The 56,203-nt window shown below is 66.2% G+C and carries 53 protein-coding genes, 1 tRNA gene and 1 pseudogene (1 of these 55 cut by a window edge); 29 read left to right on the top strand and 26 right to left on the bottom strand.

What is annotated here, in order from left to right:
* A protein-coding gene (locus tag QX132_RS23680; protein WP_316163033.1) for a polysaccharide deacetylase family protein crosses the window boundary here: on the bottom strand, positions 1-359 show its 5' end (the start). 682 nt of this gene lie to the left of the window's left edge; 359 of the gene's 1,041 nt are visible here — the first part of the coding sequence; the start codon lies at positions 357-359; its stop codon lies beyond the left edge, outside the window.
* Positions 360-680: 321 nt separating this feature from the next.
* Between QX132_RS23680 and QX132_RS23675 the strand changes: the two genes are divergently transcribed.
* Positions 681-968 carry a hypothetical protein gene (locus QX132_RS23675; protein WP_315811879.1) on the top strand — a complete coding sequence of 96 codons (288 nt, stop codon included), beginning with the start codon at positions 681-683 and terminating at the stop codon, positions 966-968.
* A 115-nt stretch (positions 969-1,083) separates the two neighbouring features.
* Positions 1,084-1,299: a hypothetical protein gene (locus QX132_RS23670; RefSeq protein WP_315811878.1), complete on the top strand. Its 216-nt coding sequence runs from the start codon at positions 1,084-1,086 to the stop codon at positions 1,297-1,299.
* A 74-nt stretch (positions 1,300-1,373) separates the two neighbouring features.
* On the opposite strand, the gene QX132_RS23665 is transcribed toward QX132_RS23670, so the two are convergent.
* Positions 1,374-2,180 carry an oxidoreductase gene (locus QX132_RS23665; protein WP_316163032.1) on the bottom strand — a complete coding sequence of 269 codons (807 nt, stop codon included), beginning with the start codon at positions 2,178-2,180 and terminating at the stop codon, positions 1,374-1,376.
* A gap of 105 nt (positions 2,181-2,285) precedes the next feature.
* On the opposite strand from QX132_RS23665, the gene QX132_RS23660 reads away from it, so the two are divergent.
* Both QX132_RS23660 and QX132_RS23655 read left to right on the top strand, forming a co-directional pair.
* Positions 2,286-2,876, top strand: coding sequence for a TetR/AcrR family transcriptional regulator (locus QX132_RS23660; RefSeq protein WP_316163031.1), 591 nt, complete (start codon positions 2,286-2,288; stop codon positions 2,874-2,876).
* Between the two features lie 136 nt (positions 2,877-3,012).
* Positions 3,013-4,014, top strand: a complete 1,002-nt coding sequence (locus QX132_RS23655) for an NADP-dependent oxidoreductase (protein WP_316163030.1) — start codon at positions 3,013-3,015, stop codon at positions 4,012-4,014.
* A 75-nt stretch (positions 4,015-4,089) separates the two neighbouring features.
* On the opposite strand, the gene QX132_RS23650 is transcribed toward QX132_RS23655, so the two are convergent.
* Positions 4,090-5,772: an MFS transporter gene (locus QX132_RS23650; protein ID WP_316163029.1), complete on the bottom strand. Its 1,683-nt coding sequence runs from the start codon at positions 5,770-5,772 to the stop codon at positions 4,090-4,092.
* 166 nt (positions 5,773-5,938) lie between these two features.
* Here QX132_RS23650 and QX132_RS23645 point away from each other — a divergent pair, with 166 nt between their 5' ends.
* From QX132_RS23645 to QX132_RS23620, 6 genes are all read left to right on the top strand, one after another.
* A complete protein-coding gene (locus QX132_RS23645; protein WP_316163028.1) occupies positions 5,939-7,312 on the top strand; it encodes a hydrolase in 1,374 nt (457 codons plus the stop codon).
* A gap of 207 nt (positions 7,313-7,519) precedes the next feature.
* Positions 7,520-8,911 (top strand): cytochrome P450, encoded by a 1,392-nt coding sequence (locus tag QX132_RS23640; protein ID WP_315740480.1) that lies wholly within the window; start codon positions 7,520-7,522, stop codon positions 8,909-8,911.
* 69 nt (positions 8,912-8,980) lie between these two features.
* Positions 8,981-10,390 carry an adenylate/guanylate cyclase domain-containing protein gene (locus QX132_RS23635; protein WP_316163027.1) on the top strand — a complete coding sequence of 470 codons (1,410 nt, stop codon included), beginning with the start codon at positions 8,981-8,983 and terminating at the stop codon, positions 10,388-10,390.
* Positions 10,391-10,515: 125 nt separating this feature from the next.
* Positions 10,516-10,983, top strand: coding sequence for a TerB family tellurite resistance protein (locus tag QX132_RS23630; protein ID WP_316163026.1), 468 nt, complete (start codon positions 10,516-10,518; stop codon positions 10,981-10,983).
* 217 nt (positions 10,984-11,200) lie between these two features.
* Positions 11,201-11,980 (top strand): SDR family oxidoreductase, encoded by a 780-nt coding sequence (locus QX132_RS23625; protein ID WP_316163025.1) that lies wholly within the window; start codon positions 11,201-11,203, stop codon positions 11,978-11,980.
* A gap of 80 nt (positions 11,981-12,060) precedes the next feature.
* On the top strand, positions 12,061-12,867 hold the full coding sequence (locus QX132_RS23620; protein ID WP_315811871.1) for a glutamine amidotransferase: 807 nt from the start codon (positions 12,061-12,063) through the stop codon (positions 12,865-12,867).
* A 103-nt stretch (positions 12,868-12,970) separates the two neighbouring features.
* On the opposite strand, the gene QX132_RS23615 is transcribed toward QX132_RS23620, so the two are convergent.
* Positions 12,971-13,046: transfer RNA gene (locus QX132_RS23615), tRNA-Ala, on the bottom strand.
* A 181-nt stretch (positions 13,047-13,227) separates the two neighbouring features.
* On the opposite strand from QX132_RS23615, the gene QX132_RS23610 reads away from it, so the two are divergent.
* From QX132_RS23610 to folD, 3 genes are all read left to right on the top strand, one after another.
* Positions 13,228-13,518, top strand: a complete 291-nt coding sequence (locus QX132_RS23610; protein WP_315740475.1) for a YggT family protein — start codon at positions 13,228-13,230, stop codon at positions 13,516-13,518.
* A 93-nt stretch (positions 13,519-13,611) separates the two neighbouring features.
* Entirely contained in the window at positions 13,612-13,950 is a 339-nt protein-coding gene (locus QX132_RS23605; protein ID WP_315785791.1) for a DUF167 domain-containing protein, read from the top strand.
* A 132-nt stretch (positions 13,951-14,082) separates the two neighbouring features.
* On the top strand, positions 14,083-14,967 hold the full coding sequence (gene folD / locus QX132_RS23600) for a bifunctional methylenetetrahydrofolate dehydrogenase/methenyltetrahydrofolate cyclohydrolase FolD (RefSeq protein WP_316163024.1): 885 nt from the start codon (positions 14,083-14,085) through the stop codon (positions 14,965-14,967).
* Between the two features lie 61 nt (positions 14,968-15,028).
* Here the strand turns inward: folD and ppa are convergent, their stop codons facing one another.
* The gene (ppa, locus tag QX132_RS23595; RefSeq protein ID WP_011923519.1) at positions 15,029-15,565 is read right to left on the bottom strand and encodes an inorganic diphosphatase; all 537 of its coding nucleotides are present in this window, start codon (positions 15,563-15,565) and stop codon (positions 15,029-15,031) included.
* Between the two features lie 172 nt (positions 15,566-15,737).
* A complete protein-coding gene (locus tag QX132_RS23590) occupies positions 15,738-16,247 on the bottom strand; it encodes a GNAT family N-acetyltransferase (RefSeq protein ID WP_006611902.1) in 510 nt (169 codons plus the stop codon).
* A 240-nt stretch (positions 16,248-16,487) separates the two neighbouring features.
* Between QX132_RS23590 and QX132_RS23585 the strand changes: the two genes are divergently transcribed.
* From QX132_RS23585 to QX132_RS23560, 6 genes are all read left to right on the top strand, one after another.
* Complete coding sequence (locus QX132_RS23585; RefSeq protein ID WP_316163023.1) at positions 16,488-17,390, top strand: alpha/beta hydrolase family protein; 903 nt, start codon at positions 16,488-16,490, stop codon at positions 17,388-17,390.
* Positions 17,391-17,399: 9 nt separating this feature from the next.
* Positions 17,400-17,867 (top strand): DUF2269 domain-containing protein, encoded by a 468-nt coding sequence (locus tag QX132_RS23580; protein ID WP_316163022.1) that lies wholly within the window; start codon positions 17,400-17,402, stop codon positions 17,865-17,867.
* A 10-nt stretch (positions 17,868-17,877) separates the two neighbouring features.
* Entirely contained in the window at positions 17,878-19,206 is a 1,329-nt protein-coding gene (locus tag QX132_RS23575) for an SDR family oxidoreductase (protein WP_316163021.1), read from the top strand.
* Complete coding sequence (locus tag QX132_RS23570) at positions 19,206-19,616, top strand: thiol-disulfide oxidoreductase DCC family protein (protein ID WP_316163020.1); 411 nt, start codon at positions 19,206-19,208, stop codon at positions 19,614-19,616. The genes QX132_RS23575 and QX132_RS23570 overlap by 1 nt, the downstream gene beginning before the upstream one ends.
* Positions 19,617-19,753: 137 nt before the next feature.
* Positions 19,754-20,824: a YeiH family protein gene (locus QX132_RS23565; RefSeq protein WP_410052885.1), complete on the top strand. Its 1,071-nt coding sequence runs from the start codon at positions 19,754-19,756 to the stop codon at positions 20,822-20,824.
* A 7-nt stretch (positions 20,825-20,831) separates the two neighbouring features.
* Complete coding sequence (locus QX132_RS23560; RefSeq protein WP_316163019.1) at positions 20,832-21,716, top strand: LysR family transcriptional regulator; 885 nt, start codon at positions 20,832-20,834, stop codon at positions 21,714-21,716.
* Positions 21,717-21,815: 99 nt separating this feature from the next.
* Here the strand turns inward: QX132_RS23560 and QX132_RS23555 are convergent.
* The 3 genes and pseudogenes from QX132_RS23555 to QX132_RS23545 form a co-directional block, all read right to left on the bottom strand.
* Positions 21,816-23,061 (bottom strand): annotated as a pseudogene (locus QX132_RS23555) (flavin monoamine oxidase family protein).
* Between the two features lie 126 nt (positions 23,062-23,187).
* The gene (gene typA, locus QX132_RS23550) at positions 23,188-25,014 is read right to left on the bottom strand and encodes a translational GTPase TypA (protein ID WP_315740466.1); all 1,827 of its coding nucleotides are present in this window, start codon (positions 25,012-25,014) and stop codon (positions 23,188-23,190) included.
* Positions 25,015-25,409: 395 nt separating this feature from the next.
* On the bottom strand, positions 25,410-26,171 hold the full coding sequence (locus tag QX132_RS23545; protein ID WP_316163018.1) for a Crp/Fnr family transcriptional regulator: 762 nt from the start codon (positions 26,169-26,171) through the stop codon (positions 25,410-25,412).
* Between the two features lie 168 nt (positions 26,172-26,339).
* Here QX132_RS23545 and QX132_RS23540 point away from each other — a divergent pair, with 168 nt between their 5' ends.
* Positions 26,340-26,714, top strand: coding sequence for a response regulator (locus QX132_RS23540; protein WP_315778187.1), 375 nt, complete (start codon positions 26,340-26,342; stop codon positions 26,712-26,714).
* Between the two features lie 45 nt (positions 26,715-26,759).
* Here the strand turns inward: QX132_RS23540 and QX132_RS23535 are convergent, their stop codons facing one another.
* Both QX132_RS23535 and QX132_RS23530 read right to left on the bottom strand, forming a co-directional pair.
* Complete coding sequence (locus tag QX132_RS23535; RefSeq protein WP_316163017.1) at positions 26,760-28,331, bottom strand: alkaline phosphatase D family protein; 1,572 nt, start codon at positions 28,329-28,331, stop codon at positions 26,760-26,762.
* Between the two features lie 140 nt (positions 28,332-28,471).
* Positions 28,472-29,830, bottom strand: coding sequence for a TAXI family TRAP transporter solute-binding subunit (locus tag QX132_RS23530; RefSeq protein WP_316163016.1), 1,359 nt, complete (start codon positions 29,828-29,830; stop codon positions 28,472-28,474).
* Between the two features lie 246 nt (positions 29,831-30,076).
* On the opposite strand from QX132_RS23530, the gene QX132_RS23525 reads away from it, so the two are divergent.
* Positions 30,077-30,496, top strand: coding sequence for a 4a-hydroxytetrahydrobiopterin dehydratase (locus QX132_RS23525; protein WP_316163015.1), 420 nt, complete (start codon positions 30,077-30,079; stop codon positions 30,494-30,496).
* 105 nt (positions 30,497-30,601) lie between these two features.
* Positions 30,602-31,015 (top strand): YkvA family protein, encoded by a 414-nt coding sequence (locus QX132_RS23520; RefSeq protein WP_315758657.1) that lies wholly within the window; start codon positions 30,602-30,604, stop codon positions 31,013-31,015.
* A 128-nt stretch (positions 31,016-31,143) separates the two neighbouring features.
* Here the strand turns inward: QX132_RS23520 and QX132_RS23515 are convergent, their stop codons facing one another.
* The 3 genes from QX132_RS23515 to QX132_RS23505 form a co-directional block, all read right to left on the bottom strand.
* The gene (locus QX132_RS23515; protein ID WP_315740459.1) at positions 31,144-32,322 is read right to left on the bottom strand and encodes a TAXI family TRAP transporter solute-binding subunit; all 1,179 of its coding nucleotides are present in this window, start codon (positions 32,320-32,322) and stop codon (positions 31,144-31,146) included.
* A gap of 149 nt (positions 32,323-32,471) precedes the next feature.
* A complete protein-coding gene (locus QX132_RS23510) occupies positions 32,472-33,479 on the bottom strand; it encodes a hypothetical protein (RefSeq protein WP_315740458.1) in 1,008 nt (335 codons plus the stop codon).
* Positions 33,480-33,995: 516 nt separating this feature from the next.
* Positions 33,996-34,970 (bottom strand): NADPH:quinone oxidoreductase family protein, encoded by a 975-nt coding sequence (locus QX132_RS23505; RefSeq protein ID WP_315797946.1) that lies wholly within the window; start codon positions 34,968-34,970, stop codon positions 33,996-33,998.
* Between the two features lie 263 nt (positions 34,971-35,233).
* Here QX132_RS23505 and QX132_RS23500 point away from each other — a divergent pair, with 263 nt between their 5' ends.
* The 5 genes from QX132_RS23500 to argG all read left to right on the top strand — a co-directional run bounded on the left by QX132_RS23500 (position 35,234) and on the right by argG (position 40,092).
* Positions 35,234-35,845, top strand: a complete 612-nt coding sequence (locus QX132_RS23500; RefSeq protein WP_315778183.1) for an invasion associated locus B family protein — start codon at positions 35,234-35,236, stop codon at positions 35,843-35,845.
* 115 nt (positions 35,846-35,960) lie between these two features.
* The gene (gene rlmN / locus QX132_RS23495; protein WP_315811858.1) at positions 35,961-37,172 is read left to right on the top strand and encodes a 23S rRNA (adenine(2503)-C(2))-methyltransferase RlmN; all 1,212 of its coding nucleotides are present in this window, start codon (positions 35,961-35,963) and stop codon (positions 37,170-37,172) included.
* Between the two features lie 158 nt (positions 37,173-37,330).
* Entirely contained in the window at positions 37,331-37,816 is a 486-nt protein-coding gene (locus QX132_RS23490) for a hypothetical protein (protein WP_315740454.1), read from the top strand.
* Between the two features lie 46 nt (positions 37,817-37,862).
* Positions 37,863-38,642, top strand: coding sequence for a phosphatase PAP2 family protein (locus QX132_RS23485; protein ID WP_315740453.1), 780 nt, complete (start codon positions 37,863-37,865; stop codon positions 38,640-38,642).
* Between the two features lie 112 nt (positions 38,643-38,754).
* Positions 38,755-40,092 carry an argininosuccinate synthase gene (gene argG / locus QX132_RS23480; protein WP_315785759.1) on the top strand — a complete coding sequence of 446 codons (1,338 nt, stop codon included), beginning with the start codon at positions 38,755-38,757 and terminating at the stop codon, positions 40,090-40,092.
* A gap of 244 nt (positions 40,093-40,336) precedes the next feature.
* Here argG and QX132_RS23475 read toward each other — a convergent pair whose 3' ends face one another.
* From QX132_RS23475 to QX132_RS23425, 11 genes are all read right to left on the bottom strand, one after another.
* Positions 40,337-42,439 (bottom strand): OmpA family protein, encoded by a 2,103-nt coding sequence (locus QX132_RS23475; protein WP_316163014.1) that lies wholly within the window; start codon positions 42,437-42,439, stop codon positions 40,337-40,339.
* Positions 42,440-42,683: 244 nt separating this feature from the next.
* Positions 42,684-42,902: a hypothetical protein gene (locus QX132_RS23470; RefSeq protein WP_316163013.1), complete on the bottom strand. Its 219-nt coding sequence runs from the start codon at positions 42,900-42,902 to the stop codon at positions 42,684-42,686.
* The gene (locus tag QX132_RS23465) at positions 42,902-43,387 is read right to left on the bottom strand and encodes a pyridoxamine 5'-phosphate oxidase family protein (RefSeq protein WP_316163012.1); all 486 of its coding nucleotides are present in this window, start codon (positions 43,385-43,387) and stop codon (positions 42,902-42,904) included. The genes QX132_RS23470 and QX132_RS23465 overlap by 1 nt, the downstream gene beginning before the upstream one ends.
* Positions 43,388-43,473: 86 nt before the next feature.
* Positions 43,474-44,301 (bottom strand): FkbM family methyltransferase, encoded by an 828-nt coding sequence (locus tag QX132_RS23460; RefSeq protein WP_316163011.1) that lies wholly within the window; start codon positions 44,299-44,301, stop codon positions 43,474-43,476.
* Between the two features lie 117 nt (positions 44,302-44,418).
* Positions 44,419-46,374, bottom strand: a complete 1,956-nt coding sequence (locus QX132_RS23455; protein WP_316163010.1) for an ABC transporter ATP-binding protein/permease — start codon at positions 46,372-46,374, stop codon at positions 44,419-44,421.
* A gap of 64 nt (positions 46,375-46,438) precedes the next feature.
* Positions 46,439-48,589: an ATP-binding protein gene (locus QX132_RS23450; protein WP_316163009.1), complete on the bottom strand. Its 2,151-nt coding sequence runs from the start codon at positions 48,587-48,589 to the stop codon at positions 46,439-46,441.
* Between the two features lie 121 nt (positions 48,590-48,710).
* A complete protein-coding gene (locus QX132_RS23445) occupies positions 48,711-49,493 on the bottom strand; it encodes a succinate dehydrogenase iron-sulfur subunit (protein ID WP_315740445.1) in 783 nt (260 codons plus the stop codon).
* Between the two features lie 48 nt (positions 49,494-49,541).
* Positions 49,542-51,380 carry a succinate dehydrogenase flavoprotein subunit gene (sdhA, locus tag QX132_RS23440; RefSeq protein WP_316163008.1) on the bottom strand — a complete coding sequence of 613 codons (1,839 nt, stop codon included), beginning with the start codon at positions 51,378-51,380 and terminating at the stop codon, positions 49,542-49,544.
* A gap of 3 nt (positions 51,381-51,383) precedes the next feature.
* Positions 51,384-51,758 carry a succinate dehydrogenase, hydrophobic membrane anchor protein gene (gene sdhD, locus QX132_RS23435; RefSeq protein ID WP_315740508.1) on the bottom strand — a complete coding sequence of 125 codons (375 nt, stop codon included), beginning with the start codon at positions 51,756-51,758 and terminating at the stop codon, positions 51,384-51,386.
* Between the two features lie 20 nt (positions 51,759-51,778).
* On the bottom strand, positions 51,779-52,177 hold the full coding sequence (gene sdhC / locus QX132_RS23430; protein WP_008965547.1) for a succinate dehydrogenase, cytochrome b556 subunit: 399 nt from the start codon (positions 52,175-52,177) through the stop codon (positions 51,779-51,781).
* Positions 52,178-52,254: 77 nt separating this feature from the next.
* Positions 52,255-52,401: a hypothetical protein gene (locus QX132_RS23425; protein WP_316163007.1), complete on the bottom strand. Its 147-nt coding sequence runs from the start codon at positions 52,399-52,401 to the stop codon at positions 52,255-52,257.
* 332 nt (positions 52,402-52,733) lie between these two features.
* Between QX132_RS23425 and QX132_RS23420 the strand changes: the two genes are divergently transcribed.
* Positions 52,734-52,991: a hypothetical protein gene (locus tag QX132_RS23420; protein WP_315778175.1), complete on the top strand. Its 258-nt coding sequence runs from the start codon at positions 52,734-52,736 to the stop codon at positions 52,989-52,991.
* A 7-nt stretch (positions 52,992-52,998) separates the two neighbouring features.
* On the opposite strand, the gene QX132_RS23415 is transcribed toward QX132_RS23420, so the two are convergent.
* The gene (locus QX132_RS23415) at positions 52,999-54,525 is read right to left on the bottom strand and encodes a malonyl-CoA synthase (RefSeq protein WP_316163006.1); all 1,527 of its coding nucleotides are present in this window, start codon (positions 54,523-54,525) and stop codon (positions 52,999-53,001) included.
* Positions 54,526-54,711: 186 nt separating this feature from the next.
* On the opposite strand from QX132_RS23415, the gene QX132_RS23410 reads away from it, so the two are divergent.
* Positions 54,712-55,470, top strand: coding sequence for an SDR family oxidoreductase (locus QX132_RS23410; protein WP_316163005.1), 759 nt, complete (start codon positions 54,712-54,714; stop codon positions 55,468-55,470).
* Positions 55,471-56,203 lie beyond the last annotated feature (733 nt).

Below are 56,203 nucleotides of genomic sequence, written 5' to 3'. Positions count from 1 at the left end.
TCGGCGAGGAAGTCGAACTGCTTGAAATGGTCGAGGCCGAAACCGGGGCCGCCGGTGGTGTCGACCATGACGGTGCGGGAGATGCCGAGCGCGTCAGGATTGGCGCAGGTCGATTTGGGCAGCGCCGGGGCGGCTGCGGCTGCGCGCGTGGAAATCGTGCCGGTAATCTCGACATCGTCCTTGGCGCCGGCCTTGGCGGCGACGCGTGCCGGAGGGGGCGGCGCCGGCTCGGACGGCCGCGCCGCTGCGCTCTGCGCGGCGGCCTTGGCGGCGCTGGGCTTCGATACGTAGTACCAGACACCGGTGATCGCCAACGCCGCGACGACGGTGGCCAGCAGCAAGCCTAACGCATTACGCATGGTTACTCTTCCCGAAAGCGCGAGACACTCGATGGCGGACGCAACGCTGTCCGCCTCCTTCAATTAGCTTCCATTAGTGCCAACGATTCCTTAACGCGGTGCCAACACGACCAGGATCGGGCAAGATTTCCAGGATGATGCCGGCGCCGAAGCGGCAGTTCGCCGGAGCGACATGTCGCCGCGGCCATCGGCCTGCCGGAACTGCCGACCAGGTTTGGATCTGGCGTGACCCGCATCACGGTTGCTAGAGAGCGATCAGGCCATGATGGGCGCATTGAAACACGCGGCTCCGCAAACATGCGGCGCCAATGGGAGCCAGCCATGACGACGTCCACCAATGTTCTGCGTAAGGCCGTTCTGACCGCCATCAGCGTCGCCGCCGTCTCGACCTTCACCTCGACTGCGAGCTTCGCCTTCAGCGCCGAAGCGCAGCAGATGTGCACCGGCGACGCCTTCCGCCTGTGCAGCAGCGAGATCCCGAACATCCCGGCGATCACCGCCTGCATGATCAAGAACCGCTCGTCGCTCAGCTCCGGCTGCCGCGCCGTGCTCGACAAGGAGGTCTCCCGGCGCAGCGGCAAGGTCGCCGAGGTCAACGACGCCAATTGAGGAACCGCTCTTGGCTCCCCTGCGCGCCCCGGCTGCGACCGTGGCGCTTGCGACGGCCGGTTGTGACCACTAAAAGCGCCGCCAACCTTTCAATGCCGGGAGCGAGGCGCCAGTCATGAACAAAATCCTAACGATCATTCCTCTGGTCCTGATGGCGTCGGCGGCCTCAGCCCAGCAGCAGCCCGGCCAGGATGCCTGCGCGCGCGACGTCTCGCGGCATTGCCGCGCCGTGATGAACAACGGCGATCAGGCGGTGCTGGCCTGTCTCAAGGAGCATCGGGCCAAGCTGTCGAAGGCTTGCGAGAAGGTGCTGACCGAGCACGGGCAGTAAGGTCCGTCCCGCAGCACGGACAGCAATTTTCGCGAACTGGTGCGGCCCGCCCGAAGGCGGTCGGAAGCGTCTGACTACGCGAGGCGGAACTGCTTGCGCAGGGTCTTGTCGAATAGTCCGGCGGTTGCGAACCGGCGCAGCAGACTGACCATGCGCGCCGCATTGCCTGCGGTGTAGCGCCGGCGCGGGACCTGATCGCTCGCCGCCTTGATGATCACCTTCACGACGACATCCGGCAGGTCGGCCTTGGGCATGACATCCCGCAGCAGCGCCGCGACAGCCATGCGCGCCTGATCGTATTCGGCCTTCTGCTGGTCGGGCTCCATGCCGTTCTGATCGAAAACGGTGCGGACATAGGCCGGTTCGATGACGGAAACGCGGACATTGAAGGCCCGGACCTCGTGGTCGAGCGATTCCGAATAGCCCTCGATCGCATGCTTGGCGGCCGAGTAATGCGCCGAGTACGGCGCCGGGATGACCCCGAGGATGGAGCCGATGTTGAGAATGCGGCCGCCGCCCTGGCGTTTCATCACCGGCAGCACCGCATTCGTCATCCGCATCACGCCGAAGACATTGACGTCGAAGAGCGCCTGCGATTGCGGGATCGAGGATTCCTCTGCGCCGCCGAACATGCCGATGCCGGCGTTGTTGACGAGGAGATCGATCTTCCCCACCCGCGAGACGACGTCTGCGATCAGCGCGGAAACCGACGCCTCGTCGGTTACGTCGCAGGCCAGCATCGTGACGCCCTGGGGGCCGTCATTGGCGATCTTCCGGCTTGTTCCGAACACCGTGAAACCCGCGCGGGCTAGACCTTCGGCGGCAGCGTAGCCGATGCCGGAGGATGCCCCGGTCACGATTGCAGTTCTTACGGCGGCCATGTGTTTTCCTCGCGTAATCTCGGACTTCGCGTCAGAGACGGGTTGCATTATGATCGTTTAATGATATTATGATCATAATGCAATAGAGATGCGGACGAAGGCTTCATGCGATACGAAAAGGGCCGAAAAGACACGTCGCGCCGCAGGATCATGGACGTCGCTGTCGAGCGCTTCCGCACGGATGGAATTGCGGGCTCAGGTCTGGCGACGATCATGAAGGATGCCGGCCTGACGAACGGCGCCTTCTATCCCCACTTCCCTTCGAAGGCCGATCTCGTCCGCGAGACGATCTCCGACTCCCTCGGCAGGCAGGCCGTATGGCTGCGCGAGGTGCTGGACGAAGGGGGACTCGATCGCTTGATCGACATCTATCTTTCCCCCGAACACCGGGACCATCCGGGGCAGGGCTGCGCCTCTGCGGCACTGTTACCGGAGCTTGCGCGGCAGCCGGAAGAGACGCGCGGCATGTATGCCCAACAGTCTCGCGCCCTTGTGCTGCAGCTCGCAGAAGCACTTCCGGCCCATGTCGAAGCGAGGGAAGATGTGGCATGCGCGATCTTTGCGACCCTGATCGGGACGCTCCAGCTGGCACGCGCAGTCGACAAAGAGGCGTCGAGTGGCATCCTGCGGAGCGGAAAACTCGCGATCCGCACCTTGGCTGGCCTTCGCGCGCATCAGCTTCCTAAGTCTGAATGAACCCCCGATGCGCGCGTCGTGCGCGTTCCGATGACGTCACGCGCGGCGCCATCAGCCTCGACCACACCTGAATTTGTGCAGATCGCACGGCGGAAGCCAAACCTTGCCAGGCAAGGAACACAGACCGGAGAGCCCAGTGAAAGCCTACGTCGTCGAGAAGTACAAGAAGAAGGGCCCGCTACGCCTCGTCGAACGACCCTATCCGCAGGTCCAGAGCGCTGACGTCCTCATTCGCGTTCATGCCTCGGCCGTGAACCTGATCGACTCGAAGGTCAGGGACGGCGAGTTCAAGATCTTCCTGCCCTACCGTCTGCCCTTTGTGCTCGGTCACGACGTCGCCGGGACCGTCGTCAAGGTCGGCGATGGGGTCAGCCGCTTCAGGGTCGGCGACGAGATCTATGCCCGGCCAAGAGATCACCGCATTGGCACCTTCGCGGAATTCATCGCCATCCACCAAGACGATGTCGCACTCAAGCCCCGCACACTGACGATGGAAGAGGCGTCGTCCGTGCCGCTGGTCGCGCTGACGGCGTGGCAGGCTCTGGTCGATGTCGCGAAGGTGAAGCCGGGCGAGAAGGTCTTCATTCAGGCTGGCTCCGGCGGAGTCGGTACGATCGCGATCCAGCTTGCCAAGCATCTGGGGGCGACGGTCGCGACGACGACGAGTGCGAAGAACGCCGCCCTCGTCAACAGCCTCGGCGCCGATGTCGTGATCGACTACACGACCCAGGACTTCGAAAAAGTTCTCTCGGGCTACGACGTCGTGCTGCACAGCCAGGATCCGAAGACGCTTGCGAAATCGCTGAACGTCCTGAAGCAAGGCGGCCGCCTTGTCTCGATTTCGGGGCCGCCCGATCCGCCCTTTGCCACGGCTCTCGGGCTGAACGCCGTTCTGAAGCTTGTTATCCGGCTGTTGAGCCGCAGCGTGCGCAAGAGGGCAAAGAGCCTCGGCGTTGACTATTCATTCCTGTTCATGCACGCCGATGGCCGGCAACTCGAGCAGATCGCCGGGTTGATCGATAGCGGCGCGATTCGCCCCGTCGTCGACAAGATATTCCCCTTCACCCAGACGCCCGAGGCGCTCGCCTATGTCGAGACCGGCCGTGCAAAGGGCAAGGTCGTGATCAAGGTGCAGTAGCGGGTTTCTTGATTGCAGCTGACAGCGATCCTGAAGCGGACATAGCTCGCGAAGGCTACGCTTGCCCCCGCCGTTCTAGGGCCCGCTGCGGGCCGCTGACGCAACGGCCGGTGCCTGCTCGGCGGTGCGGTCGATATCCTCCTTGGCCCGGACCGAGCCGAATGGGCGTTCCAGCATGCGGCGGATGCGCACCGGGTCGGTGCCGATGTGGAAGTCGATCGCGCGCTTGTGCAGCTCGCGCTCGGCGCGGGTCGAGCGGTTGCGCTGACGCAGATAGTCGATCCAGGTCGGGCAGTGATAGCGCTCTGTCCATAATTCGGGATCGGCGATGTCGCGGGCGATCGACCAGCCATAGGCGCCGTTGCGCTGGCGGCTGAGCTGCACGTCCTGCATCAGGTCGTGGAAGGCGCGGGCATTGTCCTCGGCGACGCGGTACTCGATCTCGACCACCAGCGGCCCCGAGCGCGGCGTCAGCTCGAGCTGCACCTCCGGATCGGCCAAGGTCTCGCCGTCCTCGTTGCGGGCGCCGATCGGCGGCATCCGCAGCCACAGGCCGAGCAGCGGCGACACCATCATCAGCGCGCCCGACACCAGCAGCGCGACCTCGACGCCGGCGGCGTCGGTGAGGCGGCCCCAGCCCCAGCTGCCGATCGCGATGCCGCCGGAGATCGCCGCCTGAAATGCCGCCAGCGCGCGGCCCGCGACCCAGCGGGGCGCCGAAAGCTGCACGCCGATGTTGAACAGCGCCACCGCCAGCATCCACACCGCGCCGGCGATGACGAGCGCCGCCGCCGTCAGCACCGGCGCGGTGCTGAGTGCGACGGCGGCAGTGGCCGCGCCCAAGGTCAGCGCGCAGGTGCGGATCGCGGCCTCACCGGACAGCCGCTTCCTGATCTCCCCGATGTTGAGGGCGCCGACCACGGCGCCCATGCCGAAGGCGCCCAGCATGATGCCATAGGTCTGCGCGCCGCCATGCAGCAGGTCGCGCGCGACCAGCGGCATCAGCGCCGAGATCGAGCCGCCGATGATGCCGGTGACCAGCGTGCGGATCAGCACGATCCGGATCGACGGCGAATGGATGATATAACGGACGCCAGAGACGATGGCGCGGTTGAGCGGCTCGCGCGGCAGCCGGCTCGGTTCGACCACGCGCCGCCACAGGAACAGCGCGGCCAGCAGCGGCAGATACAGCAGCGCATTCGCCGCAAAGGCTGCGACCGCGCCGGCAGCGGCGACCACGACGCCGCCGATGGCCGGGCCGAAGCTGCGGGCGATGTTGTAGCTGATGCCGTTCAGCGCGACTGCCGCCGGCAGCGTCTCTGGCGGCACCTGCTCGCTGACCGAGGATTGCCACGCCGGCCCCATCAGCGCCATGCCGCTGCCGATCACGAAGCACAGCGCCAGCAGCCGCTCTGGGGTCACGAGGCCGAGCCAGGCCAGCACGGTCAGGGTGGTGGCGCCGCCCAGGGCCACCGCAAGCGCAACCAGCGCGACGATGCGCCGGTCATACATGTCGGCGATGGCACCGGCCGGCATCGAGATGAACATGACCGGCAGCATTAAGGCGGTCTGCACCAGCGCCACCTTGTCGGCCGACGACGTCATCTGCGTCATCGCCCAGGCGGCGCCCACGGCCTGAATCAGCAGGCCCAGATTCGACAGCAGGCTCGCCAGCCAGATGCGACGGAACACAGCGTGCCGCAGCGGCGCGGCGATGCTCTCGGCCGCAAACAGCTCACGTTTCTGCGGCGCATTCATGCCGTTCCGTCCACGTCGTCCGTCCGCATTGAACTATCGCTTGATTCCGCCCGGACGTATGTGATGCCTGCGAATGTCCGCCGCTGTCCAGTGCTCGCTATTCAGGCTCGCATCATGGACCGCGGCCAACGAACACAAAATGAATGAGACAAAAGGGAGACCGCCGATGAAGCTGACGCGCCGCACCATTCTGCAGACCATGGGAACCCTGCCCCTGCTCACCAGCGGTCTGACCTTACCTGCACGTGCGCAAACGGCGGCGGCGACCACATCGGCAGGCGAGATTCCCCCGATCCTGTTCGTGCATGGCAATGGCGACCACGCGGCGCTCTGGCTGACGACGCTGTGGCGGATGGAATCCAACGGCGTGCCGCGAACGCGCCTTGCCGCGCTCAACTTCACCGACCCGCTGGCGCGCAATGACGACGCCGTGGCGCAGCCGGGTCGCTCGTCGACCGACGACCAGCGGCGCGAACTTGCCGAAGCGATCAAGGCGCTCAAGGAGCGCACCGGTGCAGCGCGGATCGCGCTGGTCGGCAGCTCGCGCGGCGGCAATGCGATCCGCAACGTGGTGAAGAACGGCGGCGGCGCCGATGTCAGCCATGCGGTGCTGTGCGGCACGCCCAATCATGGCGTGTTCGACTGGGAGGACAGCCCCGGCAGCGAGTTCAACGGCCGCGGCCCGTTCCTGCGCGGACTGAATGTCGGTGACAGCGAGGTGGCCGAGGGCACCGCCTTCCTCACGCTGCGCAGCGACGGCCTCGACAAATATGCGCAGGCCGATGGCCGGCTGGTCGGCAAGCCCGGCGTGCCCACCGGGATCACTGCGGAAGGGCCGGCGTTGAAGGGCGCGACCAATCTCGTGCTCGGCGCGCTGGACCATCGCGAGGTCGCGTTCCACCCGCGCGCGTTCCGCGAGATCTACAAATTCATCGCCGGCCGTGAGCCGGCGCAGATCGCGATCCAGCCCGAGCAGCAGGTGCGGATCAGCGGCCTGGTGACGGGCACGCCGGGCGGCGCGCCGACCAATCGCCCAGTGGCGGGCGCAAGCGTGGAGGTCTATCGCGTCTCGATCGAGACCGGCGCACGCAACGGCGAGCCTGTCTATCGCGGCCAGGCCGGCGCCGACGGACGCTGGGGTCCCGCGGAGGTCGATCCGACATCCTATCTCGAGATCGTGCTGACCTCGCCGGGCGCGCCGATCACGCACTTCTACCGTTCGCCGTTCCCGCGTTCGTCCGACGTCGTGCATCTGCGCGCGGCGCGGCCGCTCGGCCAGGCCGATGCCGGCGCCGGAGCGATTCTCATCATGATCAGGCCGCGCGGCTATTTCGGCCTGCCGCGCGACATCGTGCTGCTCGACGGCAAGGAACCCGGGGACGTACAGAAGGGAATACCGACCGATGCAGCGACGACATTGCGGCTGCCGGCGGGCGACGTCGGGCGCAGCGTCATCGGACTGTTCAACGAGGAACGCATCGCCGCCCGTCTTTGGCCAGCATCGGAGAGCAGGATTGCGATGATCGAGCTGACTAATTAGTTGCTGGAGTATGATGGTACATCACGGCGTGGGAGAGCGCTGAATCGCGCTCTCCCACGCATGTTGCAAGCGAGGTGACCGAATTACCTCTGGCAGGAAACCGCCGTTCCGCGGCCGGCCGGTTCGTCCTACAGCAGCCGGCGCTCGGCATGCCGCCGTGCAGCCGGTCCGCCGTCCCCCGCTCACGACAGCGTCGAGAGGCAGTGAATGAGTACCGCCGAAGTCCACTACCTGCCGCAGGCACGCCTGCCACTGGTTCCTCCAACGCCGCCGCGGGCGCCGGACAGCATGGGCGCGCTGCGCCGCGTGCTGATGATGGGCGACAACGCGATCGCGACCTGGAGCCAGCGCGCCTATGAGGACGACATCATCCGCGGCCGCTTCTTCGGCAGCTCCAGCTACATTCTCAATACGCCTGATACCATCAAGCATGTGCTGGTCGACAATTGGGAGAACTACGTCCGCACCGTCGGTGCCATCCGCGTGCTGCGTCCAGTGCTCGGCGAGGGGCTGCTGATCGCCGAAGGCAAGGCGTGGAAGCACCAGCGCCGCACCTTGGCGCCGGCTTTCACGCCGCGCGCCGTTTCCGGCCTCGTTCCGCACATGGTCGCGGTGACCGATGAGACCGTTGTCCGGCTGAGAGAGCAATGCGGTCAGCCGCTCGACCTGCGCGAGATCATGCAGCGCATGACGCTCGACATCGCCGGCCGCACGATGTTCTCGTTCGAGATGGGCCGGCACGGCGCCACCCTGCGCGATTTCGTCTACGAGTATGGCGCGCGGCTGGCCAGCCCGCATCTGCTCGACATCGTGTTGCCGCTGTCCTGGCCGACGCCGCGCGACTTCGCGCGCCGACGCTTCCGCAAGCGCTGGACCGCCTTCGTCGCCATGCTGATGGCCGAGCGGCGCGCGGCCGGCAAGCTGGAGGATGCGCCGCCGCGCGACCTGTTCGACCTGATGGGCGCGGCACGCGATCCGGAAACGGGCGCTGCGTTCACCGATGCGCAGCTCGCCGACGAGGTCGCGACCATGATCCTCGCCGGGCACGAGACGACCGCGACGGCGCTGTTCTGGGCGCTGTATCTCATCGCGCTCGACCCAGCCAATCAGGACAGGCTGGCGCAGGAGGCGCGCGCCGCGACGGATCTGAGCAATCCGGATCAGTTGCCATTCACACGCGCGGTGATCGACGAAACGCTGCGGCTTTATCCGCCCGCCTTCCTGATTGCGCGCGCCGCAAGCGGGCCGGACCGTATCGCCGAGTTCCAGGTGAAGCGCGGCGACGTCGTGCTGATCTCGCCCTGGCTGCTGCACCGGCACGAGAGGCTGTGGCAAACGCCCAACGCCTTCATACCGGATCGCTTCATGCCGGGCGCGCCGCCGCCGGAGCGCTTTGCCTATCTGCCGTTCGGAGCGGGCGCGCGGGTCTGCATCGGGGCTCATTTCGCCCTGACCGAGGCGGTGCTGGCGCTGGCACGGCTGGTGGCGGCCTTCGACATCGAAATGCTCGACGCCGCACCCGTGATGCCGGTCGGCGTGGTCACGACCCAGCCGGATCGCTCGCCGCTGTTCAAGCTCACACCCAGGGCGGGCGTCTGATCCCGGCGGCGGCCGGGCCATCGCTTCGTCTCTTGCTTGTGGGTTTGCTAGGCACCATCTTAACACGCCATGAGCGACATCCAGTCCCAGCTTTCGGTTCTGAAGCAGACCGCCGATCCGGCCGTGGCGGACGCGATCACACGGTTGATTGAGGCGGGTGAAGATCACGAACTCAACCGTATCAATGCCCTGGAGTTCTCGGCGCGCGCCGGTCTCGATGAAGAACGGGTTATTTCCGGGTTCCTGCATGCTGCACGGATCGGCTTGTTCGATCTGACCTGGAACGTGCTCTGTCCTGGCTGCAGCGGCGTGCTGGATGCGCACGCCACGCTGAAATCTCTCCGCCATGACGATTACCATTGCGGACTATGCGCTTGCGGCTACGAGCCTTCCATCGACGAGCAGGTCGAAGTTGCTTTCACCGTGAGCTCCAAGGTCAGGAGCATCGCCGCTCACGATCCGAACACGCTGCCGCTCTGGGAGTATTACAAGCAGGTCTTCTGGAGTTCGGGGATCGACCTCGACCGGGAGTCTTTTGCCTCGCTCAGCGAAGAAGTGACGCTTGATGCGCTCGAGCTGCCAGCCGGTGAGAAGGCCGTGCTCTCACTGCAGCTCCCATCCGATTTCATCATCATCTTCGAACCAGTGACGCATTCTGCGCATTTCATCGACGTTCAGGGCGAGCCCACCAGGGAGCGCCAGCAGCTCGGACTGCTATTCAACAGGGCGCATCCTCCGACCGGATCGATCACGTTGCGCCCAGGCCCGCTGCGACTGGCGCTCGACAATCAGGCCGGCGTACGGACGCTGCCGACCGTCTTCGTTGCCGGCGATGCGCTCCACCATCTCCTCGGCAAGCGCCGGCCTTTCCTGACCGCCAAGCGCATATTGTCCAACCAGACCTTTCGCGACGTGTTCAAGGCCGACAATCTCAACATCGACCAGCGGCTGAAGATCACCTCGCTCACCTTCCTGTTCACCGACCTCAAGAGCTCGACGGCGCTGTATGAGCGCGTCGGCGACCTCGCGGCCTTCGACCTGGTGCGCGCGCATTTCCGCGCGCTGCTGGAGATCATCAAGGCCGAGAAGGGCGCGGTGGTGAAAACCATCGGCGATGCCGTGATGGCGACCTTCATCCAGCCCGAGCATGCGCTGTCCGCGGGCCTGCGCATGCGCGCGGCGATGCAGCGGCTCAATGCCGAGCGCGGAACCGAGGATCTCGTGGTCAAGATCGGCATCCACGAGGGGCCGTGCCTCGCGGTGATGTTGAACGACCGCCAGGACTATTTCGGCCAGACCGTCAACATCGCGTCGCGCGTGCAGAGCCTGTCGACCGCGCAGGAGATCCATCTCACCGCGCCCGTGATCGAGAGCCCCGGCGTTGCCGACATCCTGCGGAGCGCGAAGATCGCGCCGATCCAGAAGCACGCCGCGCTGCGCGGCATCGCCGACCGCATGATGGTGTACGAAATCCCCTGAGGCTTACCGAAATGTCATGCAGTCCAAAGGTCGCAGCGGATTGCCGGCGCAGCGCGGCATTTGCATATAATGAGCATTCGCCGGCCGGTTTGCGGTCCGCTACGGATCTGACAGCGAAGGACGCCATGCTCGAAGGACTGCGCCAATTCATCGCCGACGTCGTTTCGCCGCAGCAGACCCCGGCGTTCGACGACAATGGCTATCAGCTCGCGGCGACGGCCCTGCTGATCCACGTCATCTCGCTGGACGGCGAACCGAGCCAGATCGAGCGTCGCAAGCTGCACGGCCTGATCGAGCGGCGCTTCGGGCTCGATCCCGGCAGCGCCGACCGGCTGATCGCGCAAGGCATGCTGGCGGAGGGCGACGCGGTCGATCTCTATCGCTTCACCAGCGTCATCATGCGCGAGGTCGACGAAGCCGGCCGCCTGCGCATCGTCGAGATGATGTGGGAGCTGGTCTACGCCGACGGCAAGGTCACCGAATTCGAGGACAATGTGGTCTGGCGCGCCTCGGAGCTGCTCGGCATCTCCACGCATGACCGCCTCGACCTCAAGCACCGGGTGGCGGCGCGCAAGTCCGGCGCCCCGGCTTGAACCGCGTCGCTCCGGGTGGAACCGACTTCATGCGGAGATGAACAAACTTTAATTTTGTTCCGGACACCCCCGTTCATGTAAATCCATGTGAATCCGAGGCTATTGCCGCAATCCAGCGCAAGGCCATGCATCGCGGTGTCTTGCATGTTCCCGTCCCACTATGCTCTCGTCCGCCGCAATTGGATGATGTGCGAATTGTGATCGAAGAGCAGGGATCGTGGGTGAACGTGTCACGCTCGTAACGGGTGCCTCTGCCGGAATCGGCAGCGAATTGGCGCGCGTGTTTGCCGCGAACGGGCACCGGCTCGTATTGACGGCCCGGCGCGAAGACCGGCTCGAGGCGCTGGCGCAGGAGATCGCCGCCAAGGGCGGCCCGGCGCCGCTGGTGATCCCCTGTGACCTCACCTCCCCCGACGCCGGCGCGACCATCGAGGCTGCGCTGTCGGCTGCCGGCCTGGAGCTGCAATATCTCGTCAACAACGCCGGCTTCGGCCTGTTCGGCAAGGCGGTGCAGCTCGACCGCACCGAGCAGCTCGACATGATCTCGGTGAACGTCCGCGCCCTGACCGAGCTGTCGCTGCGCTTTTCCGACCAGTTGATCCGCAACAAGGGCGGCATCCTCAATCTGGGATCGGTGGCCGGGTTCCTGCCGGGGCCTGGCATGGCGGTCTATTACGCCTCGAAGGCCTATGTGATCTCGTTCACCGAGGCGCTGCGCAAGGAGCTGGCGCCGCATAGCGTCCGGGTCACGGTGCTGTGTCCCGGTCCGGTGCCGTCGGAATTCCAGGACCGCGCCGGCTTCAAGCCGGGCGTGGATTCGGTGATCCTCAACGTCTCGCCCAAGGCCGTGGCGGAAGCCGGCTATCGCGGCCTGATGGCCGACAAGCGCGTGGTGCTGCCCGGGCTCGGCATCAAGATCGTGCCGTTCATGCTGCGCTGGTTCCCGCGCGGCTTCATCCTCGCCGCGGTCGGCCGGCTGCAGCTGAAGCGGACCTGATCGCGCTGGCCCGGCGCTTGCTTTGCAATGTGCGCTCGCTCACGCGCCGTTAACCTTTGCTTAGCTATGATCGCCAGGTGATGCTCAGGCAAGACCCTTCGCTCCATCCGAACGGGACCCAGGCGGACGTTCGGCATCTCTACTCGAAGCTGGCCCCGGCGGCTGCGCCGCAGCGGCCCGTCCTCATCATCCTGCATCAGGAAACATCGAGCCCTGGCCGCGTGGGCAACGCCCTGCGCGCCCGCGGCTATCCGCTCGACATCCGCCGGCCGCGGTTCGGTGATCCGCTGCCGGAGACGCTCGATGGGCATGCGGGTGCCGTTATTTTCGGCGGTCCGATGAGCGCGAACGATCCGGACGACTTCGTCCGCCGCGAGATCGACTGGATCGAGGTGCCGCTGCGGGAGCAGCGTCCGTTTCTCGGGATCTGCCTGGGCGCGCAGATGCTGGCGATCCAGCTCGGCGCCCCCGTTGCGCCGCATCCAGAGGGACGCGCCGAGATCGGCTATTATCCAATCCGCCCGACCCGGGCCGGGCGCAGGCTTTGCCCGCATTGGCCTGATCACGTCTATCATTGGCACCGCGAGGGCTTCGACCTGCCCGATGGCGCCGAGCTGCTCGCCGAGGGCGGCGACTTTCCGGTGCAGGCCTATCAATACCAGAACGCCACCGGGCTGCAGTTCCACCCCGACGTGACCTACGCGATGATGTGCCGCTGGACCACCCGCGGTCATGCCCGGCTGGACACCCCGGGCGCCCGTCTGCGCCACCATCATTTCGAGGGTCGCGCCGTGCATGATGCCGCCGAGCGGGCCTGGCTGGCACATTTTCTGGATGGCTGGCTGGCGCGCGAGCCGGCGGCTGCGATGGCCGAGGCGGCGGAGTAGGATCGGCGTCCTGGTCAGTCCAGTGGCTTGGAATGTTCAGACTTCAGCCCGGCTTCGCCAAGAGGCTACGCCGGGCGCCACGCGTAGCCTGAAAGGCGAAGCGTGGTGGAGCCAGGCGGGATCGAACCGCCGACCTCGTCATTGCGAACGACGCGCTCTCCCAGCTGAGCTATGGCCCCGTAACACGACCGCTTTGATGTTGGGAACAGGCGGCCGGCAGATCGGGCGCCATTTACAGTCGGTGCCCTGGTCAAGTCAAGAACGGTCACATCGCCTGTTAGCCTTGACGGGCACCTTCCCTTGTTTGCGCGGGAGGGAACAGATATCTAACCGGGTGATATCTCGTTCCAGGAACCCCGGATGATACGCCTCTTAGACTTCGTTGACTGGCTTCTCGGCCTGTACGTGTTCATCCTGGTCGTTGCGGCAATCATGTCCTGGCTGGTCGCGTTCAGCGTCATCAACGTCCGGAACGACTTGGTCCGACAGGTGCTTTACACGCTTGATGCTCTGACAGAGCCCGCGCTCCGACAGATTCGGCGCTTCGTGCCTCCTGCCGGAGCGTTGGACCTTTCGTTTCTCGTTCTCTTCATCCTCATCCAGTTCATCCGGTTCGTGATCATCCCGGCGCTTCAGGGTCTGTTTGTCTAGCGCCTGCACGCACTGACGTAGACGCGCGGGATTCAAGGGTGCTGCTTGCGTCAACTCAGGTCTGCTGCTGATTCGGATCGAGGGTCCCTATCGATGGTCCCTTGGCGATGTTCGAAGGGCGGCGTCACCCTCGCATTGCGGGTGACCCCACGCGGCGGCCGGGACGCCGTCGATGGCGTCGAGACGCTGTCCGACGGCCGCGATGTGCTGAAGGTCCGGGTGCGCGCGATCGCCGATGGCGGCGAGGCGAATCGCGCCGTGACCGAGCTGCTGGCCAAGGCGATCGGCGTCACCAAGGCCTCGGTGCGAATCACCTCTGGCGCGACGTCACGGCTGAAACAGGTCGCCATCGACGGCGATCCATCGGCGCTCGATCAGGTCTTGCGCGACCTCACCGCAGCCCATAAGCCGACCCGGAAACAACGAGAATAGACGCAAGAAGCGCGAGCCGAGGCCTTTCGGCTTCGCAAGCGGCGATTTTCACCCTCCCCTGGAGGGGGAGGGTGGGAGCACGCGGCCAGCATCTTGCTCGATGAACAGCCTTTGAACCGAGGATAGAGCAAAATGACCGCGATCATCATCGACGGAAAGATCATTGCAGCCGACCTGCGCGCGCAGGTCGCCCGTGAGGTCGAGCGGGTCAAGCGCGACCATGGCCTGACACCAGGCCTTGCCGTGGTGCTGGTCGGCAACGATCCGGCCTCCGAGGTCTATGTCCGCAGCAAGCACACCCAGACCCAGGCTGCCGGCATGGCCTCGTTCGAGCACAAGCTGCCCGCCGACGTCTCGCAGGACGCGCTGCTGGCCTTGATCGGCAAGCTCAACCGCGATCCCGCCGTGCACGGCATCCTGGTGCAACTGCCGCTGCCGAAGGGGCTGGAGACCGAGGCCGTCATCAACGCCATCGATCCGGCCAAGGACGTCGACGGTCTGCATCCGCACAATGCCGGCCGTCTCGCCGGCGGCCGGCCGGCGCTGGCGCCGTGCACGCCGCTCGGCTGCATCATCCTCAGCAAGACCGTGCACGGCTCGCTCGAGGGCCTGAACGCGATCGTGATCGGCCGCTCCAACCTGGTCGGCCGTCCGCTGGTGCAGCTGCTCCTCAACGAGAACGCCACGGTGACGATCGCGCATTCGCGCTCGCGCGACCTGCCGGCGCTCACTGCGCGCGCCGATCTGGTCTATGCCGCCGTCGGGCGCCCGGAGATGGTGAAACGCGACTGGATCAAGCCCGGCGCGACCGTGATCGACGTCGGCATCAACCGTATCCCAACAGCTGACGGCAAGACGAAGCTGGTCGGCGACGTCGCCTATGCAGAAGTGGCGGAGGTCGCCGGCGCGATCACGCCGGTGCCCGGCGGCGTCGGCCAGATGACGGTCGCGTGCCTCTTGGTCAACACACTGCGCGCCGCCTGCGCCATTGCCGGGCTGCCGAAGCCGGCGGTGTAACCACCTGCGTCATTCCGGGTTCAGCCGCTGCGCGGCTGCCCCGGAATGACGTCAATTGTTTTCACTTCTTCGCGGCCTTGGCGCGCGCGATGCCCTCGGCGATCAGCTGGTGGGCGTCGTCGGCATTGCCCCAACGTAGCACCTTCACCCACTTGCCGGGCTCGAGATCCTTGTAGTGCTCGTAGAAGTGCTGGATCTGCTGCAGCGTAATGTCCGGCAGGTCCGAATAGGTGCGGACCTTGTCATAGCGCTGGGTCAGCTTCGAGGACGGCACCGCGATGATCTTCTCATCGCCGCCAGCCTCGTCCTCCATCAGCAGCACGCCGACCGGGCGCACGCTCATGACCGCGCCGGGCACGATCGCGCGCGTGTTGGCCACCAGCACGTCGCAGGGATCGCCGTCGTTGGACAGCGTGTGCGGGATGAAGCCGTAATTGCCGGGGTAGCGCATCGCCGTATAGAGGAAGCGGTCGACGAACAGCGTGCCGGCTTCCTTGTCGAGCTCGTACTTGATCGGCTCGCCGCCGACCGGCACTTCGATGACGACGTTGACCTCGCGCGGCGGATCTTTCCCGATCGGGATGGCGTCGATGCGCATGGATGCTCCGTAGAACTTGAACGTTTCAGGGTCGGACGCCCGTGGAATGAGCGCTGGCATTCGCAGTCGCAAAAAAATCGCGGCTGCGCAACAGCTACCTCAGGCCAACACTTTCAGTTCAATTCGAGGGCGCGTTAACGCCTAACGCGCCCAGAGCACAGCCGGTCCAGGCTCAGTTGGTCCAGGCAAAGGCGACCTTGTCGAGCGACTTCGGCCCGAAGCGCTCCGACGACCGCGCGACCATGCGGCCGCCCAATGCGCGGTAGAACTCGGTGGCGGGATCGTTGTCGGACAACGCCCACACCACCATGCTCTTCAGGCCGCTCTGCGCGAGGTCGCGCTTGGCGGACTGAAAGAGCCGGCGACCGAACCCCAGCCCCTGAAATTCCGGTCGCAGATAAAGCTCGTAGACTTCTCCGTCAAAATGCAGGCTGCGGGCGCGATTGCGGCCGTAGTTCGCATAGCCTGCGACCTTGTCGTTGAACACCAGCACGCTGACGCGGCTGCCTTTGCGGATCGCGCTGTCCCACCATTGGGGGCCGCGCCGGTTGATCAGCTTCTCCAGCTCTGCGCCAGGGATGATCCCCTGGTAGGCGGAACGCCAGGCTTCATCATGGGCTGACGCCACCGCAGCCGCATCTGCAGCCTTGGCCGGACGGACTTCGATCAGGGTTGTGCTCATGACGAGATCAAAGCAAGTCGGCGGTCCGCCTTCAAGGTGCCACGTTAAAGATCGGTTAACCTGTGGACTTTCGGCATCACCGTGGCGGAAAGCTGTGCCGAAAAGGGACAATTTCGCAACATTGTCGGGCACCGGTGGTGTCCTGTCACCGCTGTTTCATACGTCGCGGGAAAAACTGCATCTGACCGGCCGCGGCGTGGGCTAGTGTGGCGCAAGCTCAACATCTTCTCGTTCGGCTGAATGGTGCTGCTTCGCTGCGTCTCATGGTTGCTCGCACTGCTCGTCCTGTCGGCAGCCGACGCAACGGCACAGCCGTTCGGTCCCGCGTCGCCCGAAGCCGAGCCGGCGCGCCGGCAGCAATGGCTGATACCGTCCATCAAGACCGAAATTCCCGCGCATGCGATCCTCTATCGGCCTGCCGGCCACGGGCCGTTTCCGCTGGCCGTGATCGCGCATGCCTCGACGCAGAATCCGCTGTGGCGGGCACAGCTGCCGCAGCCCACCTACACGGCGCTGGCGCGTCTCCTGGTGGGGCGGGGCTATGCCGTGCTGGTCCCGGAGCGGCTCGGGCACGGCCGCACGGGCGGTCCCTACGTCGAAGACCAGGGCGGCTGCGCCGACGCGGACTATGAGAAAGCAGGACGCGCAACGGCGGCGCAGATTTTGCGCGCGCTCGCGGACATGCGCGAGCAGCCGTTTGCCGCAAAGGGCGGCGCCGTCATCATCGGCCATTCGGCCGGCGGCTGGGGCGCGCTGGCGCTCGCCGATCAGCCGCCGCAGATCGTCTCAGCAATCGTCGTGTTCGCGCCCGGCCGTGGCGGGCATGCCGACGACGTGCCCGGGCGTGTCTGTGCAGAGGCGCGCCTGCTTGATACGGCCCGCGCGTTCGGACGCGGCGCGCGCGTGCCGGTCACGTGGCTTGTTGCGGCCAATGACAGCTACTTTCCACCACCGCTTTCGCGTCGGCTTGCGGATGCCTTCACGTCGGCTGGAGGCCAGGCGGGCTTCAACCTGTTGCCACCTTCCGGCGAGGAGGGGCATTGGATGATCGAGCACGACGACGGCGTGGCTCTGGCGGCGGATTTGCTGTCGAGGGCGCTGACAACGACACGTCGATCGACGCATCCGATGCCGCCGAACTAGCAGGACACGATGACGCTGTATTTCCTGGTCAAATATCTGCACGTGCTCGGCGCCATCGTCATTCTCGGCACCGGCACGGGGATCGCATTCTTCATGCTGATGGCGCATCTGAGTGGCGAGGCCGCGTTCATCGCTCGCACCGCCGGCGTGGTCGTGATCGCCGACATGCTCTTCACATTGTCCGCGGTGTTGCTGCAGCCGGTCACGGGCGGCACGCTGATGTGGCTGTCGTCGACCGCTGTGACTGACGGCTGGCTGCTCACCTCGCTCGCGCTCTACGCGGTCGCCGGGCTGTTCTGGGTGCCGGTGATCTTCATGCAGATCGAGCTACGCGACCTGGCGCGCCTCGCGGACGCCGGCGCCGAGGAGCTGCCGCCGCGCTACTTCATCGTCTTCCGCCGCTGGTTCCTGTGCGGCATCCCCGGTTTCGGCGCGGTCATAGCCATTCTCTGGCTGATGATCGCAAAGCCGTTCTGACGAGACGCGCATGATCACGTCGACCAACCCCCGCATCTTCGTGCTTGGCGCCTCCGGCCTGATCGGACGCTTCATCACCGACGATCTGCGCCAGCGTGGCTGTGCGACGGTCGGTGTGGCGCGCGCGTTCTCGCCATCACAACGCGTGTCGCCGTTCGACATCGAGCTGCCGATCATGGCGCTCGATGCGCCGGCTCTGGCGAGTCTGATCCGCGCCCACGAGATCGATGTCGTCGTCAACTGCCTCGGCGTGCTGCAGGATGGTCCTGGCAGCGACACTACGGCCGTGCATCGTGAGTTCGTCGCGCGTGTGCTCGCAGCGATCACGGCCTGCGGCCGTCGCGTGCGCTTCATTCACATCTCGATCCCCGGCACGGCCGATGAGGATCACACCGCCTTCGCTACGACCAAGCGCGAGGCGGAGCGGCTGATTGCATCCTCAGGCATTCCCTACGCCATCCTGCGCCCGGGCTTCGTGATCGCGCCGTCGGCCTATGGCGGCAGCGCGATGGTCCGCGCGCTCGCGGCGCTTCCGGTCGACCTGCCGGCGAAGGATGCGGCGACACCGTTCCAGCCGGTGGCGGTCGCGGACATCGCCGCGACCATCGCCTGGCTCGCGATGCGGCCGATCGATGACGAGGCGACGCGCGCGGTGAGCTGGGACCTGATGCAGCCCGAGGCGGTGACGCTTGGCGACGTGCTCGGTGCGTTTCGGCGCAGTTTCGGCACAATGGATTGGCCACGCGTTGCCGTGCCCGCGCCGCTGATCAATCTCGGCGCTTTCGCCGGTGACCTATGCAGCCGGCTCGGCTGGATGCCGCCGATGCGCACGACCGCGATCGCCGAATTGCGCAGGGGCGTACGTGGCGATCCGGACCCGTGGATCGCGGCAACCGGCATTACCCCGACGACGCTGGACGACGCCGTGGGCACGCATGGCGCCACCATTCAGGACAAATGGTTCGCACGCCTGTTCCTGATCAAGGCGCTGATCATTGCCGGCTTGGTGTTGTTCTGGGTCGCGTCCGGCAGCATCGCACTGTTGGTCTCGTTCCCCGCGACCACGGCGATCCTGACCACGCGCGGCTGGCCCGGCTGGTTCGCCGTCCCGTTTGCGGCGATCACCAGCATGGTGGACATTTCGGTCGGCGTATTGATCGCGTTCCGCAGAACCGCAGCATTCGGGCTCGCCGCCGGCATCCTTGTCTCGCTCGGCTACATGCTCGGCTGCGCGATCCTCACGCCCGACCTCTGGCTCGAGCCGCTCGGAGCGCTGGTGAAGACGGGACCAGCGATCGTGCTGATGCTGGTCGCGCTGCTCATGATGGACAATCGATGATGACCCACTGGCCCGACGACGACGTGATCCTCTACGACGGCGTCTGCGTGTTCTGCTCCCGCTGGGTGCAGTTCGTGATCGCGCGCGACACCGCAAAGCGCTTCCGCTTCACGCCGATCCAGTCGCCTTACGGCACCCGGCTGGCGCAGGCCTTCGGCATCGATCCCCAGGAGCCCGACACCAATGCGGTGGTGCATGGCGGCAAGGCGCATCTGAAATCCGATGCTGCGCTGACCGTATTGTCGAACCTGCCGGGCTGGGGCTGGACGCGCGCGCTGCGCGCCATCCCCAAGCCGCTGCGCGATGCGGTCTACAGCCTGGTCGCGCGCAACCGCTACCGCATCTTCGGCAAATACGAATCCTGCTTCGTGCCCGATGTCGAGCTCCGGAGGCGGGTGCTGGAGTCGTGATCCGATCCGCGGGTGAGATGCGGGAGCGAGCCAGGAATTGATCGATTTGAACGAATGATATATACGATATAATCTGTTGGATCGATTGATAGCAGCATGAAATTCTCCTCTCCAGACCCTGTTTGGGAGAGTTTTCCATGGCTGCCCCGTCGCATGATCTGATCGCCGATGCGCCCGTTGCCATTCGTCATCGACCTGTCCACGCGCCTGCGACGCCGGCGGCACCGACGCTGCTGCCCGGGCTCGCGCTGTCCGCGGCGCTCGCGGCCGGCGCCTTCGGGCTGCGCTTGGTGCCGGGCCTCGGCCTGTTCAGCCCGATGATAATGGCGATCGTGGCAGGGATGGTGCTGCATAACGTCATCGGCACGCCGGCGCGAGCCAAGCCCGGCGTCGCCTTTTCGATGCGCCGCGTGCTGCGGCTGGCGATCATCCTGCTGGGCCTGCAACTGACGGCCGCCCAGATCATCGAGGTCGGCGCGCGTGGTCTCGCCGTGATCGCGCTGAGCCTCACCGGCACCTTCGTGTTCACGGTGTGGATGGGACGGCTGCTCGGCATCGATCGCAAGCTGGCGGAGCTGATCGCCGCGGGCACCTCGATCTGCGGCGCATCGGCCGTGATCGCGACCAACACGGTCACGCGCGCCCATGACGAGGACGTCGCCTATGCGGTGGCCTGCGTCACGGTGTTCGGCTCGATCGCAATGTTCATCGATCCGCTGCTTCCGGCGCTGCTGCATCTCGACGCGCACGCCTTCGGCCTGTGGAGCGGCGCCTCCATTCACGAGATCGCCCAGGTGGTCGCGGCCGCGTTTCAGCAGGGCCAGCAGGCCGGCGAGTTCGGCACCATCGCCAAGCTGGCCCGCGTGATGCTGCTGGCACCGGTCGTGCTCACCCTCGGCCTGCTGGCAACGCGGCGCGCGCGCCATGGCGGCGAGACCCGGAGCAATGCGCAGCCGCCGCTACCCTGGTTCGTATTCGGCTTCATCGCGCTGGTCGGCCTCAACAGCGTGATCAGCATACCCGCCGAGATGAAGACGGTGATCGTGACGGCAACCACGTTCCTGCTGTCGATGGCGCTGGCCGCGATGGGACTGGAAACGGATTTCGCCAAGCTCAAGGCAAAGGGCCTGCGGCCGCTGGCGCTGGGCCTGCTCGCCTTCCTGTTCATCGCAGGCTTCAGCCTGGCCCTGGTGAAGCTGACCACATAGGACGCACGTGACGCTCGAACAGCTCAGGATCTTCGTGGCGGTCGCGACCCGCGAGCACGTCACCCAGGCGGCCCGCGACCTCAATTTGACCCAGTCGGCGACATCCGCGGCTGTAGCCGCGCTCGAAGCCCGCTACGAGACCAAGCTGTTCGATCGCGTCGGACGCCGCATCGTGCTCACGGCGACCGGGAAGGCGTTTCTCGTCGAAGCAAAGGCGGTGCTGGCGCGCGCGGCCGCCGCCGAGACCGTGCTGAACGATCTCGCCGGCCTGAAGCGGGGGCAGCTGGCGCTGGCGGCCAGCCAGACCATCGCGGGCTATTGGCTGCCGGCCTTCATTCACCGCTTCAATGCCGCGCATCCAGCGATCAAGCTGCAGCTATCGATCGGCAATACCGAGCAGGTTGCGACCCAGGTCCGCGAGGGCTCTGCCGATCTCGGCTTCGTCGAGGGCGATGTCGACGATCCCGTGCTCACGGCCCAGCCGGTCGCGGACGACGACATGGTGCTGGTCGGCCCGATCGATCATCCGCTGTGCCGCGGAAGGTCCGTGACAACCAGCGACCTGAAGACGGCGCGCTGGGTGTTGCGCGAGCAGGGCTCCGGCACGCGCGCCGCGCTCGAAACAGCGCTGGGCCGCTTCGGAATCACTCCGGCCGAGCTCGATGTGGTGTTCGACCTGCCGTCCAACGAGGCCGTGCGCGGCGCCGTCGAAGCCGGCGCCGGCGTCACGGTGCTGTCGCGCCTGGTGGCAATGCGCGCCGTCAAGGCGGGGCTGCTCGCCGTCGCCAACATCGAGCTGCCCAAGCGGCACTTCTACAGCCTGCGCCACAAAGAGCATCACCAGACGCAGGCCGCGCGGGAGTTTCTGCGGATGGTGGGGAAGACGGAATGATTGGGGCACGTCATCGCGAGCGCAGCGAAAGCGATCCAGAAATCCCACCGCGGTGACGGTCTGGAGTGCTTCGCTGTGCTCGCAACGACGGTGGATGTGCTAGCGCCTGGTTAACGACGCCAGAGCTTCCCGCGCCGCGCGCTCGCCGCTGTCGCGCGCGCCATGGGCGGTCGAGAAGAAATCCACGGGCGTCGCCTCGCCGGCGAAGAACAGCCGATCATCAACCGGCGCGGCCAGCACGGCGCGCTTGTCGGCATGTCCGGGCAGTGCATGCGAATAGGCGCCGCGCGCGAACGGGTCGGCGCCCCAGCGGGACTCGGCGAGCGGACGGAGGCTCTTGCGGATGTCGTTGCCGAGCAGGGCCACGATGTCGTCGATCGCCTGCGCCGCCAAGGCCCCCTCGCCCGCCACTTCGATCTCGCGAGCGAAGCTGCCGCCATAAAAACCTTCGATGCAGGGCTGGCCGAACGGGCGCAGCTGGAAGCTGCCGACCCGCGCGGTGTGGCTTCGGCCGCGCATGCCCGAATCCCTCGGCAGGTGCTCCCAACCGTCGAGCGCCAGCGTCACCTTGTTGTCGAGACCGAGCGGCAGGCCAGCGGCGGCTTCGACCTTGCTCGGCAGGGCCGGCCAAAAGCGGAGCACTTCGTCGGCCATGAGACTCGTCGGCACGGTCACGATGACCTTGTCGGCCGTCACCGTGCCCCGCGAGGTCGTCAGGCGGATGCGCGTGTCGCCGTGATCGATCAGGGTCACGTTGCAGCTCATGGCGATCGGCAGGCCCCCGCCATAGGCGGCGACCAGCGCCGCCATAGCCGTGGCGAACGCGCCAGTTCAGCTCGGTGTCCTCATAGGCCTCGAAGTCGAGCAGCGACATCTGGTCGAGCTCGCAGCCGTTGAGATAGGTGCAGATCGCATCGATCATGCCGTTCCAGCGATTGCCGGGCTCCAGGCAGACGCTCGCCGGGGCATCGCGGCCACTCTTGGCGGCCTCTGCGGTGCGCGTAAAGAACGCCTCCAGCGCCCGCAAGAACTCCTCACGCTCGTCGCGTGGAAATGCCGCGTCATAGGCCTGGTCGCGCCAGGGCGGTCGGCTGGTGTCGATCGTGAAAGCAAGCCGCTCGGCGATGCCGACGAAGGAGTTGCGATCAGCCGAATGCAGCCAGCCGCAGCCGAGATCGAAGGTGACGTCAGGCGAAGCCATGATGGTGTGAGCACGGCCGCCGATGCGGTCGCGGGCCTCCAGGACGATGAACGAGACGCCCTTGTCCTGCAGCGCATGTGCCGCGCCGAGGCCCGCGGCACCCGCGCCGATGATGGCGATGTCGATGGAGGATGGGAAAGACATTGGCTCATCCAACTCCGTCGTCATGCCCGGCCTTGTGCCGGGCATCCACGTCGTCCTCGCAAGCCCCAAAACGTGGATGGCCGGGACAAGCCCGGCCATGACGCATTTGAGGATGGAGGGCGGAAATTACGCCACCGCTTCCTTCTGTTTCTCGGCGCGCTTGCGCTCGTTCGGATCGAGATGCTTCTTGCGCAGGCGGATCGACTTCGGCGTAACCTCGACCAGCTCGTCGTCCTCGATATAGGCCAGCGCCTTCTCCAGCGTCATCCGGATCGGCGGCGTCAAACGGACCGCCTCGTCCTTCGACGTGGTGCGGATGTTGGTGAGCTGCTTGCCCTTCAGCACGTTGATCTCGAGATCGTTGTCGCGGGTGTGCTCGCCGACGATCATGCCGCGATAGACCTTCCAGCCCGGCTCGATCATCATCGGGCCGCGGTCCTCCAGCTTGAACATCGCGTAGGCTACCGCCTCGCCCTGGTCGTTGGAGATCAGGACGCCGTTGCGGCGGCCGGCGATCTCGCCCTTGAACGGGGCATAACCGTGAAACAGGCGGTTCATGATCGCGGTACCGCGGGTGTCCGTCAGCAGCTCGCCCTGATAGCCGATCAGACCGCGGGTCGGCGCGTAGAACACCAGCCGCAGGCGGTTGCCGCCGGACGGGCGCATCTCGATCATCTCGGACTTACGCTCGCTCATCTTCTGCACGACGACGCCGGAATGCTCCTCGTCGACGTCGATCACGACCTCCTCGATCGGCTCCAGCCACGCGCCGGTGGCCTCGTCCTTCTGCAGCACCACGCGCGGACGCGACACCGACAGCTCGAAGCCTTCGCGGCGCATGGTCTCGATCAGGATCGCGAGCTGCAATTCGCCGCGGCCCGACACTTCCATGGCGTCCTTGTCGGCGGATTCGACGACGCGCAGCGCGACATTGCCCTCAGCCTCGCGCAGCAGGCGGTCGCGGATCATGCGGCTCGTGACCTTGTCGCCTTCGGTGCCCGCCAGCGGCGAGTTGTTGACGATGAAGGACATCGACACGGTTGGCGGGTCGATCGGCTGCGCCGGGAGCGGAGTCTCGACCGAGGGATCGCAGAACGTGTCGGCGACGGTGCCCTTGGTCAGGCCTGCGATGGCGACGATGTCACCGGCCTCGGCCTCGTCGAGCGGCACGCGCTCGATGCCGCGGAACGCGAGAATTTTGGAAATACGGCCCTGCTCGACGACCTTGCCCTCGGCGTTCAGCACCTTCACGGCCTGGTTGGGCTTGATGCTGCCCGAGGTGATGCGGCCGGTGATGATGCGCCCCAGGAAGTTGTTGGCCTCCAAGATGGTGCCGATCATGCGGAACGGCCCCTCCTCGACCGACGGCGCCGGCACATGGCGCAGCACCAGGTCGAACAGCGGCTGCATCCCGGCGTCCTTCGGACCTTCCGGGCTCTCGGCCATCCAACCCTGCTTGGCCGACCCGTACAGGATCGGGAAGTCGAGCTGCTCCTCGGACGCGTCGAGTGCGGCGAACAGGTCGAACACCTCGTTGATGACCTCGGTCGGACGGGCGTCGGGACGGTCGACCTTGTTGATGACGACGATCGGCTTGAGGCCGACCTTGAGCGCCTTGGAGACCACGAACTTGGTCTGCGGCAGCGGGCCCTCGGCGGCGTCGACCAGCACCAGGGCGCCGTCCACCATGTTCAGGATGCGCTCGACCTCGCCGCCGAAATCGGCGTGGCCGGGGGTGTCGACGATGTTGATGCGGGTGTCCTTCCACTGCACCGAGGCGGCCTTGGCCAGGATGGTGATGCCGCGCTCGCGCTCCAGGTCGTTCGAGTCCATGGCGCGCTCGGCAACCTTCTGGTTCTCGCGGAAGGTACCCGACTGCTGCAGGAGACGGTCAACCAGGGTGGTCTTGCCGTGGTCGACGTGGGCGATGATGGCGATGTTGCGAAGATTCATGGTCAGTGTCTTCTAAGCTTTCTCAAGAGCCCGTGCTCTGTCCCCGGCGGGGCGCGCGCTTTGTTATAGTCGAATCAAGCTGTTAGCTTTACGACGCGCGCTCGCGAAACTCGTTCGGCGGCAGGGGCCGGCAGCCCCAAATAGGAAGCCCGGCCAATCGACCGGGCAGACCTCACGCGTTGCGGCGCAATATAGGCAGAAAATGCCAAAAAACAATGACTGCTTTCAGGAACGAGGAGCGGTTTCCGAGCGGCTGGCTAACGCCTCCGCGACCGCACGCTTCCGGGCGGCGCGGTAGAAGACGAGACCAACCACTCCGACCGGCAATCCCACGAGGACCAGCGCCGACAGCCGTCGGCTGCGCCTATGCGCGGAAAGAAAAAAACGCTTGCGGCTCAGCCCGTCGCGGCCTGCTCGGTCGGATAGACGCCGCGCAGAACCTCCTCGAAATGGGTCTTCACGGCTTCGTTGCACAGGCAGGAGCGGCGCTTCAGCGCGTCGAAGTCGCGCACCATGAAGGCGCCGCGGCGGGTTTCGAGAATGCCCTCGGCTCGGAAGGTCTGCACGACCCGGCTGACATAGCTGCGGCCGACGCCGAGCAGCGTCGCCAGCTGCTCATGCGTCAGCGGCACGATCGGCTCGCCGTCGGTGCGGTCCATCGCGGCCACGATCCACTTCGCCGTCCGCTGCTCGATCGAATGAATCGCGTTGCAGGCGGTCGACTGGAACATCTGCGCCAGCATGCAATCGGCGTAGCGCGCGAACACGTTGCGGAGCGTCTTGGATTGCAGCTTGGCGGCCGCCAGGCGGGACAGTGGCAGCCGTGCAAACGGGCCGCCGAACTTGACGACGATCCGCGTATAGGCCGGCAGGAAGCCCTCGCTGACGATGCCGCCGACGGCGCCCTCGCGGCCGACCAAGATGGTCTCGACGTCGCGGCCGTCCTCATTGGGGACGAGATAGGACGTGAGCGCCGGCCCACAGGGAAAATGCACGATCTGCACGTCGTCCCCGGGACTGTAGAGCAGATCGTTCGGCGTTGCCTCGTCCTCCACCAGATACGGCGAAATCAGCGCGTAGTCGGCCGGACTCAGCCGCAGCAGCAGGTTGTTGTGGGGCCGCTCCCGGTTCAGCGTGGTCACACCCTGGCTCAGCATCGTCTTCCCCTGCGCGCAACGCATGTGCGTGATTCGTGCTCCTTGTGTTCACAAGTGCACCGACACAGGAACTCTGATATGCTGCCTTGGTTCCAGGAACCCGCCAGCGCACTCAAGAGGAGACGCCGGCTGCGGCGCCCATCCCTCATCCTGGAACCCGCAGATCCCATGACCAGCTCGCAATCAGGCGTGCCCGAGCTTTATCAACATGTGCTGGTCGTCGAAGACGACCCCATCATTGCGCTCGGATTGGAAGACACGATCACCGACCTCGGCGTTCCCGACATCAGGATCGCAGCCGACGTCGCGACCGCGCTCGCCATGATCGCGGAGCGCGCCCCGCAATTCGCATTGCTCGATGTCGGCCTGGTCCGCGAAAAGAGCTTTGCGATTGCCGAGCGGCTGACGGCGCTCGGCATTCCCTTCGCCTTCTCCACCGGCTATGGCGCCGACCGCGTGCCGGCCGCGTTCGCCGACCGGCCACGGCTGCCGAAGCCTTGCCCGACCGACGCGCTGGAGGCGGTGCTGCGCCGACGCGACTAGTTGCCGTCGCAGCACGCGATCGTCTTGCCGCCGAACAACGAGACCTCAGCCGAGCTTCGGATCGAGCGTGGTCGACCACAGCGCGACGTCGGCGCGATCGCGCAGGGTCACGGTCATCTGGCCCGTGGCGCCCTCGATCTTGACGTGCCCGAAGAACTGCATGCCGGCCGATGGCGGCAGGTTCTGCTTATCGAGGCCCGGCGCCTTGATGAAGCGCACCTCGGGGCCGAAGGTGTTGTCGAGCTCGTTCGGACCGAACGTGCCGGCATGCAGCGGACCGGAGACGAACTCCCAGAATGGCTCGAAGTCCTGAAACTGCGCCTTGTTCGGATCGTAATAGTGCGCGGCCGCGTAGTGCACGTCCGCCGTCAGCCACACCGTGTTCTGGATCGGCGCCGTCTTGATGAAGCGCAGGATCTCGGCAATCTCGAGCTCGCGGCCGCGCGCCGGGCCGTCACCCTGGGCGATGGCTTCCGAGCCCTTCTTGTTGGCCGCGTCGTCATAGACGATGATGCTGAGCGGCATGTCGGAGGCGATCACCTTCCAGGTCGCGCGCGAATTGAGCAGCGCCTGCTTCAGCCAGCGCATCTGCTCCGGCCCGATGAAGTAGGACGCCGGACCATATTTGTCCTCGAGATTGGGACCGTTGGCGCCGCGGTAGCTGCGCTCGTCGAGCACGAACACGTCGAGATGCGGGCCGTAATTGATGGTGCGATAGACGCGTCCCGGCTCGATGATGCTCTCGCGCATGGGATACATCTCGTGAAAGGCGCGCGCCGCGCGGGCCGCGAGCAGCTGGATGTTGCGCTCCTTGTAGCTGGCCGGCAGCTCCTTGGAGGCCGACCAGTTGTTGGTGACCTCATGATCGTCCCACTGCACGAAGATCGGCACTTCGGCATTGAAGGCGCGGACGTTCTCGTCGAGGAAATTGTATTTGTGAGCGGCACGGAACTCGTCGAGCGTTTCGGCGACCTTCGCCTTCTCTTCCACGGTGAGGTTCTTCCACACCTTGTTGTCCGGCAGCTTCACCTCGGACTTGATCGGGCCATCGGCATAGATGGTGTCGCCGGAATGCAGGAAGAAGTCCGGGCGGTGCTTCTTCATCGTCGAGAAGGTGAACATGCCGCCATCATCGGGATTGATGCCCCAGCCCTGCCCCGCCACGTCGCCGCCCCAGACGAACGAGACGTCACGCTTGTTGCCTGGCGCGGTGCGGAAGCGGCCGGCCACGGCCTCGCTTTCGACCGCGGTATGCGACAGGTCGCGGAACTTGACACGATAGAAAATGTCCTGGCCGCTCGGAAGGCCGTCGATCAGCATCTTGGCCGTGAAGTCGCTTTCCGGAAGCGCGGCGATCGGTGGCAGCGCTCGCGCGTCCTTGAACGACTCGGTGGTCGCCACCTCGACCAGCATCTGCGACGGCCGATCGGCACGCGCCCAGACCACGCCGCCATCCATGCCAACGTCGCCGGACTGCACGCCATGCGTGATCTGCGGCCGGTCGGCGGCGCGGCTCAGATAGGGCATCGCCAGCGTCGTGACGCCGGCTGCGGCGGCTGTCGACAGGAAGCGGCGGCGGGACAGGGCTGTGCGCGGTCGAGGAATGCGAAGCGTCATGCGGATCTCCTGGTCGGATCGCGCGCGGGAGCAGGCGCGAGCCACGGCCCGGCAGACCTAGAAAAGATTGATGACGCTGGAATTACACGCGGCGTCTTGGGCAGCGCGCGACACCGCCGCAGGGGGAGCGTGAGCCGACCTCAGGTGCCGGCGGCACGCAACTGCGCGCCGGTGCGCTGCAGATTGGCGGGCATGCTCATCAGGATGAGCTTGCGATCGGCCACCGCGTTGTGGAACTGCTCGAGCGCGATATTGAAGGCAGTCAGCGCCGCGTGCTCGATCGCGCCGTCCTCGAAGCAGGTCAGCGTGTTGCGCAAGATCTCGTCGGCCTCGGCCTGGAGCTGATCGAGCTCCTCGGTCGAATCGCACTTGCGCGCGATCGTGATCATCTCCAGCAGACGATCGCGCAGCGAGGTGTTGATGGTGCGTTCGTCGCGCTTGAGATAGCCGGCGAACCACGCGCCGGCCGAGCCCATCGCCGAAAGCGCCATCAGGCTCCACCAGATGTAGTCGCTGTAGCGGTCGAGGAAGGTCTTCTCCTCGCCGTCGACGAAGGCCGCCGCGCCGGGATGGACGGGGATCGCGGCGTCCTTGTCGGTGTCCGGCGTCTCGATCTTGGCGGCAAGCGGAAATTCCGACATCAGCTGCTGGCGCACCGAGAACAGCTGATGCGTGAACGTCGAGACCGTCGATTCGGCGAGGCCCTTGCGTGCCACGATGTGGTGATTGAAGCTGATCGTCTTCACTTCATCTTCAGGGCGATCGGGCGCCCCGCCGAACGCGCCGGCCGGAATCTCGGTGGCCTCGTATTCGGGATGGTTCTGTGCGATGGCTCCGGCGGAATCGATGGCCAGGAAGGTGGGGGGGCCGCCCTCCTTGGTAGCGGCGGCGATCGCATCCGCCGTGATCTTGCTGTTGATGGGACCGGCCGCCAGATAGACATCGGCCCTCTGGCTTCGGACCGCTTCGGCGGCCTCGGTGATCGGGAATTGGACGATCTCGACCTTGCCGGGGTCGACGCCATATTGGCGCAGGATGACCTTCAGCAGGTTCGCGTTCGCCGGCGTCCGGCCGATGATGCCGACTTTGTGGCCCGCGAGCTGCGAGATCTTCGTGATCTTGGCGCCACCCTTGCGGCTCTTGCCCTTGCCGGACGAGGGCACCCAGAGGACGACGACGTTCTTGCGCAGCGTCGCTACCGCCTGTGCGTTCTTTGGGACCTCGAGGTCGCCCCGCACGATCGCAAGGTCGACCTTGGCGGCGGCCAGCGCCTGCGCGCTCTCGGCGGCGCCCTCGGTCGGAACCGGCCGCAGCCTGACGGAGGCGTGCGACTGGGAAAAGGCCTGGGTCAGGGCCTGGACGACCTTGAGGTCGTCGCTGTTGGGCGGACCGACCGCGATCTTGAGCACCACGGGACGCATCGCAAAATAATAGGCACCCGTCAAAGCGCCGACGACCGCGAGGATCCCGGCGATGACGATGAACACGGCAGGGCGCATCCGTGAGCGCTGCGCTGGCGTGGTCTGAGTATCTACCAGATTCCGTCCTCCGGTGGTCCCAGGCCGGGCGACGTCACCGGCGGCTTCGTCTGGCCACGTCGTCCTTCGATAGAGCTGAACTGTAGCAAATTTCTTGTCCGCCCGGGGTGACATCTGCGTCATGGTTACCACCGCACCAGTCCACCGCAGGATCGGGGCAGTTCCGAGCCCCTCCGGCATGGCGCCTGTGACAAGGCTCTGATCGGGATGCGTTTTCGGCTAGTCTTGGCAACCGGACACCGGCGCGATCCAGCCGGAGGTAGCCCCGCAATCGCCCGGACGCTGCCACGTGTCCGGTCGATTGCACCACAAGAGGAGATCGAGATGCCGCAACGATTGTCGGCGGAGGCACGCGCCACCGCCCTGCGGGAGCTTCCCGACTGGTCCGAGGCTCAGGGTCGTGAGGCCATCGCCCGCACGTTCACATTCACAGACTTCAACGAAGCCTTCGGCTTCATGACCCGCGTCGCCCTGGTCGCTGAAAAGGCTGACCATCATCCCGAGTGGCGCAACGTCTACCGCACCGTCGAGGTGGTCCTCACGACCCATGACGCAGGCGGCGTGACCATGCGCGACATCGAGCTCGCCAAGGCGATGAATGCGATCGCCGCGACGATGCGCGGCTGAGGCCTTGGCGACGACGGCACGCGCCTTGCGGCCGGCGTCGCCATCACCACATCCGAGGGCGAGGACCGCGCCTCCAGCGCCGTCTGGAACCGGAGATCGGACATCATGTCGGATGCGACCGACTACAACGTTGGCTTCGAGCCCGCGGAGCGGCTGGCCCGGGATCGCGAGACCCTTCGCCGCCGTTTCTGGATCAAGTTCAAGAAGGTTGTCGCGCGGTTGCCGTTCGCCGAGGAGCTGCTTGCGGCGTATTACTGCGCCTTCGACAAGGAGACGCCGCGGCACGTCCAGGTCGCCCTGCTCGGCGCCATCGCCTACTTCGTCGTGCCGTTCGACTTCATGCCTGACGTGTTGCCCATCCTCGGCTTCACCGACGACGCGGCGGTGCTCGCCACCGCCATCCGCATGGTCGCCTCGAACATCACGCCCGACCATCATGCCGCGGCCCGCGCCGTACTCGCGCGGCTGGCGGCAGACAAGAACGCTGACGTCGCGAAGGACGGCGAGAATATCGGCTGACGGCGGCTCGGGCCGGCAAGCCGGGTTCCCGCAGTCAGCGCCTCGGAACGGCACAACAGCATACAACAGCAAAAGCCCCGCGTTCGCGGGGCTTTTCTCCTGATGGGACCTCGTCAAACGCTACGAGCTCAGCGCTGGCCACGCGCCTGGGCGCGGGCGCTGCCGGTCTTCTCGGCCTCCCAGGCCTGGTACTGCTTGAACAGCGCCTCGCGGTCGGCCTCGCTCGGCATCGCCCTGCCGGCGCTGCTCTGCTTCAGGAAGTCATCGAAGCGGTCGCGCTGTGCGCCTTCCATGGCATGGCTCTCCAGCCATTTGCTCGCGGACGGCAGCCGCTGCCAGCCGGCCAGCGGCGCCGACAGCGAGACCTCCTTCCACTTCGGATGGAACGGCGGATTCTGGAACGCCGGGAATTTGGTGAAGAAGGCATCGACGAAGGTCGCGAGCTTGCGATAGCGGTCGGTGTTCGGCGCCCAATTATAGGCGGCGAGCACGGCCGGCACCGCGATCGTGTCGACCTTCTCGCCCTCGGCGATCAGGTTCGGATAGTCCTTCGCGGTCAGGGTCGCCGGCAGGTAGTCGGTCTGCAGCGGTCGATCGTAATCGACGTTGACGAGATGGAAGCGCCCGTCGTTGACGAAGGTGCTGACCGACTTGTAGGGCTTGCCGCCGACCACGATGACGGCATCGAGCTCGCCGCGCTTCAGCTTCTCCATCGCGATGCGCTGCTCGATATAGGCGAAGTTGGCGCGCAGGCCCAACCGCTCGAACACCGTCAGCGCCGTGACGAAGGTGCCGCCATTCGGCAGGTCGACGCTGACCCGGCGGCCTTCGAGGTCACGCAGCGTGCGCACCGCGCGTGGCGCGATGACCTGCATCTCCTCGTTGTAGAGCTTGGTGACGTAGGTGAACTGCCGCTTGATGTCCTTGGCGAAGCCCTTGCGCTCGAGATAGTCGAGCGTGTCGGCTCGGACGATGCCGAGATCGACACCCTGCAGGAACAGGATGTCGGCCACGCTCTGGACCGAGCCGCGGCCGACGATCGGCAAGACGCGCAGATTGTTGCCGTCATCGAGCAGCGAGGCCAGGTCGGCGCCGAACTGCACATAGGTGCCGCCGATGGTGCCGGTGATGAGCGTCACCGTGTTGGCGTTCAGCGCCTGCTTGGTCTGCACCGAGCCGAACTGGAAGATCGCCTTGAGGCTGTCGCTCACCTTGGCGGGGTCGAACTCGCCTTCCTCGGCGTGGGCAGCAAAGCCGCACGCTATCATCATCATTGCGGCTACGGCCGCTCCAACAACACGTCGCATCTGTCCCCCTCGATGTAAGGTTGGCACATGTTTACGAGCCGGAACGCGGGCAGCACCAAGTCTCGCCTGGCGTCGCCCATGAACGGACTCGAAAATCACGCGTGAAACAAAAAAATGAAACGGGTCGGCATCGCTGCCGTCACGAGCGTTCAGTTCTGCAACTGATCGAGCCTGCGCTGCGCTTCGGTCGAGCCGAGCTGGGCGGCGCGGCGGTACCAGTTGCGCGCCGCAGCCGGATCGGCATTGATGTTGCGGATGTCCTTCGTTCCCAGCACGTGCGGATCGTAGGTCTGCGCAAGCATCAGCGCCGCGGCCGGTTCTTGCGCCTCGGCGGCGCGCTCCAGCAGCAGTCGCGCCGGCGGGATGTCGCCCGCCGCCAGCAGGCTCTTGGCGCGTTTCATGATGCCCGCGAGCTCGTCGGGATCGAGCCGGCGGACCTGCGCGGGCGGCGGAGCAGCGGTCACGGCGCCGAGGCCGGGCGCGACGATTGCCGATCCGGCGCCCGGCGAATTGATCGAGGATGGCTCCATCGCGCTCGGGGCCGGCGCGGATGGTGCCGTGGCGAAGCTCGGTGGTGCTGCAACCGGCGCGGGCTGCGTCACGCTACGATTCTGCAGCGCTGTCTGGTAGGCGTTGGCGATGTCGTCACGCGTCGGTGCCACGGCTGCCGTCTGCACCGGCGCCGCCGCAGCCGGCGGCTCGGGCGGCAGTCGCGCCGGCTCGTTCAGCTGCATGTCGCGCGCGGTGAGCTGCGTGTTGGTGGCCTGCGGCGGGGCCGTCGGATCCGGCGTGGCGCCGATGATGGAAGCCTTGGCACTGGCGATCAGGTCGCGCGTCGCATCCGAGGTGACAAGCGCGAAGAGCACCGCGACGCCGGCCGCAGCCACCACGGCGAGAAGAATCCGAGACGAGACCGACACGCGGCGGGTCCGCACCGGCCACTGGTCCTCGAAATGCGTGCTGTCGATCTGATTGCCGCTCTCATACTCAGAGAGGAACATCGGCATCGATTCGTCGTTTGGATAGTTGTCCTGGGTCGACCGGCCGAAACGATAGTTCGGTGGGCGCTCCTGAGGGAGTTCATCGGGGAAAGGCCTGAAGTCAGGCTCCGAAGGAGTTCTGTTGTTGAAACGCCCGCGCGTCGTCCGCTCAGCCATGGCCTTCATCCCCATCTCAACTTCACGCAACATACTTTTGGTCCCAAGCCCGTCAGAAGCTCGAGACACGTCACGATTGCCAGAGGCACCCCACTGCCGACAACTAATTGACTAATTGAATCCGACTAAAAGTGGACGAGAGCCGGCATGATTCTGGAAATATTTTGATCTGATTGTGGCAACGCGAGTGCGACATCGCACCGCACCAAATCCAGAAACGTCGAAATAACAACAGCCAAGCCCTACAATTTACCATGCCACAATGTGGCTCGGTTGCGTTAACCAAGAAACGCTCGTTTTCGGATTTTCTGCTTCCGGTTGCGAATCCGTGACGCCGGCGCGGCAGCCCGCAGAACAAATTTGCGGCGCCTCGCAGCGCGAGGATGTCACAGCGACCTCGGGCCGGCTCGAGCAATCCGTCCGCGGAGCAGGCAGGGCTCTGCTCGGTTTGGTTGCGCGGATCAGGGCGAGGCTACCCCGGGGATTTCGCACCCCGGGCGCCTTCATCGCACGTCCTCAGGGGTGCAGGATCACCTTGCCCATCGCCTGGCGGCCGGCGAGCACCTTCAAGGCATCGGCGGTCTGCGCCAGCGGGAAGGTGCGGTCGACATGCGACGACAGCTTGCCCTCTGCGGTCCACCGCACGAGCTTTTCGAGGTTGGCGCGGTTCTTGGCGGGGTTGAGTCGGGTCCAGGCGCCCCAGAACACGCCGCGGATATCGCAGCCCTTCAGCAGCGCGAGGTTCAGCGGCATCTTCGGGATGTCGCCGGCGGCGAAGCCGATCACCAGGAAGCGGCCCTCCCAGGCGATGGAACGCAGCGCCGCCTCGGCGTAGGCACCACCGACGGGATCGAAGATGATGTCGGCGCCCTTGCCGTCGGTGAGCCGCCGCAGCCCCTCCTTGAGATCCTCCTTGGCGTAGTTCAGCGTCAGCGCCGCGCCGTGCTGCCTGGCGAATTCGAGCTTCTCGTCCGAAGAGGCACAGGCGATGACCTTCAACCCCATCAGCTTGCCCAGCTCGCACGCCGCAAGGCCGGTGCCGCCGGCCGCGCCGAGCACGGCCAAGGTCTCGCCCGGCTTCGGACTGGCGCGATCCTCCAGCGCATGCAGCGCAGTGCCGTAGATGATGATGATGCCGGCGGCGCGGTCGAAATCGAGATTGTCCGGAATCTTGACGATCGACGCTGCTGGCAGCGCGATCTTCTCGCGCGCGCCGTTATGGCCGCAGGAGGCGACGACACGGTCGCCGACCTTCAGGTCGGTGACGCCATCGCCAACGCTTTCGATGATACCCGCGACCTCCGCACCCGGCGAGAACGGGAACGGCGGCTTGATCTGGTACTTGCCCTGGATCATCAGGATGTCGAAGAAGTTCAGCGCCGCCGCCTTGATCGCAATCACAGCCTCGCCAGGACCGGCCACCGGATCGGGCACCTCGGTGAGGACGAGATCGTCGGGCTGGCAGAATTGCGAGCAGAGAATGGCTTTCATTGGCGCTCCTTGGTCGTTGGTGCCGGATCGAGGTCCGGCTTTGGGAACGTCATGCCGGATTTGCCGCCGCGCCACAATCATCATGAGGCCGCGGCATGTGCGCGGCGCCGGCCCAAGGACGCGAAGCGCCGGACAATCCAGGTCTGCGGCCTTTGCAAGCGAAGCGTTTAGCCGCTATCCATCGCGACCAAGGATCAGCGATTCCGGGCCATTTTCCAGTCACAATATTGGTGGAACGAAGTCGCGGGGGAACTCAACGTATCATGTTGTTCGGGCGATTGTTGACAACGCTGGTCGGCAGCGTGCTGCTGTTCGGAGCACCGAGCCTCGCTGCGGCACAGAGCGCTGCGCCGAGGGCCGCCGCTCCGCAATCGAAGGCGGCACCGAAATCGGAACCGAAGCCAGCCGTCCCGAATATCGGCGGGGCGGAACCGACGCTGATCGGACAGTTCGGCGGCTGGGGCGCCTATACCGCGATGCCCGGCGGCAAGAAGGTTTGCTTCGCGCTGGCCAAGCCGACATCTTCCAAGACCAACCCGCCCAACCGTCCGCGCGATCCTGCCTATGCCTTCGTGTCGACGCGGCCCTCCGAGAAGGTCTTCAACGAGGTCTCGATCATGATCGGCTATGCGCTGAAGCCCGGATCCGACGCCGCGGTGGAGGTCGGCGGCGCCTCCTACGCCATGTATACCCAGGGCGACGGGCTCTGGATCAAGAACGCCGCCGAGGAAGAGCGGATGGTCGATGCCATGCGCAAGGCGCCCGAGGCGGTGGTCAAGGGCGTCTCGGTCAAGGGCACGGAAACCACCGACGTGTTCTCACTGAAGGGCCTGGCCCAGGCGCTCGACCGCATCGCGCAGGATTGCCGCCGGTAGACGGCAGCCGCCGATACCGCTCGCCGGGCGGGTCGCATTTGCCGGCCGGATCGTTATATATGCCCGCTGAAAGCCTTCGGCCGCCGCGGCCGGGCAGCACTTTGGGCCCATCGACATGGCAACGACTGCCGGGCTGCGCGATTCCTCCGCGCCCCTCGAAAAGACGCCGCTCGAAACCTACGTCCCGCCGGCGAAACCTTCGCTGATCGGCCTGTCGCGCGCGGAGCTGGCGGCCAGGCTCGGCGACATCGGCGTGCCCGAGCGGCAGCAGAAGATGCGGGTGCAGCAACTATGGCACTGGATCTATTTCCGCGGCGCCAGGTCGTTCGACGAGATGACATCCGTGTCGAAGGACACGCGCACCGCGCTTTCCGAACGTTTCACGGTCGAGCGTCCCGAGGTCGTGGCCGAACAGATTTCCAACGACGGCACCCGCAAATGGCTGCTGCGGCTGCCGAGCGGCGACGATCTGCAGAAGGCCCACGAGGTCGAGTGCGTCTACATCCCCGAGACCGATCGCGGCACCTTGTGCGTCTCGTCGCAGGTCGGCTGCACGCTGAACTGCGCGTTCTGCCATACCGGTACGCAGCGGCTGGTCCGCAACCTCACGGCGGGCGAGATCGTGGGCCAGGTCATGGTGGCGCGCGACCGGTTGAACGACTGGGCCGACCGCGAGACCCCGCTCGGCAACCGGCTGATCACCAACATCGTCATGATGGGGATGGGCGAGCCGCTGTACAATTTCGATGCGGTGCGCGACGCGCTGCTGATCGTCTCGGACAACGAGGGCATCGGCATCTCCCGCCGCCGGATCACGCTGTCGACCTCGGGCGTGGTGCCGAACATCAAGCGCGCCGGCGAGGAGATCGGCGTGATGCTGGCGATCTCGCTGCACGCCGTGCGCGACGAGCTGCGCAACGAACTGGTGCCGCTGAATCGCAAATATCCGATCCAAGAGCTGCTGCAGGCCTGCCGCGACTACCCGGGCGCCTCCAACGCGCGGCGCATCACCTTCGAATATGTGATGCTCAAGGGCGTCAACGATTCGCTCGATGACGCCAGGCTGCTGGTCAAGCTGCTCAAGGGCATCCCGGCCAAGATCAATTTGATCCCGTTCAATCCCTGGCCCGGCTCGGCCTATGAGTGCTCGGACTGGGAGCAGATCGAGAAGTTCTCCGAATACGTCTTCAACGCCGGCTACTCCTCGCCGGTGCGCACGCCGCGCGGCCGCGACATCCTCGCCGCCTGCGGCCAGTTGAAGTCGGAGACGGAGAAGCTGTCCGCGCGGGAGCGTCAGGCACTGCGCGCGATGGCGATGACGGATTGATGATTGATCGCGCCTGCATCTCCGAACAAGATCGTCATGCCCGGGGCTTGACCCGGGCACCCATCAATTCATCGACTGAATGGTGGATGGCCGGCTCAAGCCGGCCCATGACGGGCGAAGAAAACGGGGCCTCGCTTGGGTAACACGGGTCTAAAGCCATGGCGCTGATTGGCCGTCTCTTCGTGATCGCTTTCGCCTTTCTCGGCGCGTGCTTCCTCGCGGGGCTGATCGTCGTGACCGCGATCCTGTTTCCGGAGTTCGCCGATCTCGGCAACGGCCCGATCGATCAGGGCGCGTTCGAGGTCATCATCGGCTTCGGCTTCATCTTCGTGTCGGGCTTCGCGCTGATCCCGGCGCTGCTGATCTCACTGATCACCGAGGCGTTCTCGATCCGCAGCGTGGTTGCTTATGCGATCGGCGGCGGGGTGGTCGGCGCAGCCTGCTATCTCGGTCTCGTCCCGTTCGATCCCGAGACCTTCCGCTTCGAAGGCATCGTGCGCCGCCATCTCGAGATCCTGACCGGCGCCGGCATCGTCGGCGGGTTGGTCTATTGGCTGATTGCCGGGCGCAACGCCGGCCGCTGGCGCGAGCCGCCGCCGCGCCTGCCGCCACCGCCACCATTGCCGTCGGGATCGCCACGTTGAGCCGCCGGCCTTTCCATCGCCACCTGCTTTCGCTAAACCGCGCGTCATGAACCGGACTGGCCTCTTCATCGCATTGTCGCTCGCGCTCGTCATCGGCGTGCTGTTCGGCGTCTATCCCGAGCTCGATCTCAAGCTGGCCGCGCTGTTCTACGATCCGCGCACGCGCAGCTTCCCCTTGAAGCTCGACGGCTATGCCGCGTTCGCGCGCGATGCCGCGATGTGGCTCGCCTGGGGCATCGCGCTGCCGTCCATCGTTGCGCTGGTGGTGAAGCTCATCCGTCCCGACCGGCCCCTGCTGGTGAAGGGCCGCACCATGGCGTTCCTGCTGCTGACCTTGTCGCTCTCGGCCGGCGTGCTCACCAATTTCACCTTCAAATCCTATTGGGGCCGGCCGCGCCCGGTTGTCGTGGCCGAGTTCGGCGGCGACATGCAGTTCGTGCCGTGGTGGGATCCGCGCGGCGGCTGCGGCCGCAACTGCTCGTTCTTCTCTGGTGAGGGTGCCACCGCATTCTGGACCCTGGCGCCGGCCGCGCTGACGCCGCCGGCGATCCGGCCCGTCGCCTACGGCGCCGCCGTCCTGTTCGGCCTCGCCACCTCGGTGTTGCGGATGGCCTTCGGCGGCCACTTCCTCACCGACATCGCCGCCGCCGGCCTCGTCACCTTCATCGTGATCTGGCTGCTGCACGGCTACATCTACCGCTGGCCGTCCACCCGCCTCACCGACGCCGGCATCGACGCCGCCCTGACCCGCTTCGCCTGGCCGGGCTTCCGCCTGATGCGCCGGCTGTTCGGCCGCCGTACCGCGGATACCAGCCCCGCGGCCTGAGCGCGGGCCGGTCACCCTCAGTCGCCATTAAAGGCGTGCCCAGCAACGCAAAATCTGTTATTCGCGCCCGAATTTCTGAACGGCGCAGCCACAAACACGGTTGGACTCTCCCATGACCACGATCCTGAAAAGCCTGCCCAAGGGCGAGAAAGTCGGCATCGCCTTTTCCGGCGGCCTCGACACCAGCGCCGCGCTGCTCTGGATGAAGCAGAAGGGCGCGCGTTGCTTTGCCTACACGGCAAATCTCGGGCAGCCCGACGAGTCCGACTACGACGAGATCCCGCGCAAGGCGCTGAGCTTCGGCGGGGAGAAGGCGCGCCTCGTGGATTGCCGCACTCAGCTGGTGCATGAGGGCATCGCCGCGATTCAGTCGGGCGCCTTCCACATCTCGACCGGCGGCATCACCTATTTCAACACCACGCCGCTCGGCCGCGCCGTCACCGGCACCATGCTGGTCGCCGCGATGAAGGAGGACGGCGTCAACATCTGGGGCGACGGCTCGACCTACAAGGGCAACGATATCGAGCGGTTCTACCGCTACGGCCTGCTCACCAATCCCAATCTCAAGATCTACAAGCCCTGGCTCGACCAGCAGTTCATCGACGAGCTCGGGGGCCGCGCCGAGATGTCGGCGTTCCTGACCGCCAACGGCTTCAATTACAAGATGAGCGCCGAGAAGGCGTATTCGACGGACAGCAATCTGCTCGGCGCCACCCACGAGGCCAAGGATCTCGAGAGCCTCAGCAGCGGCATCCGCATCGTCAATCCGATCATGGGCGTGCCGTTCTGGCGCGAGGATTGCGCCGTGAAGCCGGAGACGGTCGTGGTCCGCTTCGAGGAGGGTCAGCCGGTCGCGTTGAACGGGCAGACCTTCAGCGATCCCGTGGCGCTGTTCCTGGAGGCCAACGCGATCGGCGGCCGTCATGGTCTCGGCATGAGCGACCAGATCGAGAACCGCATCATCGAGGCCAAGAGCCGCGGCATCTACGAGGCGCCGGGCATGGCGCTGCTGCACATCGCCTATGAGCGGCTCGTCACCGGCATCCACAACGAGGATACGATCGAGCAGTACCGCATCAGCGGCATGCGCCTCGGTCGCCTGCTCTATCAGGGCCGCTGGTTCGATTCGCAGGCCCTGATGCTGCGCGAGACCGCGCAGCGCTGGGTGGCGCGCGCCGTCACCGGTGAGGTGACCCTGGAGCTGCGCCGCGGCAACGACTACTCGATCCTCAACACCGAGAGCCCCAACCTGACCTACCAGCCGGAGCGGCTGAGCATGGAGAAGGTCGAGGACGCCGCGTTCACGCCTGCCGACCGCATCGGCCAGCTGACGATGCGCAATCTCGACATCACCGACACCCGCACCAAGCTGAAGCTTTATTCGGATACGGGCTTGCTGTCGGGATCGGAAGGCGCGGAGATCTTCCAGCTCGGCCACGACAAGAGCTGAGTTGGAGCTGTCGAGCGCAATCCTCCCCGTCTCCACCGCTGTCGTCCCTGCGAACGCAGGGACCCATATCCACCGACTGACATGGTGAGAGCCGGCTGCGGCTCCAGCCGTCGCAAAACTGGATCCTGTGAGTATGGGTCCCCGCGTTCGCGGGGACGACACCGAACAGGACGAAACGGATTGCCACTTACAAAAATGGCCGGGATCGTTCCCGGCCATTTTCATTTTTAGATCTGACGCAACCTCAGCGCGGCGGTGCCACGCCCGGAGGCGGCGGCGGCAGCGCGGCCTGGCCGCCATTGAGCAGCGGCGTGATGCGGCGGACCGTGACGCGCCGGTTGATGCGGCTCGGCCCCTGCGTCTGCTCCTTCAGATACTGCTCGCCATAGCCCTGCGAGGTCAGATTCTCCGCGGGGACGCCAAACTGCTGCGTCATCAGCGTGGCGACCGATTCGGCTCGGCGGTCCGAGAGCGACAAATTGTCGGTCTCGTTGCCGACCGCGTCGGTGTGGCCTTCGATCAGGAAGACCTCGCGCGGGTTGCGCTGGATCGCCTGGTTGAGGCCGTCGGCGATGACCTGCAGCTTCGCCACCTGGTCGGGACCGATCTCCCACGATCCGGTTTCGAAGGTGATCGTGTTGAGATCGATCGACGGCATCAGCTGGCGCACCGACGGGGAGTAGCGGACCTCGTCCAGCGAGTAGCGGCGCTGGACGCGCTCCACCGGTGGCGCGATCAGCGTGTCGTAGATGACATCCGGCGGCGCCTCCTCGGCGTCGACGATGTAGCGGTTGTAGGGGATGCGGATTTCCGGCGGCGGCAGGTCGACATAGAAGCCGCCGACCGCGGCGGGATCGCGATAGGCGTTGTCGATGATGATGATCTCGCGGCCGCCGATATCGCGGCGGATGCGGCGCAGCAGCCGGCCGTCGGCCGCCGTGACCGTGATGATCTGGCTGCCGTCGGGGCGGATCACCACCGTGCGCATCTCGCCGCGATCCTCCCGCTGCACGCGGATGTCACGCGCGCCGTAGCGGAAGCGCTCGAGCTCGTCGTGACGCACGAAGGACTGGCCGCTCGGATCGCGCACGATGACGCGTCCCGGCTCGTAGATCAGTGTGCGACCGCCCTCCTGGACCTCGCGGCGCTGGCCGCGGAAATCGTCCAGCCGCTGCGGCCCAGCCATCGGCGCGCCCGGCGCGATCGGTGTGAGCTGCTGTGCCGTCGGCGGTGGCGGCGCCGGGATGGGCGCAGTGACCTGCGGCGGCGGCCGATTGGACATGGCCGGGGGTCCGGCGGGCGGCACAGCGCCCGGACCGGCCTGCGGCGCGCCGGCGGGTCCCGGCCCCGGTCCAGCAGCACCGGGACCTGCCGCTGGAGGCGGCGCACCCGGAGCGCCTGGAGGCGTTCCCGGACGTCCGCCGGGCGGCGGGCTGCCGGACGGCGTGCCTTGCTGCGACGGCGTCTGGGTGGCCGCAGGCGCGGGTGGCGCCGGCGGGGTTCCCGGAGCAGGCGCGACCGTCCCGGCCGGCGCGGTGGGAGCACCCCGCGGCGGGGGCCCGCCTTGCGGGGAGCCAGGCGGCGGGCCACCAGCGCCCGGCCGGCCTCCCGGCGCCGGTCCACCCGGAGCGGGAGTCGGCGCGGCGGAAGGCTGCGGCGACGGGCTTGCGGCCGGCGGCGAATGGGGCGGCGTCGCGCCAGCCGGGGGCGGCGGCGTTCCAGGCCGCTGAGTCGGCGCCGCACTTGGAGGCGGAGCTGGAGGCGGAGGCGGAGCAACCACGGGCGGCGAAGGCGGCGTCGGCCGTGATGGTGCCGCAGCGGGCGGCGGCGGAGCAGGCGGAGCCGCCGGACGCGGAGGCTCGCGCACCACGGGCGGCGGAGCCGGCGGATGCGCCGGAGGCGCAGCGGCCGGGGGCGGCGGCGGTGTCGGACGCGGCGGAGGAGCCGCAGGCGGCTCTGCACGCGGCGGCGGCGGTGCGGGGCGCGGTGGCTCCGCACGCGGGGGCGGCGGGGGAGGTGGCGGAGGCGCGGGCCGCGGCGCCGCTGCCGGGGGAGGCGGCGGGGGAGCAGGACGAGGCGGAGCCGCCGCGGGTGGCGGCGGAGCTGCAGGCGGTGCCTGGTGGGGCGGTGCAGCGGCCGGCGGCGGGCCACCCGGCCGCTGCGGCGGGCCTGGCGGTTGACCCTGCGGCGGTTGCTTGGGCCGACCGTCCGGGCCGACCTCGCCGCCGGGGCCGCCTGGACCCTGCGCCATGATCATCGGCGCGCTCTGCGCGCGGGAGCCGGAGCTCATTAGTTGCATCGCCGACAGCGCAGTCGTCGCCAGCAGCAGGACGCGAAGTTTGCTCATGTGTCTTGTTTTCCCGGAACGATCTTTTTCAAGCACGGAGAGATCAACGAGTATGCGTTAGGCCGGATTGTGGCGCAGTTCAAATCCGCAGGCGGATTTATTTCGACGCGAAACCACCCCCGCAGGGCCGCCATTCAGGTTTCATTCAGTCTTGATTTTCAAGGGCTTGGCCCAATCGCCGAAATGCGGGACCGGCGCACGGCCAGCCCCTTCGCAGGCGATCATCATGACCACTCAATCGCGGTCAATCCGTGGCCGGATTGGGCGTGGTCGGGCCGAGCGGCCCTCGGCCGGGGATTTCGTCTGGCGTCTGCCCGGGCAGCTCGCGCGGGGGCGCCGGCGCATCGGGTTCGTACACCGGCGGCGGAATGTCGGGCTGCGGATTGCCGACCGGATCCTCCGGCGGCGGTTCGGCCGGGCGGCCCGGCGTCGCCGGCGGAATCTCTGGCGGTTCGATCGGCATCACATCGCAACCTTTCGATGGTCGCCGAGGTCGGGACGCGTGCCGCTGACGGCGGCCGCCGCCATTTTGACGTAGCGCACGATGGTGCCGGGCGAGTCCCAGAACTCGGCGTCGTCGGGCGTGATCTTCAAAAGGCGGATGTTCGGATCCTCGGCGCTGTCCCACCAGGCCTTGGCCGGCGTCGAGAACAGCTCTCGGATCTTGCCGCGATCGTTGGAAATGGCCGCGGTGCCCGTCAGCGACACGTATTTCTGGCTGCCGGCGTCTGCGAACGACAGGTTGACCTCGGGCGAGCGCGCGATCTCCTCGTCCTTGTGATGCCGCGCGTCAGTGAGAAAGTAGATCATGTTCTCGTCGCGCGCGAGATAGGCGCTCATCGGCCGTGCCCGCAGCCTGTCACCGTCGCGGGTGACCAGCATCGCGAAGCCGATCTTCTTCATCAGGTCCCAAACGCGACCCTGGTCGCGCGCGTCGTCGTTGCTCATGGCCGGCTCCCTCAATGTCAGGGACGACAACGCCGCGTGGGGCGCCGATGTTCCGGACGTATTGGGGACGGCGACAGAATGCCGATTCAGCCGCGCAGCAACAGCGTGTTGCTGCGCGTGCGGCCGCATTCGCGGTAGCCGCGACCGAGCATGTCGGCGAGACAATCGTTCTGCCATTCCTCGCGCGACAGGTGTTCGATGACGACGGCACGCGGCCACAACGCGGCAGGCGCGTCACGGAAGAAGCAGGTCAGCACACGGTCCTCGAAGCCTTCCACGTCGATCTTCAGCGCATCGACCCTGGTCGCTCCGGCCTGTTCGAGGATGGTCTGCAGCCGCAACGACGGGACCTTGAATGCTTCAGCACCCGCCTCTCCGGTCACGATGTGGCTGGCGCCGAGATTGTCGCCATCGGTCTCGATCATCACCTCGCCGTCGCTCTCGCCTGCCGCCGCCGCGACGAGCCTGACCTGGGACAGCGCGGACGCATCGCGATTGAAGCTCAGCCGCGCATGCGTGACCGGATGCGGCTCCACTGCGATCACGAGACCGCCCGGCCCGACGTGACGGGCAAGCGGCAAGGCGAACGTTCCGACATTGGCGCCGACATCCACCACCACGCCGCCCGGCAGAACGTGGCTGCGCAGGAAATCCAGCTCCTCGCGATTGTAGTCGGGATTGAACAGTGCACCGCGCTCGGTCGCACTGACCTGATGGTAGAAGCGGAAATTGGCGCCCTGATAGCCGACGTCGACAGGGCCTGCTCCGAGCATGTTGACGACACGCGTCAACATCGGCCGGAACGCGCCGCGCTTCAGCCCGGAGCCGTGCGCCATGCGGATCACCAGCGCCTGAGCGGCATTCGGAGCGAAGGCACCAAAGGAGGGCGGAGAAGGATCGTTGTCGGGCGTCAAGGTCGCGTCCTGGGCTGAGGGCGACGTGTGATAGCCGGTTTCGCCGCAATCTCCAATGCAGGCGGCGTGGCCGCATTGTGTCGTCACCAGGACCGCGCTGAGGCAACACCGAGCCGCTCAGGCCGCCTTGCGCTGACGCAGGAAGCGGCCGATCAGGCGACGCCGTCCCTTGCGCGGAATGAGATCAATGTCGCTGACGAGCTTGGCGCCGCCCTTGCGCCGCTCGAGCACGATCTTGCGGCTGTGGAAGGCCTCCAGCTCGGCACGATGCGCCACGCTGACGATGGTGGCCTTCGGCAGCTCGCTCGTCACGATCTCCATCATCCGGTCCTGGCTCTTCTCATCGAGCGCGGAGGTGGCTTCATCGAGCACGACGATGTCGGGGCTGTGCAGCAGCAGGCGCGCGAAGGCGAGACGCTGCTTCTCGCCGCCGGAGAGCGTCTGATCCCAGGGCGCGTCCTCCTCGATCTTGTCCTTGAGATGGTCGAGACCGACCTTGTGCAGGGCTTCGCCGACCTGCGCCACGCTCCAATCCTCGGCAGCCCCGGGATAGGCGACGGCCCGGCGCAGGGTGCCCGATGGCACGTAGGGCCGCTGCGGCAGCATGAACAGCTTGCGGTCGGGGTGGAAGTTGATGCTGCCGCCGCCCCACGGCCACAGCCCGGCGATGGCGCGCACGAGCGTGCTCTTGCCGGTGCCGGATTCGCCCGCGACGAGCAGGCGCTCGCCGGGATCGACCACGACCTCGGTCTCGCCGACCACGGCGGTGCCGTCGTCGAGGGTCACCTGCAGATCATTCAGGCTGAGCATCGCGTCGCCGGAGGTCTCGCCGCGCTTGATGCGGCCGATGCCGTCGCCTCTCTCCGCACGCTCCAGCGCATCGAGGGACATCATCAGCGAGGCGATGCGGCGGGCACAGGCATTCCAATCCGCGAGCCGCGGATAGTTGTCGACCAGCCAGCCGAACGCGGTCTGCACGATCGTGAACGCGCTCGCCGCCTGCATCACCTGCCCGAGCGTCATACTGTCGTCGAGAAATTTCGGCGCGCACAGCAGCAGCGGCACGACAGGGGCGATGAGGCTGGAGCCCTGCGACACCAGGGTGGTGCGCATGTGCTGGCCGGCGAGCCGCGCCCATTGCTGCAGCACGTTGCCGAACGTCCGGTCGATGCCGGCGCGCTCTTCGGTCTCGCCGCCGAGCAGGGCGATGCTCTCGCCGTTTTCGCGGACGCGGGTCAGGGTGTAGCGGAAATCGGCCTCGGCCTGGTTCTTGTCCTCGGAGACCTGCACGAAGCGGCGGCCGATCGTCATGATCGAGCCCGAGGCGATGGCGGCGTAGGCGATCGCGGCGATGACCAGAAAGCCGGGAATGGTGATCTCAGTGGCGCCGAGATGCAGCGTCAGCGCGCCGCCGATGGTCCAGAGCACGACGATGAAGGTCGCAGCCGACAGCAGCGCCGAGGTCACGCCGGCGATGAAGTCGACCGGCGAATCGGTCGCGATGCGCAGGTCCTCGGCGATCCGGTATTCCGGATTCTTGTGGTCGCCGCTGACGAGATTGAGCTGATAGTAGCGCCCGCTGGCCAGCCAGCGGGTGACGACGCTGTTGGTCAGCCACGCCCGCCAGCGCCGCTGGATCGACATGCGCGCATAGACCTGGGCGACGCCGAGAATGACGCTGCCGATCGCAAGCGGGAAGAAGATCGCGGTGAGATGAAAGACGGTCGCCGAATCGCGCTTCTCGATAGCGTCGAAGATCGACCGATTCCAGACGTTGATGCCGTACTGAAATCCGACAGTCGCAACGATCAGAAACAGCAGCCCGAGCGTGAACGCCCACGCCAGACGGTCGCCGCTCTTGCCCCAATAGCCGCGGGCGCTGATCCAGAACCGGGTCAGCAGATAGCGCTTGCGCAGTTGCTCGGCCTCTTCGGACGACAGCTCCGGATCGGCCTCCACCAATTCGGGCGGCGGCGGCTCGACCTGGGTACCATTCTCAGCGGCGATCTCGATGATCGGCGCCTTCTCGGGCGCCTGTCCCCCCGGCCGCGCGATGTCCTGAACCTGTCCCATTCCGCGATAACAGCAACGCAACCAGAAGGTTCCCACCCGGGTTCCCGCGCAATTCGCGCCGCTTTCAGGGCACCTGCGTGTTCGGCGCCATCGGTGGGGCGCGATACAGCGGCACGGGAACGACCTTGTGCAGCACACGCGACAGTTCCTCGATCGAATAGGGCTTGCGCAGCAGCTCGAAGCCGTGCGTGCCCTGCTGCACCAGCACATGGCTGTAACCGCTCGCCAGCACGACCGGCACGTTGAGCTCGAGCCGCCTGATTTCCTCGGCAAGCTCCAGCCCGGTCATTCCGGGCATCACGACATCGGTGAAGACGACGTCGAACCGGCTGGTGCCGCCGATAAGCTCCTCCAGCGCGTCTCTGGCGTTGTCGACCAGCGTGGTGCGATAGCCGAGCTCGGCCAGCGCTTCGGTCGCCGATCTGCCGACGTCGATGTTGTCCTCGACCACCAGCACCGACATGCCTCGACCGCCGATCGGCTCCGCATGGCTGCCGTCCTCGCCACGCTGCACCTGGGCTGGAGCGACGCGCGGCAGATAGAGCGTGAACGTCGCGCCGCGCCCCTTTTCGCTCGTGACCCCGATTTCGCCGCCGGACTGCTTGGCGAAGCCAAACACTTGCGAGAGACCGAGGCCGGTGCCCTGGCCGATGGTCTTGGTCGTAAAGAATGGCTCGAAGATGCGTCCGAAATGCTCCGACGGGATGCCGACGCCGGTGTCCTGGACGGTGATGGCGACATAGCCCAGCGGCGGACGGTCGTGCGGCGCCGACGGCGTCGGCAGCGCCGCTGCTGGGGCGACGGTGATGCTGAGACGTCCCTGGCCGGCCATCGCATCGCGGGCATTGACGGCCAGGTTGATCAGTGCCGTCTCGAACTGGCCGGCGTCGGAATTGACGTAGCACGGCTCGTCGGGAACGGAGACCACGACCTCGACGCGCGACCCGACCAGGGTCTTGGTCATGTCGCGCAGGGCGACGACGCTGCGGCCGATGTCGAAGACCTCCGGCTTCAGCGTCTGGCGCCGGGCGAACGCAAGGAGCTGCGACGTGAGCTTCGATGCGCGCGCCACCGTATCCGAGATCGCGTCGATATAGCGCTGCCGCCGCTCATCAGCCAGATTCGGCCGGCGCAACAGATCGGCCGAGGCCCGGATCACGGTCAGCAGATTGTTGAAGTCGTGCGCGACGCCGCCGGTCAGTTGTCCCAGCGCCTCCATGCGCTGACCGTGCTTGAGCGCATCCTCGGCTTCGAGGCGGCGGGCGGCCTCGACATGCAGGCGCTCGGTCCGCCGCCGGGCAAGGGCCAGGAAGACGATGAGCAGCGCGGTTGCCGGGATGCCGAAGATGAGGTGCCGGCCGATCGTGCCGAGCCAGCGGTTGCGGATGGTCGACGTCGCCAGCCCTGCCGAGACGTAGACTGGATAGCCACCGAGCCGCTGATAGCCGACGAGACGCTCGACGCCATCGACCGGCGAGATCTCGGTCACGAGCTGCTCCGTATCTGCGGCCCCGGCGGGGACGTCGCTGGGGTCCGCGGCCGCGCTTCTCCCGGCGGCCGGGAAGCGCGCCAGAATGAGGCCATCGAAGCGGCGCAGCGCGAAGTAGCTGCCGGGCGCCCGGCCGATCCGGGCATAGAAGTGCTCGAAATAATCCGGAAGCACCGAAGCCTGGATGATGCCGGTGAAGCTGCCGTCGTCGCTCTGGCGGCGGCGGCTGATGCTGAAGAACGGCGCGCCCTGATAGGGCGGCCGCGGCGTCAACTGCGCGCCGATGAAGGTGCCGATGCTGTCCTTGACGTGGGCACTGAAGTAGTCGCGGTCGAGGAACGTCATGTCCGGCGCCGGATAGATCATGCTGTTGACCAGCGGCCGGCCATTGGCGTCGAACACCCAGGCGGACTTCATCTGCGGCAGCGCGTCCGACAATTGCCGCAACCGAGCATGCAGCACCTGCTCGCGCGCCTTGATGTCGGCATCCGACAGGTCGCGGACGACCTCGTCGATCTCCGAGAGGCTGCGTTCGATGGTCTCGAACACCTTCAGCGCGTGCTCGTGGACGATTTCGAGCGAGCGGCGGATCTCGCGATCGGCCTCCTCATATGTCGTGCCGTGGGATACGTAGGCCGCGATCACGAACAGCGCGACGGGAAGCGCGAGGGACGCGATCATCATCCAGCGCAGCATCGTCAGCGATTTGCGTTGTGCGGTCTGCACGGTCGCTCCGGCTTCAAAGGGCCACGAGCTTAACGCAATCGACGGCAGCTACAAACTAGCCGCGCCCGGAACTTGCACCAGTTTCGGGCGCGGAAGGTCAGATCGAAAGTGGTCGGCCCGGCTAGATCTGCCGCTCGACCAGCTTGAGCTTCAGCTCCGCGATCGCCTCGGCCGGGTTGAGCCCCTTCGGGCAGGCCTTGGCGCAGTTCATGATGGTGTGGCAGCGATACAGCCGGAACGGATCCTCGAGGTTGTCGAGCCGCTCGCCGGTCGCCTCGTCGCGGCTGTCCTTGACCCAGCGGTTGGCCTGCAGCAGCGCGGCCGGACCGAGATAGCGCTCGCTGTTCCACCAGTAGCTCGGGCACGAGGTCGAGCAACAGGCGCACAGGATGCACTCGTAGAGGCCGTCGAGCTTCTCGCGATCCTCGTGGCTCTGCCGCCATTCCTTCTGCGGCGTCGGCGAGGTCGTCTTCAGCCAGGGCTCGATCGAGGCGTATTGCGCGTAGAAATTGGTGAGGTCCGGCACCAGGTCCTTCACGACAGGCTGGTGCGGCAGCGGGTTGATCTTGACCGCGCCGTCCTTCACGTCGTGCATCGACTTGGTGCAGGCCAGGGTGTTCTGGCCGTCGATGTTCATCGCGCAGGAGCCGCACACGCCCTCGCGGCAGGAGCGGCGGAAGGTCAGCGACGGATCGATGTGGTTCTTGATCCAGATCAGCCCGTCCAGCACCATCGGGCCGCAATCTTTGACGTCGACGTAATAGGTATCGACGCTCGGATTCTTGCCGTCGTCCGGATTCCAGCGATAGACCTTGAACTCGCGAACCTCGGCGGCGCCGGCCGGCTTGGGCCAGGTCTTGCCGCCGGTGATCTGAGAATTCTTCGGAAGTGCGAACTCAGCCATTTCGGAAGGCCTTCTTGGGTTTGACGGACGGGCTCAGGTCACACGCGATCAGTACACGCGCGCCTTCGGCGGAATGTACTGCACGTCGTTGGTCATGGTGTAGTTGTGCACCGGACGGTAATCGATCGTGGTCTTGCCATCCTTGCTGTCGATCCACGCCAGCGTGTGCTTCATCCAGTTCGTGTCGTCGCGATCCGGGAAGTCCTCGCGTGCATGGGCGCCGCGGCTCTCGGTCCGGTTCGCCGCCGAGTCCATCGTCACGACCGCCTGCGCGATCAGATTGTCGAACTCCAGCGTCTCGATCAGGTCGGAATTCCACACCAGCGAGCGGTCGGACACTGCGATGTCACCGATGCCGCCATACACCTTGTGGATCAGGTTGTGGCCTTCCTGCAGCACCTCGCCGGTGCGGAACACGGCACAGTTGGTCTGCATCACGTTCTGCATGCTCTCGCGAAGCTTCGCGGTCGGCGTGCCGCCGGAGGCGTGGCGATAATGATCGAGCCGGCTCAGCGCCTTATCGGCGGAGTCCTTGGGCAGGTCCGGCTGCTTGCCGTTCGGCGTCAGCTTCTCGGCCAGCCGCAGCGCCGCCGCGCGGCCGAACACCACGAGGTCGATCAGCGAGTTCGAGCCGAGCCGGTTGGCGCCGTGCACGGAGACGCAGGCCGCCTCGCCCACCGCCATCAGGCCGGGCACGATCGCGTTGTCGTCGCCGTCCTTCTTGGTCAGCACCTCGGCGCGATAGTTGGTCGGGATGCCGCCCATGTTGTAGTGCGCGGTCGGCACGATCGGGATCGGCTCGCGCGTGACGTCGACATTGGCGAAGATCTTGGCGGATTCGGAGATGCCGGGCAGGCGCTCCTGCAGCACCTTCGGATCGAGATGGTCGAGATGCAGGAAGATGTGGTCCTTCTTCCGGCCGACGCCGCGGCCTTCGCGGATCTCGACGGTCATCGCGCGGGAAACGACGTCGCGCGAGGCGAGGTCCTTGGCGGACGGCGCGTAGCGCTCCATGAAGCGCTCGCCCTCGGCGTTGACGAGATAGCCGCCCTCGCCGCGCGCGCCCTCGGTCACCAGACAGCCGGAACCGTAGATGCCGGTCGGGTGGAACTGCACGAACTCCATGTCCTGCAGCGGCAGGCCGGCGCGCAGTGCCATACCGCCGCCATCACCGGTGCAGGTGTGCGCCGAGGTACAGGAGGCATAGGCGCGGCCATAGCCGCCCGTCGCCAGGATCGTGGTCTGGGCGCGGAATCGGTGCAACGTGCCGTCATCGAGCTTGAGCGCGATGACGCCACGGCAAACGCCCTGGTCGTCCATGATCAGGTCGATGGCGAAGAACTCGATGAAGAACTCCGCGGCGTGCCGCAGCGACTGGCCATACATGGTGTGCAGCATGGCGTGGCCGGTGCGGTCGGCGGCGGCGCAGGTGCGCTGCGCCTGGCCCTTGCCGTAGTCCAGGGTCATGCCGCCGAACGGCCGCTGGTAGATCTTGCCGTCCTCGGTGCGCGAGAACGGCACGCCCCAATGCTCGAGCTCGTAGACCGCCTCGGGCGCGTTGCGCACCATGTATTCGATCGCGTCCTGGTCGCCGAGCCAGTCCGACCCCTTGACGGTGTCGTACATGTGCCAGCGCCAGTCGTCCTGATGCATGTTGCCGAGCGAGGCCGAGATGCCGCCCTGCGCCGCCACCGTATGCGAGCGGGTCGGGAACACCTTGGTGATGCAGGCGGTGCGCAAGCCCGCCTCGCTGCAGCCGACGACCGCGCGCAGGCCGGCGCCGCCGGCGCCGACCACGACGACATCATAGGTGTGGTCCTCGATCGGATATGCTCTTCCGTTCGTCGCGGGCGCGCCGTTCGCGCTGCCATTTGCTCCGCCGGCCATGGCCTAGACTCCAGTGGACAGTTTGATGAGGGCGTAGATCGAGGCGAGCGCCACGGTCACCGCGAAGAAGTTGTTGGCCATGATCGCGACGAGCTTGAGCGGCTCGCTGTGCACGTAGTCCTCGATCACGACCTGCATGCCGATCTTCATGTGCCAGCAGCTCGCGATCACGAACAGCAGCATGATCACGGCAATCGGAATCGAGCCCAGGATCTGCGCCGCGCCGGCCTGGTTGCGGCCGAGCAGCATGATCACCACGATCACGACCGGCACGATCAACAGGGTCATCGCGACCGCGGTGATGCGCTGGCGCCAGAAATCACCGGTGCCCGAATGGGCCGCGCCGAGGTTGCGGACGCGGCCGAGCGGGGTGCGCATCGACTTCGCGCGTGCGTTGCTCATCGGCCGCCTCCCACTGCGTAAGCCACGATCCAGACCAGGACAGTCAACGTGATGCCCCCGATCAGGGCGCCCCAGGTGAGCGTCTCGCGCTCATTGGGCTTGAAGCCGTAGCCGAGGTCCCAGACGAAGTGGCGGATGCCGGACAAGAGATGGTGCAGCAGCGCCCAGGTGTAGCCGAACACGATCAGGCGGCCGAGGAAGCTGCCCATGAACCCCTGGACGTAGGAGTAGGCGCTGGGACCAGACGCGGCGGCGATCAACCACCAGGCCAGCAGCAGCGTCCCGAAATATAGTGCAACCCCGGTGGCGCGATGGACGATCGAGAGGATCATCGTCAGCGTCCAGCGGTAGGTTTGCAGATGCGGCGAAAGCGGTCGTTCGATCCTGGCTGTCATTGGTTGCTTTGATGATTTCTTGTGGGCCGTGAACGGAAGGGGCTTGCGGCCATGTGGATCGGCAAGGCGGGGTTTATTTACGGAGAAGGAACAGGCGTTGCAACGAACAAATCGCCCAAAACCGAACGACGATTCAGTGCTAGGCGGCCGGTGGAAAAAGGACCAATGGCCGCCGTGGTATACCAGAAACCGCTCATGGCCGGATGCGGCGAACTATTGTTCATTCCTACCTCCTCAGCAAGGCCGCGCCCAACGCGGCAAGACTGTTGAATGGCACGGAATGTCGAGCATTGATTCACCGCTTAACCACGGTCCTGAGAGCGCCCGTTTCGCGACAAGAGCCAGCGCCATCTGATGATTCTGCAAACCTGCCCAGAGCGATTCGCGGAGCAACAACCCGCACCGCGACCGCCTGCGCTGGCGCAAATCCCCCTCGATCTCCCCCGTTCCTGGCAACGCCGCGCAGCCCTCCGCCGGTCGTTTTTGCCGCATATCGCCGCCGGGCGAAGCAGCTTAGTCTGTGCGAGGTACAGCAGACGCGGTGCAGGGAGCCTCGATGCCGCTGCCGACGGTCCGACCGACAACCACCGAACGCCCGGCGGCCCTGCCGGCGCGCAAGGTGTCGTCGCACGAGCCCGCCGAGGAGCCCCTGACCTGCGTGCTCGGCTTCACCGCCTCCGGCCTGTTCGCCGCCTGTCTCGCATTCGCCATCCAGCACGAGATCGCCTCGCTCGCCGTGCTCGAATTCGTGCTGATCTGCGCCGCGCCGCCGCTGGCCGCGCTCGCCGGCCTCGCGATCGGACGACGGCGCTAGGCCGCCGTCACTTCGTGTAGATGTCCTTGTACTGGTCACGCAGCACGTTCTTCTGCACCTTGCTCATCGCATTGCGCGGCAGCTCGTCGACCACGAACACGCGCTTGGGCATCTTGAATTTCGCCAGTCGGCCGTCGAGGCCCTTGAGCACGCCGGCCTCGCTGACATCAGCCCCCGGATGGCGCACCACGACCGCGGTGACACCTTCACCGAAATCAGGATGCGGCACACCGATGACGGCGGACTCGACCACGCCCGGCATGGCGTCGATCTCGCTCTCGATCTCCTTCGGGTAGACGTTGAAGCCGCCGGAGATCACGAGATCCTTGCCGCGCCCGACGATGTGGACGTAGCCCTGTTTGTCGATCTTGCCGAGATCGCCGGTGATGAAGAAACCATCGTCGCGGAATTCCGACTTGGTCTTCTCCGGCATCCGCCAATAGCCCTTGAACACGTTCGGGCCCTTGACCTCGATCATCCCGATCTCGTCGCGCGCGAGCTCCTTGGCCGTTTCCGGATCGGTGACGCGCACCGACACGCCGGGCAGCGGGAAGCCGACCGCGCCGGGCACGCGCTCGCCGTCATACGGGTTCGACGTATTCATGTTGGTCTCGGTCATGCCGTAGCGCTCGAGCACGGCATGGCCGGTGCGCGCGAACCACTCGCGATGGGTGTCGGCGAGCAGCGGCGCCGAGCCGGAGATGAAGAGCCGCATGTGGCTGGTCGTCTCCTTCGACAGCCGCGGGTTCTGCAGCAGCCGCGTGTAGAAGGTCGGCACGCCCATCAGCACGGTGGCGCGCGCCATCAGGTTGATGATCAGGTCCGGATCGAGCTTGGGCAGGAAGATCATCGACGCCCGCGCGAACAGCGTGACGTTGCTGGCCACGAACAGACCATGGGTGTGATAGATCGGCAGCGCGTGGATCAGCACGTCGTCCTTGGTGAAGCGCCAGGTGTCGATCAGGGTCAGCGAGTTCGAGGCGAGATTGTCGTGAGACAGCATCGCGCCCTTGGAGCGGCCGGTGGTGCCCGACGTATAGAGAATGGCGGCGAGATCGTCGGCGCCGCGCGGCACGGTGGTGAAGGCGGAGCCGGCCTTGTCGGCGGCTTCCGTCAGCGAGCCCGTGCCTGACGCATCGAGCGTTTCCACCTTGGCGCCGACCTTGGCCGCCAGCGCGCCGATGCCTTCGGCCTTCGCGGGATCGCACACCACGACGGTCGGCTCGGCGTCGCCGACGAAATAGTCGAGCTCGTTGAGCGTATAGGCGGTGTTGAGCGGCAGATAGACGCCGCCGGCGCGCACCGTGGCAAGATAGAGCACGAGGCCGGACACCGACTTCTCGGTCTGCGCCGCGACGCGATCACCCGGCTTCACACCACGGGCCACCAGCACGTTCGCCATCTGGCCTGCCCGCGCGATCAAATCGCCATAGGTGATGCGCTGGCCGTCGTGGGTCTCGATCGCCAGGCGGTTGGGATCGTCGAGGCCATCGAACAGGCGAGAGAACAGATTGGCGTTGGCGGCTTGGTTCATGCAACATTCCCCTGGGAGCATCGGCAGGCCGGCAGTGCCAGCCGGCGGAACATCATGCTCGACGAAGACGAAAAGGGCCGGACAGCGAACAAGACCGGTGACATCGCAGTCACCACGGTCGCCATCTCTGATCGAGGCTGCTCTAGCAAAAACGCCCTTTCGAAGGCAACCGGGAGACGCTGGGATATGGTCAAGGAAAAACGGATCGTGTGGATCACGGGCGGCGGCACCGGAATCGGCGAGGCCGGCGCACTGGCGCTCGCGGCCGAGGGCTGGACGGTGATCGTCTCGGGCCGGCGCATGGCCGCGCTCGAGGCCGTGGTGGCCAAGATTGCCGCGGCGGGCGGCACGGCCGAGGCCGTTGCGCTCGACGTCGCCAAGGCCGCCGACGTTCAGGCCGCGGCCGATGCCATCCTGGCGCGGCACGGCCGAATCGATCTGCTGGTCAACTCCGCCGGCGTCAACGTGCCGAAGCGGCGCTGGGACGACATGACCATCGAGGGCTGGAACCAGCTGGTCGAGATCAACCTCAACGGTGTGCTCTACTGCATGAAGGCGGTGCTTCCGGCGATGCGGGCGCAGCAGGATGGGACCATCATCAACGTCTCGTCGTGGGCCGGCCGCCATGTCTCGAAGATGCCGGGGCCGGCCTACACCTCGACCAAGCACGCGGTGCTGGCGCTGACGCACTCGTTCAACATGGAGGAATGCGTGAACGGCCTGCGCGCCTGCTGCCTGATGCCCGGCGAGGTCGCCACGCCGATCCTGGAGCAGCGCCCGGTCGTGCCGAGCGCCGCGGAGCAGGCGCGGATGCTGCAGCCGGAAGACCTCGGCCGCACCATCGCCTTTGTGGCGAACATGCCGCCGCGGGTGTGCGTCAACGAGATCCTGATCAGTCCGACGTGGAATCGCGGGTTCATCCAGACGCCGGGCAACAGGGATTGAGGAGCGCCGGATATCAAGCACGGCGAGCGCGCCTACAACTACTGCCCAGGACTTGGTCGTACGCGACCAGGTCCGCAACTTCGGTTCGGGCAAATACCCGGCAATGTCCTGACCGTTGAGGGGCCCCAGCGCAAGCTGGGGCCCCTCTCCTTATCATTTGGATCGTGAGGGCCGAGCGCGCGCCAAATAACCGGCGTCGTCCCTGCGAACGGGACCCATGCCGCACGATGTTTGTAAGAGGCAGGCTGCGAGTCCCGTGCAAGACAACTGAACCCTGTGGTTATGGATCCCGGGTCGGCGCGCTTCGCGCTTGCCCGGGACGACAGCTGTGGTTGGCGCGCCCGGCGTTGCCTCCGAGAAGCAGCTCGAAGGCGAACGATCTCGTTCTCGCGACACGATGCGCCCGAGCTGTGCTGAAACTCACCGCCCTCGAATCATGAGGGCGCGGGGAAGGCCGGGCGCTGGCCGCGCCCGTGGCCCGCCTGCGAAAGCAAATGCAGGCGGCAGGTACCACAGGTCTGGCCGAGAACGCCCGGCCTTCCCCGCGCAACGGTTTTAACGGCTGCTTCGCGTTCTCCTTGGCGCGCCGGGCTTGTTGGCCACCATCACGAGCGCGACACGCTAGCATCAGCACCCGCTTGATATCAGCATCGGGATATCAGGAGTAGAGTCGAGGAAGAGCGCGGTGGCTTGAGCGTTTGCAACTGCCCCGTTTCTCTTCCCCGCTCATCAA

The organism is Bradyrhizobium sp. SZCCHNRI20481 (assembly GCF_032485055.1).
In the GTDB taxonomy this organism is placed as follows: Bacteria; Pseudomonadota; Alphaproteobacteria; order Rhizobiales; family Xanthobacteraceae; genus Bradyrhizobium.
This window is presented reverse-complemented; position numbering and strand designations above follow the sequence as displayed.

What these genes read in the sequence shown, in the direction of transcription:
- QX132_RS23675 (WP_315811879.1), top strand. Translation starts at nt 681, where the DNA reads ATGACGACGTCCACCAATGTTCTGCGTAAGGCCGTTCTGACCGCCATC.
- QX132_RS23670 (WP_315811878.1), top strand. Translation starts at nt 1,084, where the DNA reads ATGAACAAAATCCTAACGATCATTCCTCTGGTCCTGATGGCGTCGGCG.
- QX132_RS23665 (WP_316163032.1), bottom strand. Translation starts at nt 2,180, where the DNA reads ATGGCCGCCGTAAGAACTGCAATCGTGACCGGGGCATCCTCCGGCATC.
- QX132_RS23660 (WP_316163031.1), top strand. Translation starts at nt 2,286, where the DNA reads ATGCGATACGAAAAGGGCCGAAAAGACACGTCGCGCCGCAGGATCATG.
- QX132_RS23650 (WP_316163029.1), bottom strand. Translation starts at nt 5,772, where the DNA reads ATGAATGCGCCGCAGAAACGTGAGCTGTTTGCGGCCGAGAGCATCGCC.
- QX132_RS23645 (WP_316163028.1), top strand. Translation starts at nt 5,939, where the DNA reads ATGAAGCTGACGCGCCGCACCATTCTGCAGACCATGGGAACCCTGCCC.
- QX132_RS23640 (WP_315740480.1), top strand. Translation starts at nt 7,520, where the DNA reads ATGAGTACCGCCGAAGTCCACTACCTGCCGCAGGCACGCCTGCCACTG.
- QX132_RS23635 (WP_316163027.1), top strand. Translation starts at nt 8,981, where the DNA reads ATGAGCGACATCCAGTCCCAGCTTTCGGTTCTGAAGCAGACCGCCGAT.
- QX132_RS23630 (WP_316163026.1), top strand. Translation starts at nt 10,516, where the DNA reads ATGCTCGAAGGACTGCGCCAATTCATCGCCGACGTCGTTTCGCCGCAG.
- QX132_RS23620 (WP_315811871.1), top strand. Translation starts at nt 12,061, where the DNA reads ATGCTCAGGCAAGACCCTTCGCTCCATCCGAACGGGACCCAGGCGGAC.
- QX132_RS23610 (WP_315740475.1), top strand. Translation starts at nt 13,228, where the DNA reads ATGATACGCCTCTTAGACTTCGTTGACTGGCTTCTCGGCCTGTACGTG.
- QX132_RS23605 (WP_315785791.1), top strand. Translation starts at nt 13,612, where the DNA reads ATGGTCCCTTGGCGATGTTCGAAGGGCGGCGTCACCCTCGCATTGCGG.
- folD (WP_316163024.1), top strand. Translation starts at nt 14,083, where the DNA reads ATGACCGCGATCATCATCGACGGAAAGATCATTGCAGCCGACCTGCGC.
- ppa (WP_011923519.1), bottom strand. Translation starts at nt 15,565, where the DNA reads ATGCGCATCGACGCCATCCCGATCGGGAAAGATCCGCCGCGCGAGGTC.
- QX132_RS23590 (WP_006611902.1), bottom strand. Translation starts at nt 16,247, where the DNA reads ATGAGCACAACCCTGATCGAAGTCCGTCCGGCCAAGGCTGCAGATGCG.
- QX132_RS23585 (WP_316163023.1), top strand. Translation starts at nt 16,488, where the DNA reads ATGGTGCTGCTTCGCTGCGTCTCATGGTTGCTCGCACTGCTCGTCCTG.
- QX132_RS23580 (WP_316163022.1), top strand. Translation starts at nt 17,400, where the DNA reads ATGACGCTGTATTTCCTGGTCAAATATCTGCACGTGCTCGGCGCCATC.
- QX132_RS23575 (WP_316163021.1), top strand. Translation starts at nt 17,878, where the DNA reads ATGATCACGTCGACCAACCCCCGCATCTTCGTGCTTGGCGCCTCCGGC.
- QX132_RS23570 (WP_316163020.1), top strand. Translation starts at nt 19,206, where the DNA reads ATGACCCACTGGCCCGACGACGACGTGATCCTCTACGACGGCGTCTGC.
- QX132_RS23565 (WP_410052885.1), top strand. Translation starts at nt 19,754, where the DNA reads ATGGCTGCCCCGTCGCATGATCTGATCGCCGATGCGCCCGTTGCCATT.
- typA (WP_315740466.1), bottom strand. Translation starts at nt 25,014, where the DNA reads ATGAATCTTCGCAACATCGCCATCATCGCCCACGTCGACCACGGCAAG.
- QX132_RS23545 (WP_316163018.1), bottom strand. Translation starts at nt 26,171, where the DNA reads ATGCTGAGCCAGGGTGTGACCACGCTGAACCGGGAGCGGCCCCACAAC.
- QX132_RS23540 (WP_315778187.1), top strand. Translation starts at nt 26,340, where the DNA reads ATGACCAGCTCGCAATCAGGCGTGCCCGAGCTTTATCAACATGTGCTG.
- QX132_RS23535 (WP_316163017.1), bottom strand. Translation starts at nt 28,331, where the DNA reads ATGACGCTTCGCATTCCTCGACCGCGCACAGCCCTGTCCCGCCGCCGC.
- QX132_RS23530 (WP_316163016.1), bottom strand. Translation starts at nt 29,830, where the DNA reads ATGCGCCCTGCCGTGTTCATCGTCATCGCCGGGATCCTCGCGGTCGTC.
- QX132_RS23525 (WP_316163015.1), top strand. Translation starts at nt 30,077, where the DNA reads ATGCGTTTTCGGCTAGTCTTGGCAACCGGACACCGGCGCGATCCAGCC.
- QX132_RS23520 (WP_315758657.1), top strand. Translation starts at nt 30,602, where the DNA reads ATGTCGGATGCGACCGACTACAACGTTGGCTTCGAGCCCGCGGAGCGG.
- QX132_RS23515 (WP_315740459.1), bottom strand. Translation starts at nt 32,322, where the DNA reads ATGCGACGTGTTGTTGGAGCGGCCGTAGCCGCAATGATGATGATAGCG.
- QX132_RS23510 (WP_315740458.1), bottom strand. Translation starts at nt 33,479, where the DNA reads ATGGCTGAGCGGACGACGCGCGGGCGTTTCAACAACAGAACTCCTTCG.
- QX132_RS23505 (WP_315797946.1), bottom strand. Translation starts at nt 34,970, where the DNA reads ATGAAAGCCATTCTCTGCTCGCAATTCTGCCAGCCCGACGATCTCGTC.
- QX132_RS23500 (WP_315778183.1), top strand. Translation starts at nt 35,234, where the DNA reads ATGTTGTTCGGGCGATTGTTGACAACGCTGGTCGGCAGCGTGCTGCTG.
- rlmN (WP_315811858.1), top strand. Translation starts at nt 35,961, where the DNA reads ATGGCAACGACTGCCGGGCTGCGCGATTCCTCCGCGCCCCTCGAAAAG.
- QX132_RS23490 (WP_315740454.1), top strand. Translation starts at nt 37,331, where the DNA reads ATGGCGCTGATTGGCCGTCTCTTCGTGATCGCTTTCGCCTTTCTCGGC.
- QX132_RS23485 (WP_315740453.1), top strand. Translation starts at nt 37,863, where the DNA reads ATGAACCGGACTGGCCTCTTCATCGCATTGTCGCTCGCGCTCGTCATC.
- argG (WP_315785759.1), top strand. Translation starts at nt 38,755, where the DNA reads ATGACCACGATCCTGAAAAGCCTGCCCAAGGGCGAGAAAGTCGGCATC.
- QX132_RS23475 (WP_316163014.1), bottom strand. Translation starts at nt 42,439, where the DNA reads ATGAGCAAACTTCGCGTCCTGCTGCTGGCGACGACTGCGCTGTCGGCG.
- QX132_RS23470 (WP_316163013.1), bottom strand. Translation starts at nt 42,902, where the DNA reads ATGCCGATCGAACCGCCAGAGATTCCGCCGGCGACGCCGGGCCGCCCG.
- QX132_RS23465 (WP_316163012.1), bottom strand. Translation starts at nt 43,387, where the DNA reads ATGAGCAACGACGACGCGCGCGACCAGGGTCGCGTTTGGGACCTGATG.
- QX132_RS23455 (WP_316163010.1), bottom strand. Translation starts at nt 46,374, where the DNA reads ATGGGACAGGTTCAGGACATCGCGCGGCCGGGGGGACAGGCGCCCGAG.
- QX132_RS23445 (WP_315740445.1), bottom strand. Translation starts at nt 49,493, where the DNA reads ATGGCTGAGTTCGCACTTCCGAAGAATTCTCAGATCACCGGCGGCAAG.
- sdhA (WP_316163008.1), bottom strand. Translation starts at nt 51,380, where the DNA reads ATGGCCGGCGGAGCAAATGGCAGCGCGAACGGCGCGCCCGCGACGAAC.
- sdhD (WP_315740508.1), bottom strand. Translation starts at nt 51,758, where the DNA reads ATGCGCACCCCGCTCGGCCGCGTCCGCAACCTCGGCGCGGCCCATTCG.
- sdhC (WP_008965547.1), bottom strand. Translation starts at nt 52,177, where the DNA reads ATGACAGCCAGGATCGAACGACCGCTTTCGCCGCATCTGCAAACCTAC.
- QX132_RS23425 (WP_316163007.1), bottom strand. Translation starts at nt 52,401, where the DNA reads ATGAACAATAGTTCGCCGCATCCGGCCATGAGCGGTTTCTGGTATACC.
- QX132_RS23420 (WP_315778175.1), top strand. Translation starts at nt 52,734, where the DNA reads ATGCCGCTGCCGACGGTCCGACCGACAACCACCGAACGCCCGGCGGCC.
- QX132_RS23415 (WP_316163006.1), bottom strand. Translation starts at nt 54,525, where the DNA reads ATGAACCAAGCCGCCAACGCCAATCTGTTCTCTCGCCTGTTCGATGGC.
- QX132_RS23410 (WP_316163005.1), top strand. Translation starts at nt 54,712, where the DNA reads ATGGTCAAGGAAAAACGGATCGTGTGGATCACGGGCGGCGGCACCGGA.